Annotated in this window: 47 protein-coding genes and 2 pseudogenes (2 of these 49 cut by a window edge); 20 read left to right on the top strand and 29 right to left on the bottom strand. The window is 69.7% G+C overall.

The features are described 5' to 3' along the window. The 6 genes from M8J74_RS13010 to M8J74_RS12985 all read left to right on the top strand — a co-directional run. On the top strand, positions 1-82 hold the final stretch of the coding sequence (locus M8J74_RS13010; protein ID WP_249836533.1) for an alpha/beta fold hydrolase. Its footprint begins 653 nt before the window's first position; the window shows 82 of its 735 coding nt (coding positions 654-735); its start codon lies off the left edge, out of view; it ends in the stop codon at positions 80-82. Positions 83-308: 226 nt separating this feature from the next. Further along, the gene (locus M8J74_RS13005) at positions 309-1,541 is read left to right on the top strand and encodes an NAD(P)/FAD-dependent oxidoreductase (RefSeq protein WP_249836532.1); all 1,233 of its coding nucleotides are present in this window, start codon (positions 309-311) and stop codon (positions 1,539-1,541) included. A 219-nt stretch (positions 1,542-1,760) separates the two neighbouring features. Beyond that, complete coding sequence (locus M8J74_RS13000) at positions 1,761-2,627, top strand: sigma factor (RefSeq protein WP_249836531.1); 867 nt, start codon at positions 1,761-1,763, stop codon at positions 2,625-2,627. A 243-nt stretch (positions 2,628-2,870) separates the two neighbouring features. Continuing rightward, the gene (locus tag M8J74_RS12995) at positions 2,871-3,422 is read left to right on the top strand and encodes a hypothetical protein (RefSeq protein ID WP_249836530.1); all 552 of its coding nucleotides are present in this window, start codon (positions 2,871-2,873) and stop codon (positions 3,420-3,422) included. A 491-nt stretch (positions 3,423-3,913) separates the two neighbouring features. Beyond that, positions 3,914-5,869: an N-acetylmuramoyl-L-alanine amidase gene (locus M8J74_RS12990; protein WP_372500164.1), complete on the top strand. Its 1,956-nt coding sequence runs from the start codon at positions 3,914-3,916 to the stop codon at positions 5,867-5,869. 231 nt (positions 5,870-6,100) lie between these two features. After that, positions 6,101-6,454: an antibiotic biosynthesis monooxygenase family protein gene (locus M8J74_RS12985; RefSeq protein WP_283948105.1), complete on the top strand. Its 354-nt coding sequence runs from the start codon at positions 6,101-6,103 to the stop codon at positions 6,452-6,454. Positions 6,455-6,708: 254 nt separating this feature from the next. On the opposite strand, the gene M8J74_RS12980 is transcribed toward M8J74_RS12985, so the two are convergent. Beyond that, positions 6,709-7,263: a dihydrofolate reductase family protein gene (locus tag M8J74_RS12980; protein WP_249836527.1), complete on the bottom strand. Its 555-nt coding sequence runs from the start codon at positions 7,261-7,263 to the stop codon at positions 6,709-6,711. Positions 7,264-7,307: 44 nt separating this feature from the next. Beyond that, entirely contained in the window at positions 7,308-8,027 is a 720-nt protein-coding gene (locus tag M8J74_RS12975) for a helix-turn-helix transcriptional regulator (RefSeq protein ID WP_283948104.1), read from the bottom strand. Between the two features lie 211 nt (positions 8,028-8,238). On the opposite strand from M8J74_RS12975, the gene gad reads away from it, so the two are divergent. After that, the gene (gad, locus tag M8J74_RS12970; protein WP_249836525.1) at positions 8,239-9,630 is read left to right on the top strand and encodes a glutamate decarboxylase; all 1,392 of its coding nucleotides are present in this window, start codon (positions 8,239-8,241) and stop codon (positions 9,628-9,630) included. A 307-nt stretch (positions 9,631-9,937) separates the two neighbouring features. Here the strand turns inward: gad and M8J74_RS12965 are convergent, their stop codons facing one another. The 4 genes from M8J74_RS12965 to M8J74_RS12950 form a co-directional block, all read right to left on the bottom strand. After that, positions 9,938-10,345 (bottom strand): SHOCT domain-containing protein, encoded by a 408-nt coding sequence (locus tag M8J74_RS12965; protein WP_249836524.1) that lies wholly within the window; start codon positions 10,343-10,345, stop codon positions 9,938-9,940. Next, on the bottom strand, positions 10,342-10,707 hold the full coding sequence (locus tag M8J74_RS12960) for a carboxymuconolactone decarboxylase family protein (RefSeq protein WP_249836523.1): 366 nt from the start codon (positions 10,705-10,707) through the stop codon (positions 10,342-10,344). The genes M8J74_RS12965 and M8J74_RS12960 overlap by 4 nt, the downstream gene beginning before the upstream one ends. A gap of 60 nt (positions 10,708-10,767) precedes the next feature. Beyond that, entirely contained in the window at positions 10,768-13,122 is a 2,355-nt protein-coding gene (locus M8J74_RS12955; protein ID WP_249836522.1) for an arylsulfatase, read from the bottom strand. A gap of 105 nt (positions 13,123-13,227) precedes the next feature. Continuing rightward, positions 13,228-14,535 carry a cation:proton antiporter domain-containing protein gene (locus tag M8J74_RS12950; RefSeq protein ID WP_249836521.1) on the bottom strand — a complete coding sequence of 436 codons (1,308 nt, stop codon included), beginning with the start codon at positions 14,533-14,535 and terminating at the stop codon, positions 13,228-13,230. Positions 14,536-14,688: 153 nt separating this feature from the next. Here M8J74_RS12950 and M8J74_RS12945 point away from each other — a divergent pair, with 153 nt between their 5' ends. Both M8J74_RS12945 and M8J74_RS12940 read left to right on the top strand, forming a co-directional pair. After that, entirely contained in the window at positions 14,689-15,099 is a 411-nt protein-coding gene (locus tag M8J74_RS12945; protein WP_249836520.1) for a DUF7144 family membrane protein, read from the top strand. Positions 15,100-15,503: 404 nt separating this feature from the next. Further along, positions 15,504-16,856, top strand: a complete 1,353-nt coding sequence (locus M8J74_RS12940) for an anaerobic sulfatase maturase (protein ID WP_249836519.1) — start codon at positions 15,504-15,506, stop codon at positions 16,854-16,856. Between the two features lie 19 nt (positions 16,857-16,875). Here M8J74_RS12940 and M8J74_RS12935 read toward each other — a convergent pair whose 3' ends face one another. Next, positions 16,876-17,073, bottom strand: a complete 198-nt coding sequence (locus M8J74_RS12935; RefSeq protein ID WP_058928685.1) for a DUF8691 family protein — start codon at positions 17,071-17,073, stop codon at positions 16,876-16,878. A gap of 474 nt (positions 17,074-17,547) precedes the next feature. Here M8J74_RS12935 and M8J74_RS12930 point away from each other — a divergent pair. After that, positions 17,548-17,910 (top strand): annotated as a pseudogene (locus tag M8J74_RS12930) (TetR/AcrR family transcriptional regulator); the annotation flags it as partial. A gap of 319 nt (positions 17,911-18,229) precedes the next feature. Here the strand turns inward: M8J74_RS12930 and M8J74_RS12925 are convergent. Together M8J74_RS12925 and M8J74_RS12920 are read right to left on the bottom strand one after the other, a co-directional pair. After that, positions 18,230-19,084, bottom strand: a complete 855-nt coding sequence (locus M8J74_RS12925) for an alpha/beta fold hydrolase (RefSeq protein WP_249836518.1) — start codon at positions 19,082-19,084, stop codon at positions 18,230-18,232. A gap of 278 nt (positions 19,085-19,362) precedes the next feature. Then, positions 19,363-20,832: an MFS transporter gene (locus tag M8J74_RS12920; RefSeq protein WP_249836517.1), complete on the bottom strand. Its 1,470-nt coding sequence runs from the start codon at positions 20,830-20,832 to the stop codon at positions 19,363-19,365. Between the two features lie 149 nt (positions 20,833-20,981). Here M8J74_RS12920 and M8J74_RS12915 point away from each other — a divergent pair, with 149 nt between their 5' ends. Next, positions 20,982-21,548, top strand: coding sequence for a TetR/AcrR family transcriptional regulator (locus M8J74_RS12915; protein ID WP_249836516.1), 567 nt, complete (start codon positions 20,982-20,984; stop codon positions 21,546-21,548). A 28-nt stretch (positions 21,549-21,576) separates the two neighbouring features. Here the strand turns inward: M8J74_RS12915 and M8J74_RS12910 are convergent, their stop codons facing one another. Next, complete coding sequence (locus M8J74_RS12910) at positions 21,577-21,816, bottom strand: DUF2283 domain-containing protein (protein ID WP_249836515.1); 240 nt, start codon at positions 21,814-21,816, stop codon at positions 21,577-21,579. A gap of 443 nt (positions 21,817-22,259) precedes the next feature. Then, positions 22,260-22,871: a TetR/AcrR family transcriptional regulator gene (locus M8J74_RS12905; protein ID WP_249836514.1), complete on the bottom strand. Its 612-nt coding sequence runs from the start codon at positions 22,869-22,871 to the stop codon at positions 22,260-22,262. 123 nt (positions 22,872-22,994) lie between these two features. On the opposite strand from M8J74_RS12905, the gene M8J74_RS12900 reads away from it, so the two are divergent. Together M8J74_RS12900 and M8J74_RS12895 are read left to right on the top strand one after the other, a co-directional pair. Next, the gene (locus M8J74_RS12900; protein WP_249836513.1) at positions 22,995-23,741 is read left to right on the top strand and encodes an SDR family NAD(P)-dependent oxidoreductase; all 747 of its coding nucleotides are present in this window, start codon (positions 22,995-22,997) and stop codon (positions 23,739-23,741) included. Between the two features lie 364 nt (positions 23,742-24,105). Next, positions 24,106-24,963, top strand: coding sequence for a hypothetical protein (locus tag M8J74_RS12895; RefSeq protein WP_249836512.1), 858 nt, complete (start codon positions 24,106-24,108; stop codon positions 24,961-24,963). 160 nt (positions 24,964-25,123) lie between these two features. On the opposite strand, the gene M8J74_RS12890 is transcribed toward M8J74_RS12895, so the two are convergent. Together M8J74_RS12890 and M8J74_RS12885 are read right to left on the bottom strand one after the other, a co-directional pair. Next, complete coding sequence (locus tag M8J74_RS12890) at positions 25,124-25,612, bottom strand: hypothetical protein (RefSeq protein ID WP_249836511.1); 489 nt, start codon at positions 25,610-25,612, stop codon at positions 25,124-25,126. 222 nt (positions 25,613-25,834) lie between these two features. Beyond that, positions 25,835-27,079, bottom strand: a complete 1,245-nt coding sequence (locus M8J74_RS12885) for an RNA-guided endonuclease InsQ/TnpB family protein (protein WP_249836510.1) — start codon at positions 27,077-27,079, stop codon at positions 25,835-25,837. A gap of 27 nt (positions 27,080-27,106) precedes the next feature. On the opposite strand from M8J74_RS12885, the pseudogene tnpA reads away from it, so the two are divergent. Next, a pseudogene (gene tnpA / locus M8J74_RS12880) lies at positions 27,107-27,525 on the top strand (IS200/IS605 family transposase). A gap of 349 nt (positions 27,526-27,874) precedes the next feature. Here tnpA and M8J74_RS12875 read toward each other — a convergent pair. Further along, positions 27,875-28,996, bottom strand: coding sequence for a fatty acid desaturase family protein (locus tag M8J74_RS12875; protein ID WP_249836509.1), 1,122 nt, complete (start codon positions 28,994-28,996; stop codon positions 27,875-27,877). 7 nt (positions 28,997-29,003) lie between these two features. Further along, on the bottom strand, positions 29,004-30,059 hold the full coding sequence (locus M8J74_RS12870) for a ferredoxin reductase (RefSeq protein ID WP_249836508.1): 1,056 nt from the start codon (positions 30,057-30,059) through the stop codon (positions 29,004-29,006). An 87-nt stretch (positions 30,060-30,146) separates the two neighbouring features. On the opposite strand from M8J74_RS12870, the gene M8J74_RS12865 reads away from it, so the two are divergent. Continuing rightward, on the top strand, positions 30,147-31,286 hold the full coding sequence (locus tag M8J74_RS12865) for a PucR family transcriptional regulator (protein WP_249836507.1): 1,140 nt from the start codon (positions 30,147-30,149) through the stop codon (positions 31,284-31,286). Positions 31,287-31,497: 211 nt separating this feature from the next. On the opposite strand, the gene M8J74_RS12860 is transcribed toward M8J74_RS12865, so the two are convergent. Then, positions 31,498-32,331, bottom strand: coding sequence for a PIG-L family deacetylase (locus M8J74_RS12860; protein ID WP_249836506.1), 834 nt, complete (start codon positions 32,329-32,331; stop codon positions 31,498-31,500). A 391-nt stretch (positions 32,332-32,722) separates the two neighbouring features. Between M8J74_RS12860 and M8J74_RS12855 the strand changes: the two genes are divergently transcribed. After that, positions 32,723-33,970, top strand: a complete 1,248-nt coding sequence (locus M8J74_RS12855) for a metallophosphoesterase (protein ID WP_249836505.1) — start codon at positions 32,723-32,725, stop codon at positions 33,968-33,970. A 190-nt stretch (positions 33,971-34,160) separates the two neighbouring features. On the opposite strand, the gene M8J74_RS12850 is transcribed toward M8J74_RS12855, so the two are convergent. Beyond that, a complete protein-coding gene (locus M8J74_RS12850; RefSeq protein ID WP_249836504.1) occupies positions 34,161-34,901 on the bottom strand; it encodes a hypothetical protein in 741 nt (246 codons plus the stop codon). 258 nt (positions 34,902-35,159) lie between these two features. On the opposite strand from M8J74_RS12850, the gene M8J74_RS12845 reads away from it, so the two are divergent. Then, positions 35,160-35,774 carry an AAA family ATPase gene (locus tag M8J74_RS12845; RefSeq protein WP_249836503.1) on the top strand — a complete coding sequence of 205 codons (615 nt, stop codon included), beginning with the start codon at positions 35,160-35,162 and terminating at the stop codon, positions 35,772-35,774. A 17-nt stretch (positions 35,775-35,791) separates the two neighbouring features. On the opposite strand, the gene M8J74_RS12840 is transcribed toward M8J74_RS12845, so the two are convergent. Then, positions 35,792-36,646, bottom strand: coding sequence for an endonuclease/exonuclease/phosphatase family protein (locus M8J74_RS12840; RefSeq protein ID WP_249836502.1), 855 nt, complete (start codon positions 36,644-36,646; stop codon positions 35,792-35,794). 177 nt (positions 36,647-36,823) lie between these two features. Beyond that, positions 36,824-39,526, bottom strand: a complete 2,703-nt coding sequence (locus tag M8J74_RS12835) for an ATP-binding protein (RefSeq protein WP_249836501.1) — start codon at positions 39,524-39,526, stop codon at positions 36,824-36,826. Positions 39,527-39,781: 255 nt separating this feature from the next. Between M8J74_RS12835 and M8J74_RS12830 the strand changes: the two genes are divergently transcribed. Further along, on the top strand, positions 39,782-41,773 hold the full coding sequence (locus M8J74_RS12830) for a radical SAM protein (protein ID WP_249836500.1): 1,992 nt from the start codon (positions 39,782-39,784) through the stop codon (positions 41,771-41,773). A 63-nt stretch (positions 41,774-41,836) separates the two neighbouring features. On the opposite strand, the gene M8J74_RS12825 is transcribed toward M8J74_RS12830, so the two are convergent. From M8J74_RS12825 to M8J74_RS12810, 4 genes are read right to left on the bottom strand one after another with little or no spacing between them, the layout of a single operon-like run. Further along, a complete protein-coding gene (locus tag M8J74_RS12825) occupies positions 41,837-42,439 on the bottom strand; it encodes a response regulator transcription factor (protein WP_058927710.1) in 603 nt (200 codons plus the stop codon). Further along, positions 42,436-43,587, bottom strand: coding sequence for a sensor histidine kinase (locus tag M8J74_RS12820; protein ID WP_249836499.1), 1,152 nt, complete (start codon positions 43,585-43,587; stop codon positions 42,436-42,438). Before M8J74_RS12820 ends, M8J74_RS12825 begins: the two co-directional genes overlap by 4 nt. A 32-nt stretch (positions 43,588-43,619) precedes the next feature. Beyond that, complete coding sequence (locus M8J74_RS12815) at positions 43,620-44,357, bottom strand: ABC transporter permease (protein WP_249836551.1); 738 nt, start codon at positions 44,355-44,357, stop codon at positions 43,620-43,622. Between the two features lie 5 nt (positions 44,358-44,362). Further along, entirely contained in the window at positions 44,363-45,268 is a 906-nt protein-coding gene (locus M8J74_RS12810) for an ABC transporter ATP-binding protein (protein WP_249836498.1), read from the bottom strand. 246 nt (positions 45,269-45,514) lie between these two features. On the opposite strand from M8J74_RS12810, the gene M8J74_RS12805 reads away from it, so the two are divergent. Beyond that, a complete protein-coding gene (locus M8J74_RS12805) occupies positions 45,515-48,196 on the top strand; it encodes a helix-turn-helix transcriptional regulator (protein WP_249836497.1) in 2,682 nt (893 codons plus the stop codon). Between the two features lie 128 nt (positions 48,197-48,324). Continuing rightward, complete coding sequence (locus M8J74_RS12800; protein ID WP_249836496.1) at positions 48,325-49,023, top strand: SDR family oxidoreductase; 699 nt, start codon at positions 48,325-48,327, stop codon at positions 49,021-49,023. A 33-nt stretch (positions 49,024-49,056) separates the two neighbouring features. Here M8J74_RS12800 and M8J74_RS12795 read toward each other — a convergent pair whose 3' ends face one another. The 6 genes in view from M8J74_RS12795 to M8J74_RS12770 are tightly spaced (at most 14 nt apart) and all read right to left on the bottom strand, a layout consistent with a single transcriptional unit that may run on beyond the window. Further along, entirely contained in the window at positions 49,057-49,920 is an 864-nt protein-coding gene (locus tag M8J74_RS12795) for an ABC transporter permease (protein ID WP_249836495.1), read from the bottom strand. Beyond that, complete coding sequence (locus tag M8J74_RS12790; RefSeq protein WP_249836494.1) at positions 49,917-50,909, bottom strand: ABC transporter ATP-binding protein; 993 nt, start codon at positions 50,907-50,909, stop codon at positions 49,917-49,919. The genes M8J74_RS12795 and M8J74_RS12790 overlap by 4 nt, the downstream gene beginning before the upstream one ends. Positions 50,910-50,923: 14 nt before the next feature. Further along, positions 50,924-52,030 carry a thiopeptide maturation pyridine synthase gene (locus M8J74_RS12785; RefSeq protein WP_249836493.1) on the bottom strand — a complete coding sequence of 369 codons (1,107 nt, stop codon included), beginning with the start codon at positions 52,028-52,030 and terminating at the stop codon, positions 50,924-50,926. Further along, entirely contained in the window at positions 52,027-54,501 is a 2,475-nt protein-coding gene (locus tag M8J74_RS12780; protein WP_249836492.1) for a lantibiotic dehydratase, read from the bottom strand. Before M8J74_RS12780 ends, M8J74_RS12785 begins: the two co-directional genes overlap by 4 nt. Further along, on the bottom strand, positions 54,498-56,354 hold the full coding sequence (locus M8J74_RS12775; RefSeq protein ID WP_249836491.1) for a TOMM precursor leader peptide-binding protein: 1,857 nt from the start codon (positions 56,352-56,354) through the stop codon (positions 54,498-54,500). Before M8J74_RS12775 ends, M8J74_RS12780 begins: the two co-directional genes overlap by 4 nt. Before the next feature lie 13 nt (positions 56,355-56,367). Beyond that, positions 56,368-57,671: the 3' portion of a nitroreductase family protein gene (locus tag M8J74_RS12770; protein ID WP_249836490.1), read on the bottom strand. 121 nt of this gene lie beyond the right edge of the window; only the last 1,304 of its 1,425 coding nucleotides appear in the window; its start codon lies off the right edge, out of view; its stop codon occupies positions 56,368-56,370.

Raw genomic sequence — 57,671 nt, 5'->3', positions numbered from 1 at the left:
CAACCACTGGACGGTACTGGAGCGGCCCGCGGAGGTGGCCGCCGCCCTCGAGGAACACTGGGAGCAGGGCGCCGGACGCTAGCCCCCCGCCGGCCGCGACGAGGGGTGCGGATCTGCGGACCGCCTCGGCCACGGTGGTGGAACACGGACGTCGTCCGCGCCGCTCGTCGCGCTGCTCCCCTCTGCCCTCGCAGGCCTGCTCCCTGCCGCCGCGCGGCGCGGGCCGGTGTCACAACCTGCGGCTTCTGACGGTCTCTCCGCACGAGGGCACACCAGTGTCCGGTGCGCGCGAGCGAGACGGGAACATCATGTCGCGAGAAAACGGGTTCGTGATCGTCGGGGGCGGCCTCGCCGCGGGCAAGGCCGCCGAGGAACTCCGGCAACAGGGCTACGACGGCCCGCTCGTCCTCATCGGGGACGAAGTGGAGCGCCCCTACATCCGACCGCCGTTGTCCAAGGGGTACCTGCTCGGCAAGGAGGACCGCGAGTCGATATTCGTGCATTCCGAGAACTGGTACCGCGAGCACGACGTCGAGCTGATGACGGGAACGCGCGTAACGGCCGTCGACGCACTGACCCGCCACGTCGAACTCGCCGGCGCACGCCGGATGTCCTACACCAAGCTGCTGCTGGCGACCGGATCGTCCCCCCGTCGGCTGACGGTGCCCGGGGCGGACCTGGACAACGTGCTGTACCTGCGCCGCGTGGGAGACAGCGAGCGGCTCAAGGCCGCCTTCGCCCCCGGGGCCCGGATCGTGGTCGTCGGCGGCGGCTGGATCGGCCTGGAGACCGCCGCGGCGGCACGGACGGCCGGGGCGCTGGTGACCGTTCTGGAGCACTCCGAGCTGCCGTTGCTGAAGGTGCTCGGCCGGGAGACGGCCGAGGTCTTCGCCGACCTGCACCGGGATCACGGGGTCGTCCTGCGGCCCCACGCCGCCGTCGAGCGCATCACCGGTGACGGCACCCGCGCCGACGGCGTCCAGCTCGCCGACGGAACCCGACTGCCCGCCGACGCCGTGGTGGTGGGCATCGGCATCACCCCCAACGTCCAGCTCGCCGAGGCGGCGGGACTGGAGGTGCGCAACGGTATCGTCACCGACGAGTGTCTGCGCACCTCGGCCCAGGACGTGCACGCCGCAGGAGACGTCGCCAACGCCTACCATCCCCGGCTCGGCCGGCATCTGCGGGTGGAGCACTGGGCCAACGCCCTGCACCAGCCCCGCACGGCGGCCCTGGCCATGCTCGGCAAGGAGGCGGCGTACAACCGGTTGCCGTACTTCTACACCGACCAGTACGACCTCGGGATGGAGTACACGGGGTACGCCGAGCCCGGCGGGTACGACCGCGTCGTCTTCCGCGGGAACCCGGCCGAGCGGCGGTTCATCGCCTTCTGGATGTCCGGGGACCGGGTCCTGGCAGGCATGAGTGTGAACGTGTGGAACGTCATCGACTCCGTCCGCGCCCTCATCGAGTCCGGTGCCTCCGTGGCGGACGCGGCCCTGTCCGATCCCGAGACGCCCCTCGACAGCCTTCTGCCCTGACGACCGCCGCCAAGGCGACCGCGGCCCGCCGGGGCACGGGCGCCGCTGCATACGGCGGGGAACCATGTCACACGATCTGTCCCTGTCCGGTCAGCTGTGCATCGGTACGACCCGCCGGACGAAAGCGGACTGCCCCCGTTCTCGCGAGCCGCGGCGGACATCGGCCGGAATCAGGGGTGGCACCGCTTTGTCAGGTGCTGTGCGAAGGAGTGATGCCCGATGGACCGGGTGCAGGACGACGAGACGGTGCCGATCGCGGATCTGCTCGACGAACGACGCCGGCTGCTCAACGTGGCCTACTGGATGCTGGGCCGGAGTCAGGACGCCGACGACGTCGTGACGGAGGCCTACCGGCGCTGGTACGGCCTGTCCGACGACCACAGGATCCGCATCGCCGAACCCCCGTCCTGGCTGGTGACGACCGTCGGCGGCATCTGTCTGGAGCGCTTGGCGCCGACCGGGCGGTCGCATCCGGGCCCGGTCGGCGGGGCGCCCTCTCAGGACCTGGACGAAGAGGTGAGCCAGGCCCTCCTCGAGGCGCTGGACACGCTGTCACCGGCCGAGCGGGCCGCGTTCGTCCTCAACGACGTGTTCGGGATGGCTCCGGAGACGGTCGCCGCCATCGTCGGACAGACGGAACAGGAATGCGGTGAACACGCCGCCCGGGCCCGGCACAGCCTTGGGACCAGGTGGGCACACCCCACGACGCCACAACAGCACGACCGTGTGGTGCGAGCGGTCCGACAGGCCTGCGTGGCGGAGGACCCCGCCCGCCTGATTTGCCTCCTGGCACCGGACGCCACGGTGTTCTTCGACGGAGGCGGCAAGGTCAGAACCCTGACCCGGCCCGTCCACGGCGCACGGCGCGTCACCCGCAGCCTGCTGACCCTTCTGGCCGGCCGCCCGCGCACCAGACTGCACTGCCGGTCCGTCAACGGCCGCACCGGAATAGTGGTGCGCTACGGCGACGAGGTCGCCGCGGTCATCAGCCTGGACGTCGCGGGCGACCGCGTCGTGCAGATCTGGGCGGTCCTCAACCCTGACAAGCTCCGCCACTGGAACCGGGCGGCCACGCAGGAGAAATGAGACATCCTTCAAAAAGCTCTCGACGACGTCGGCACCGCTGAGGTGCCGCTCACGAAAGGGTGAAACAACAGTGACAGCCACCTGACTCGACGGTACCTCGCATCACCACCTTGCATCTTCCGGTCCCAAACCTCGTACGCTGTGACATACGATGCAGCCACACACATCCCCGGTCCGAGCCGAGCGGCACCGCAGCTGACACCAGCGAGGCGCGGCACGCAGGGGTGAGGATGAGAGGAAGACATGGTCTCGGCACCTCGCGCAGCGCATGAGATTGAGGTCACTGCGGAGAGCCTCCAGGAGGACCTCGCCCGCCTGGAGATTCAGAAGCAGGCACTGGAGAGGGAACTGGCCGCCGTGGCCGCCCACCTCGACTCCGTCCAGCGCGCCCTGAGCGCCCTGACGGTCCTCATGGCCGAGCCATCCGGCCGCCGAGCAGCCGAGCAGCGCGAACAGGCGGAGGCCGACACGACGGTCGTCGCGCCCGCCGCCCGCACGGCGCGAAAGCAGTCCGCGCGGCGACAGGCGGAGCCCACGGTGAAGGAAAAGCCGGCGGCCTCCTCGCGTCCGGAGGCCGACGAACCGCGCAGCTACGGCGTACTCACCGAACAGATCCTGGAGTACTTCGCGGGCGTCGGTGACGCGGAGGTCCGCGCGCGCGACGTGGCCGCGGCACTCGGCCGCGACACCGACTCCGGGAGCATCAATGCGGTGCGCAGCACGCTGGACCGTCTGGTGGGCACCTCCCGCGTACGCCGGGCCGGACGCGGCCTCTACAGCGCCCAGAAGTCCTGACCGGAGCCCTCTCCGCTCCATGCACGGAAAGTCACAACGATGCCTCGGGCACCTCCTCTCGGGGGATCGCACAGGCGCCCGAGGCACGCACCCGCTGACGGACGGTCCGCGGGTGGGTGAGCGCCCCCATACTGGCGAATCAACATGTCACACGGTTTCGGATACGCTGTGAACAGTGTATAGCAATCCGCATCGCCTCTGAATCCAGCGCCCCCGCCCCCGGGCGCACTCCTCCCCGGATACCTAGGATCACGCCTGGCCCCTTCACCTTCGCGGCGGCCCCTCCCCACTTGATCCTTCCGGCAACTCGCCGTTCCAAGAGGGCTGTTATGCCCGTTCCGCACAGCTCATCCACAACATACGTGTGATGGAAACAGTTACTCTTTCCGTGGCCACTGCAACAAACATGGTCCTATAGTCATCCGCGCATCGAGTTGTCGCCCAGACCTTCCCCCTGCGAGCGGCCGTGCCGCCGGCGCACCTTGATGCCCATGTTTCTTCCTCTGAGGAGCATCACCTTGCACAGAAGAAAGCGGGCCGTTGGCGTGCCCGTCGGCATCGCCGTCAGCGCGCTGATCGCGGGCTCCCTGCTCACCCTGCCCGGCCACGCACTCGCGGACGACCCAAGCGCCACCGCGGACTCTCGCCAACAGGCGCTGCTGGCCGCTGCCGAGGAGTTCAGCATCCCGACGAGCGTGCTGCTCGCCCTCTCCTACCAGGAGTCGGCCTGGGAGGGCCACAGTGCCCTGCCGAGCACCGACGGCGGTTACGGGCCGATGAACCTCACGGACGTCACCCCCACCATGCTGGCGGGCGGTGCCGCGGGCGCGGCGGGCCGCGCCGACCTCGACTCCCTAGCCGCGCTCCCCGCCCTGCACACCCTGCGCCAGGCGGCCGAGCTGACCGGACTCTCCGTCACATCCCTGCGCGAGGACGACACCGCGAACATCCGCGGAGGTGCCGCCCTGCTCGCCTCGTACGAAAAGGAGTTGGCCGGGGCGACCCCCGCGGACCCCTCTCAGTGGTACGGGGCCGTGGCCCGGTACAGCCAGGCCCAGCAGAAGCAGGCGGCTGTCTCCTTCGCCGACCGTGTCTTCCGCACGATCCGCAACGGCGCCTCGGCGACGACCCAGGACGGCCAGCGCGTACGTCTGTCCGCCGGACCTTCCGTCGATCCCGCCCGAGAGCAGATCAACTCCCTGCGCCTGAAGACCTCGTCGACAGCGGCCGCCACCGAATGCCCCACGACCGTCGACTGCACCTTCGTGGCCGGGTCACCGGTCGGCCGGCAGGTCGCCGACCGGCCGGCCAACGGCATCCACATCGACACGATCGTCATCCACGACCTGGAGTCCACCTACGACGCCGGCGTGGTGGGCCTGGCCAACCCCACGAACCCCGCCGCGACCCACTACGTGATGTCCTCTTCCGGCGCGGTCACCCAGATGGTGCCCACCAAGGACATCGCCTTCCACGCGGGCAACTACTCGACCAATTTGCACTCGATCGGCATCGAGCACGAGGGGTACGCCGTGCACGGCGCAGCCTGGTACACGGAGGCGCAGTACCAGGCAACGGCGGACTTGGTGACGTACCTGGCCGAACGCTTCGACATCCCGCTGGACCGGCAGCACATCGTCGGTCATGACAACGTTGCCGGGCCCAACTCCGCCCTCGTCTCCGGTATGCACTGGGACCCGGGTCACGCCTGGGACTGGAATCACTTCATGAGCCTGCTCGGCGCCCCCGTCAGCGGCGTGTCCGAGGTGCCGCAGCCCGGTTCCGTCGTGTCGATCAAGCCGTTGTTCGCGGACAACGTGCAGACCCTCCAGATCTGCCCCTCCGACGACCCGACCGGCCAGACGACCACTTGCGTCGAGCAGCAGCAGCCGACCAACTTCGTCTATCTGCACACGGCCCCGAGCGAGACGGCCCCGATCTTCGGCGATCAGGCGATCCACGGCACCGCGCCCGGCACCGACCGGGTGAACGACTGGGGCAGCACGGCTCAGGCCGGGCAGCAGTTCGTCGTCGCGGACGTCCAGCACGACTGGACCGCGATCTGGTTCAGCGGTGCGAAGGTGTGGTTCCACAACCCTGGCGGCGTCAACACCCGTACCAGCTACGGAGTGAAGATCGTCAAGCCCGCGGGCACCACTCCGGTGTCCCTCTACGGCTCCAGCTACCCCGACAAGGCCGAGTACCCGGCCGGCCTGGGCGCCTCCACACAGGCACCGCTGAGCATGTACGCCATGCCGACCGGACAGGCATACGTGGCCACGCGGGAAGCGGCCGTCACCGACGACTACTTCCCTTCCAGCGGGGCGGTGGTCATCGGAGGCAAGAAGATGTACACAATCCAGTACAACCACCGTGTCGCCCTCGTCTACGCGGACGACGTCACCGCGACCAAGGCCGTCCACCACTGGGAGAACGACGGCAACTGAGCAACGCGTCAGGGTAGTTGAGTAGTTCCAAGAGGGCTCTCAGGCGGCGAAGTGCCGTCGGGCATACCGTATGAGAGCCCTCGCCTCGCCTTCCCGGGACAATCCGGTGGGATCCTTCAGCATGGCCTCGCTGAACGCCGCAGAACGACGCACAGACCGGGTCGACCCGAGGGCGTACATCGGCACCCGCCGACCCGTCACACGCGCGGAGGGTCGTCGGTCAGTAGGAGCATGAGCCATTCCCTCGCGTCGAAGACCAGCACCGACGAGCCTGTGACTGTCATCAAAAGCTACACCGTGCCGACTGACGAAGCCGACCGCTTCACCATCGTTTACCAGGAGAACGCCCGAATCATGGCGGCCCAGCCCGGCTTCCTCCGCTCCCGCCTGCACCGTCCCCTCGGCGAAGGCCCGGAGACCCGCTTCGTCCACATCGCGGAGTGGACGTCGGGAACCGCCCTCGACAAAGCCACCGACAATCCCGAGTGGCACGCCTCGCTGCAGCGCATGTTCAACGACCCCGATCTGCACATCACCTCGGAACCGGCGAGCTACCGCGTCGTCGTCGAACTCCACCCCTCCTGACAACGCGTCACCCCGCACGCCGGTCCCAAGGAGGAGCCGTAGGGCGCCCGTTCGGCCGGCCACTGCTGCGCCGGGCGGAGCGCAGGGTTTGGGTGGGTGGGGACGATCGTTCGGCTGAAGCCCCATGCGGCAGCCCGCCGAGAGGCGACCGCCCTCCGCACGGCCCCGGCTGGTCTCCCCCGTCCAGCCGGGGCCTCACCTGCGCCTGCCATCATGGAGAAGACGGCTCATCAAGCACCCAAGCCAAGCAGCGCTCAGCGTGCCGGACGGTAGGTCGCGATGATCACTCCGCTGCTGGTCGGCTGGGCGCTCACCAGCTCCAACTTCTTCAGGGCGGCATCGTCGGCGAACAGCTTCTTGCGGCCCTCACCGGCCACGACCGGGTGGATCAGCAGTACGAGTTCGTCCAGCAGGTCCTGCTCCAGCAGCGACCGCACCAGCGTCGGGCTGCCCGCGACGGTGATGTCCTTGCCTTCGCCGGCCTTGAGCTCCTCGATCGCGGCATTCAGGTCGCCCTTGACGAGCGTGCTGTTCGCCCAGTCCTTCACGCTGTCGAGCGTGGAGGAGACGACGTACTTGGGCGAATCGTTGATCCACTTGGCGAAACCGGCGTCCTCGCCACTGGTGACCGTCGGCCAGTACCCGGCCCACTCGGTGAACGTCACCCGGCCCAGCAGGATCGTGTCGGCCGTCTCCAGCGTCCTGCCCAGCGCCGCGCCCATCTCCTCGTCGAAAGCGAACTGCCACTCGTTCGGCGACTGGACGACGCCGTCGAGCGAGATGAAGAGACCCGAAACGACCTTGCGCATGATTCCTCCGTGATGAGTCGAAGCCGTCGGCTGCACCAGGAAACCTACGCGGGCATCGAAGTCGAGGTCTTGTACAGAAGCGACAGGGGCTCCGCCTCGTCCGGAGAGCTCAGCCGAGTAGCGGTCCGGCCGATGTACCGGGTCAGGGACCGTGCCAGATGCGGCTGGTCGAAGTAGCCCAGCCGGTGCACCACGTCCTGTCCCGACGCACCCTCCTGGATCAGGACCGCCGCCTCACGGGCGCGACGGATCTGCCGGATGGCGCCTCGGGTGAGGCCCGTCGCGGCGACCAAGCGGCGTTGGAGAGTGCGTTCGGAGACATCGAGGTCGGCGCCGGCGAGCACGGCGGGCACGATCGGATCGCGGTCCACGATGCCCTCACGCACCAGGCGCCGTACGAACGCCTCCGCGTTGTCGTAATCGGGCGGATGCCAGGTGGAGCCCTTCAGCCAGACGGAGCGCCGCGTGACGTCGGGTATCTCCGCGCTGCTGCCCACGAGCCGGCTGATCGGGATGTGCGGCATTGAAGTGCCGAGGGCGAAGCTGATGCCGAAGAACGAGGCGTTCTCGGGGACGGGAGCCAGGGATGCTGCCGGCTCGGGGCCCATGACAGCCGCCTGGACCTGACCGCGGTGCTCCCAGAAGACGAGTTCCCAGTGCGATGTGGCGATCGACGTCATCCGGCCCACGTCGTCACTGCGACTGCGCCACACCCGCTCGATGTACGGCAGCTCCGACGGCCTGCTCTCGATCTCCAGTCCCAACCGGATCACCCCCGTTCACCGCTGCCTGAACCGCCAGTGTGTCACGGCGTCCGGACCGCCGACCGGCCGCACCAGCCGCCGCCGGGCATGCGTTCCTCGACTCGCCTCGTGCCCGCCAGGACCCCCTGGTCGGACTACTCCCAGTGTCGAGTGCGCCTTGGGCCTCATAGCCTCCGAAGAAAGACGCAGGATGACGTGAGAGGGTGCGCCGGTGGCTCTGCACAATGCCAGGGAGACAGCCTTTGACCCGGCTGCCGATATCTTCACATCGCCCATCAGTGAGGAGGTTCTGCCGAAGCGGGCGATGCCGGACGAGCCGGCGCCGCCTCAGGTCGTGTTCCAGTTGTTGCGCAGCGAACTGCTGCTCGACGGCAACGCGGCCCAGAACCTGGCGACGTTCTGCACGACCTGGGCCGACGACGAGGTCCGGCGCCTGATGGACCTGTGTCTCGACAAGAACATCGTCGACAAGGACGAGTATCCGCAGACCGCGGAGATCGAGTCCCGGTGCGTCAACATCCTCGCCGGCCTGTGGCACGCGCCCGGCGGCTCCGAGGGGACCGAGCCCGCCGTGGGGTGCTCCACCACCGGCTCCAGCGAGGCCGCCATGCTGTGCGGGCTCGCCCTGAAGTGGCGTTGGCGTGACCGCCGGCGGGCCGCCGGGCAGTCCACCGACCGGCCGAACCTGGTGTGCGGGCCGGTGCAGGTGTGCTGGGAGAAGTTCGCCCGCTACTTCGACGTGGAGCTGCGCCAGGTGCCGGTGGAGCCGGGTGCGACCGGCCTGCAGGCCCACCAGCTGCGCGAGTACGTCGACGAGAACACCATCGGCGTCGTGGCGATCCTCGGGGTGACCTACACCTGCACCTACGAACCCGTGGCAGAGATCGCGGCCGAGCTCGACCGTCTGCAGGCGGAGACCGGTCTGGACGTCCCCCTGCACATCGACGCGGCGTCCGGCGGGTTCATCGCGCCCTTCCTCCACCCCGACCTGGAATGGGACTTCCGCCTGCCCCGGGTCGCCTCGATCAACGCCTCCGGACACAAGTACGGCATGGCCCCCCTCGGCGTGGGCTGGGCCCTGTGGCGTGACAAGGCGGTCCTGCCGGCGGACCTGGTCTTCCACGTCGACTACCTCGGCGGCGACATGCCCACGCTGGCCCTGAACTTCTCCCGCCCCGGCGGCCAGGTCGTCGCCCAGTACTTCATGTTCCTGCGTCTGGGCCGCGAGGGGTACCGGCGCGTCTACCAGGCATGCGCCGACACCGCGCAGCACCTCGCCCGCCAGGTCGCCGACATGGGCCCCTTCACCCTGCTCTACGACGGCGACGGAGCGCTTCCGGCCGTCTCCTGGACCCTGACCGACCCGGCGTCGGTGAGCTGGAGCCTGTACGACCTGTCCGACCTGCTCCGCATGCGCGGCTGGCAGGTCCCCTCGTATCCGCTGCCGCCCGACCGCCAGGAGACCGTCATCCAGCGGGTGCTCGTGCGGCACGGCGTCGACCGTGACGAGATCGAACTCCTCGCCGAGGACATGCGCCGGGCCATCACGCGCCTGGAGCAGGGACACCCGCACGACTCCGAGCGCGTCGGCTTCCACCACTGACAGCGGAGGCTGCCGACGCACCATGAGTGCCGCGCCGCATGCGCGCGTTCGGCGCCCCGTACGGTGCGACGCTCGCCCGCGCGCGGTCCGATGACCGCATCGTCGTCGTCTCGTGTCTGGGCGGCGGGGCAGGCTTCGACCGGGCGCCGGTGACATCGCCGGCCGGGCACTGCGCCGATCGCCATGAGCGGGACCGTCTGGCATCCGCCGACGGCATCGGTAGCGGAAAGCCCCGGCCGAGACCGCCTGAGAAGGCATCACAGGGCGCCGGCTGCTCTGGGCAGCCGGCGCGGTGGTGTCCAGCCGATCAGTGGAGGATTTTCTCCTTGGCCCGCTGGTATTCGGCATCCGTGAGGTCGCCGCGGGCGCGGACCTCGGAGAGCTTGGCGAGTTGATCCGCCTCGTTCCCGGGTCCCGTCCCGCTGCCGGCGGTCTCGCGGACGTAGTCGTCGAATGCCTGTTGCCGGGCTTGGGCGTGGCGGATCTCGCGGTCCCCCATGCCCTTGCCGCGGGCCAGGACGTAGACGAACACCCCGAGGAAGGGGAGGAAGACCACGAAGATCAGCCATCCGGTCTTGCCCCACCCCCCGAGCGTGTCGTCACGGAAGATGTCGCCGATGATCCGGAAGAGCAGAGCGAACCACAGGATCCACAGGAAGATCCACATGACCGTCCAGAACGCTCCCAGGACCGGGTAGTCGTAGGCCAGATTCATGTCACAGCTCCTTCTTCCTCGCCTGCGTCGGGCAGCAGGTCAAGCCCGAAGGCCTCACCGATACCGCGGGCGGCCATCACCACACGGGCGCTGCCGACGACGGGGGCGACGGCCACGAGGGTGCCCCGGATCCGTTCCGGGGCCACCCCGATCTCGTCGGCCGCGCCGACATTGAGCAGGTAGGACGCGGGGGCGGCGCCCATGGCCACCAGCGCCGCGATGCGGGTGAGCAGATAGGTCTCGGGGTCCAGGCCGGATCGCTCGAACGCGTTCAGTGTCATCTGGACAAGGGTGTCGAACACGGGGGCGTCTGCCTCGCCGAGGGCGCCGACGTCCGGTGTCCCGGCCGATTTCCCGGTCATCTCCGGCTCCTTTTGTCGGCTTGCAGGGATGGGTGGGTTGCGCGTTTGGGTTGCGCGTTTTCAGTCGATCATGAACCAGCCGCGCACCCGCGCTTCGTGATCGACGTAGCGTTCGCCGGAGACGTCGACGACGACCTTGTCGATCGTGCCGCCGGTGAACGGGAACGGGCCGTCGTAGTCGGGGGTGACCGGCGAGGCGTCGTCACGGCCCACGGTGATGCCGTCACCGACGACGCAGAAGAAGCCGGGCTGGGTGACGATGTGGTCGCTGCCGACTTCCTCGTTGTCCACGTAGAGGGTGAGGGTGCCCTCGGCGCCGGGCATGGCCGGGTCGGTGCTGCGCCCTTGTGCCGCGAACTCCGCGGTGAGGACGTGCTTGCCGGGCGGGATGTCCTGGTCGGCGTCGACGACCTGCAGATGGGTGCCGACCCAGTTGAAGGCGTAGTGCAGGCGGTGGTCCTTGACGTAGAGGCTGTGGCCGCCCGCCACTCCCCCGTGTGCGTAGACCACGCCTTCGGCGTCGGCGGAGTCGACGTCGACGCCGGCGGCGATGGTGTACGAGCGGCCGCTGGTGGTGACGCCGGACTGCTCGGGCACGGCCGCGCAGTCGGGGTAGTACACGTACCGGTCGCGCTCGGACGTGCCGTGCGGGCGCTCGGCGAGGGCTTGTTCCAGGGCGGTGCGGTCGTCCAGTGGCAGCCCGTTGTAGCGGCCGGCGTAGTAGTACCAGAGGCTCTTGAGGGTCTCCAGCCGCGCCGGCTCCTGTGCGGCGAGGTCTTTGGACTGGGCACGGTCGGTGGTGAGGTCGTACAGCTCCCACACGTCGTGGGTGAAGTCGCCCCAGCCGCTGAGCGGTGGGTGGACGGTGCAGGCCAGCCAGCCTTCGTGGTAGATGGAGCGCTGCCCGAGCATGGTGTAGAACTGCGTCCGGCGGCCCGGCGCGTCGGGGTCGGTGAGCGATGCCTTGAAGCTCTCGCCCTCGATGGGGCTCTGGGGGTGGCCGTTGATCACTTCAGGGGGCTCGATGCCGAGCAGGTCGTAGAGGGTGGGCACGACATCCACCGCGTGGATGTAGTGCTGGCGCACCTCGCCGCGGGCGTCGATGCCTGCGGGCCAGGCGACCACGCACATGTCGGCCACGCCGCCCTCGTAGCCGGCCCAGCGCTTCCAGTACGGGAACGGCGTGTCGAAGGCCCAGGCCCAGCCGGTGTTGTAGTGGTTGTACGACCTGGGGCCGCCGAGTTCGTCGAGGTGCTCCAGGGACAGCTCGGCGGGGGTGGGCAGGCCGTTGAAGAAGCGCCACTCGTTGAACGTCCCGTCGGGGCCGCCCTCGCCGCTGGCTCCGTTGTCGGAGACGGCCACGATGATGGTGTTGTCGAGTTCGCCGGAGGCTTGCAGGAAGTCGAGGACGCGGCCCAGTTGGTCGTCGCTGTAGGAGACGTATCCGGCGAAGACCTCGGCCATCCTGATGAACAGCTGCCGTTGGTCGGCGCCGAGGTCGTTCCAGGGGCGCACGGTGTCCAGCAGCGGCCAGGGCTGACCGTCCGGACCGGTGGCGGTGGGCTCGCCGTGCGGGTTGATCGGGGAGAGTTCGGTGTTCTCGGGCAACAGGCCCATGTCCTTCTGCCGGCGCAGGATGCCCGGGCGGATCGCTTCGTATCCCTCGTCGAAGACGCCCTTGTAGCGGTCGGCCCACTCCTTGAAGACGTGATGCGGCGCGTGGGCGGCGTCGAGGGAGAGGTACATGAAGAAGGGCTTGTCCGGGTCGATGACCTTCGCGTCCCGGATGAAGCCGATGGCCTTGTCGGAGAAGTCCTTGGCGATGTGGTAGCCCTCTTGGGGCGTGGCCGGCGGGTCGACGGGGTGGTTGTCGTGGATGAGGTCCGGATACCAGCAGCTGGACTCGCCGCCGAGGAAGCCGTAGAACCGCTCGAAACCACGGCCCAGGGGCCAACGCCCCTTGTAGGCGGCCATGTTGGTCTCCTCACCGGGGGTGAGGTGCCATTTTCCGACGCAGTAGGTGTTGTATCCGCGCTCCCTCAGAACCTCCGAGATGAAGCCGTTCTCGAACGGGATGCGGGTGGAGATCCCGGGAAATCCGGAGCTGAACTCGGCGATGGTCGCCATGCCGTTCGAGGTCGCGTTGCGGCCCGTCATCAGCGAGGCCCGGGTGGGAGAACACAGGGCCGTGGTGTGGAAGTTGGAGTAGCGCACCCCCATGTCGGCGATCCGCGACATCGTCGGTGTCCGCACCGGGCCGCCGAAACAGTCCATGGTCCCGTAGCCGACGTCGTCCCACGCGATCACCAGGACATTCGGGGCGTTGTGGGGAGCCTGCGGCGCGAGGAACGGCGTCCAGTCCGGCTCGGAGTCACGGATGTCGAGGGCGATCTTTCCCCTGAAAGGCTTGGCCATGACCGTTCTCCTCGTTGCCCCGGGTCCTGACAGGCTCCCTTCCACCCTGGTCACGCAAGGTTGCTCGCGCATCACCCCCCAAGGGTGACGAGCCACGCAGCGGCGTCATCGCGCGGTCAGTCCTCGCCTCTGTGCTGCCTGAACGGGAGTGGCCTCGTACAGTTCCCTGCCCGCGGCCGTGCTTCGCTCATGCCAGCGGCCGTAGCGGTCGGCGAGAGCGACGGCCGAGACACCGTGCAGCAGGACGCTGAGACCGACAGTGACGGCGACCACGCTGCCGAGGAGCTGCACGCCGCGGACGTGCTCCTCCAGGACGAGCAGGCCCAGCACCACGGACGCCAGGCCGCGGGGCCCGAACCATCCGATGTAGGCCACCGTGGGCGGCCGTAGCCCGCTGCCGGCGAGCGCGAGGGTCACCGGCAGCATCCGCACGACGGTCAGGCTGAGCACCGCATAGCCCACGATGCGCCAGCTCAGGTCCTCCAGGGTGGGTCCCAGCAGCACCGCGCCGAAGACCAGCAGGCTGAGCGAGGCCAGCAGCCCTCCGAGGTTCTCGCTGAACTCGGCGAGACGGTCGGGGCCTTCCAGATCCAGCGTGGGCCGCCCGGCGGCGGGGAAGCGACGCAGGGCGAATCCGAAGGAGAATCCGGCGACCCAGGCGGCGATGAAGCCGCTGCCGTCCACGACGACAGCCGAGGTGTACGAGCCCGCGGTGACGGCCGGGACGAAGAGTTGCGCCCACTCCCGCGAGACCCATCCGCGGGCCTGCGCCGCCGCCAGCAGCCGGCCACCGCCCCCGCCGACCAGCACCCCGAGCGCCGTGCTCAGCACCAGCGCACGCCAGAACACGCCGGCCGTGCCCTCCTGCGCGGAGGAGGTGCCGGGAATGCCGGCGAGGAACAGCACGAAGAACGGCAGCACCATGCCGTCGTTCAGGCCGCTCTCCACGTTGAGCCCCTGCCGGACCAATGCGGGAACCCTCGGACTGGTCATGGCCGTCTTGCCCAGGGCCGCATCCGTCGGAGCGAGGACGGCGCCCACCAGTGCCAGCTCCCATACGCTCAGTCCGGGCAGCAGCGCCCATGCCAGCAGCCAGCCGGCCCCGATGCTCAACGGCAGCCCGATGCCCAGCAGCCGGGCCGGCAGGAAGCCGCCCGAGCGAAGATCCCGCGAACGCACGGCCATGGCGTCGGTGAACAGCACCAACGCCAGCGCGGCCTCGAGCAGGGTGAGGATGTGCCCGGCCTCGGGCTCGGGAGCGATCACGTCGAGCACCGCGGGCCCCAAAAGCACCCCGCAACCGACGAAGACCATCGCCGACGACACCGGTGTCGACGACAGCCGACGCGAGCCCAGTGCGTACGCGGCGGTGACACCCGCCACCGCAACCCCTGTCCAGGCTTCGCTGCTCATCTGCCGGCCCTTTCGTGCCCGGGATCCCACAGCACCAGTGATGCGCCCTGCGAACCTCACCCTCCACGGGTGATCACCCGGTGCCGGCCGCTCCGCATGCTCGAAGAAGCAGCACCGTGTGCTGCGTAACGCCGACGAAGTGAGGAACGGACCATGGCCACGACCACACCCCACCGTCACTCGGCAGCCGCCGAGGCGACGGCCGGCGGCCTGACGGTGTTCGCCGCCGTCCTTTTGTTCATCGCCGGTGTCCTGGACTTCTTCCGGGGCATCATGGCCATCGCCAACGACAACGTGTTCGTGAACACCCCGAACTACGTGTTCAAGTTCGACCTGACCAGCTGGGGCTGGATCCAGCTGATCCTCGGCGTGATCGCCATGGGCGTGAGCGCCGGCCTCCTGGCGCGCGCCACCTGGGCCCGGGTCGTCGGCGTCGGCATCGCAGGCCTGGCGATCATCGCCAACTTCCTGTCGATGCCGTACTACCCCGCGTGGTCACTCATCCTGATCGCGATGTACGGCTTCATCATCTGGGGCCTGTGCGTCGTGCGCAAGGAAACCTGAGAAGGGGCGGCCGGCGCGTTGTGCGGGGAAGCCCGCCTCCTTCAGGGCGAGTGAAGGGGGCACGCCGGCGGTGGTGGCCGGGATGCGGGCGGTGGTCGAGGGCGTCTTCGTCCGACCCCCGCCCGCTGCTGCTTCCGGTGGGGCTGATGCGCGTGGGCGCCGTCAGCTCCGCACGCTTCTGACCTGGTAGGGAGGTACGTCGGCCGCGTCACTGGCCGCAGCGACCACGCCGACCGCGCTTCCGGTGCGCCTCGAGGTCTCGGTGCGCGCAGGGGCAGGCCGTCTGGCCGGCCGGCAGGACACGCGGGCCTGAGGGGCGCTTGTGACGGCGTACGAGGGAGTCTTCCAGCGCGTCACCCCGGCCGGGTGACGTACCGGAGGGCTAGGACTCCGATGCTGGCCTGATGACCATGATGCACCTGCCCGATCCGGCCATTCCACGCCGGCCGTTCCACCTCTTGGCCAAACCGGCCGGCGCCATCTGCAACCTGGACTGCACCTACTGCTTCTTCCTGTCCAAGGAGCTGCTCTACCCGGGCAGCAGGTTCCGGATGGCCGACGAGCTGCTGGACGACTACATCCGGCAGCTGATCGAGGCACACGGCCCGGCCCCCGAGGTCACGGTGGCCTGGCAGGGGGGCGAGCCCATGCTCATGGGCCTGGACTTCTTCCGCCGCTCCCTGGAGTACGAAAAGCGCCATGCCCGCCGCGGCCAGCGCATCGTCAACACCATCCAGACCAACGGCACGCTGATCACAGCCGAATGGGCCCGCTTCTTCCGCGACCACGACTTCCTCGTGGGACTCTCCGTCGACGGCCCCCGCGACCTGCACGACGCCTACCGCGTCGACAAGGGGGGCAAGCCCACGTTCGACCGCGTCATGCGCGGCCTGGACCATCTGCGCGCACACGGCGTGAACTGGAACGCCCTCACCACATTGCACGACGCCAATGCCGGGCACGCACGCGAGATCTACACCTTTCTGCGCGACGACTGCGGTGCACGGCACATGCAGTTCATCCCGATCGTGGAACGCACCAACGCGCACACCCTCCCCCTGGCCGACGAAGGCTGGGGACAGCGCGCCGCGGACCGGCCCCTGTACCGGCAGGAAGGCGACCGGGTCACCACCAGGTCGGTGACAGGACAGCAGTACGGCCGCTTCCTGATCGACGTCTTCGAGGACTGGGTACGCCACGACGTCGGCCGCGTCTACGTCCAGATGTTCGACGTGGCGTTGGCGAACTGGTACGGGGAGCCGCCCTCGTTGTGCGTGCACTCCCGAACCTGCGGCAGCGCCTTGGCGCTGGAGCACAACGGGGATGTGTACTCCTGCGACCACTTCGTCGAACCCGACCATCTGCTGGGCAACATCGGCGACCGCCACCTGCTGGAACTCGTCGACTCACCCCGGCAGCGGAAGTTCGGCCAGGACAAGCACGACACGCTGCCTCGCCACTGCCTCGAGTGCGACGTCCGCTTCGCCTGCCACGGCGGCTGCCCCAAGGACCGCTTCGACACCACGCCGGACGGCGAGCCGGGCCTGAATCATCTGTGTGCCGGCTTCAAGGCGTTCTTTCACCACATCGACCGCCCCATGCGCACCATGGCCGCACTGCTGCGGCGCGGACAGCCTCCGTCGCTGATCATGCGCGAGTACGCCGAGGCGGACGCGCACCGGCCGCACAACTCTCCCTGCCCATGTGGGGGCGGACGCAAGTGGGCCCGCTGTCATGGCAGGCCCGTCACGCTGTAATGGGGCAGGGGTACGCCCCTCAGGGGCCCGTCTTGCGCATCTCGACCACGTGCAGGCCCAGCGACTGGAACCGCGCGAGCAGCCCGTAGAGATGGGCTTCGTCGGTCACCTGACCGAACATCAAGGTCTGCCCGGCCACGATGCAGCTCTCCAGCTCCGGGAACGCGGTGGTCATCGTTTTCGACATCTGCCCTTCGACGCGGATTTCGTACTGCATGAGCGCGTCTCCCTTGCAGATGTAGCCGCCACCGGGCCCCCCATGTGCCCATGCTGTCCCTTGACAGGAAGGCCGACATCACCCTGACCGGGTGACACGGCCGGACGCCGGCAGGTGTCACGGCAGGTGCAGTTTCGGGGTTCGGCGTACGGCCGCCACAGGCGCGACGTGCGCCGTCCGCAGCCCGCTCTCGGACTCCCGTGATCATTTGACGCCAGTCATGGGAACGAGGGAACCCTGGTTGCCACTCCTGTCGGCGCGGGCCTCGCAGCGCCGTCGTCCCGCCCGGCGCCATCCCCTCGATGCCCGCGACCGGTCACACGTCCCGGGCCGGGGAGCAGTGCAGTCCTGCGCCACGTTCCGCCGTCGGCTGCGTCGCCCGCTCCTCGGACGCGGCGAGCCAGAACAGGACGGGCGCAAGGCCGAGCTCGATCACCGCGAGTGCGAGCTGGAACCATTGCGGTGGGCCGTGTACTCGTCGAACAACTCGTCCAGGGGACGGACGTCCACCTCGGCTACTTCGTGGCCAACCGTCACGCCGTCGTCGCCGCGAACCGGGTGCTCGCGGGCGCCCCGGTCATCCAGACGATCATGACCGGCGAGCGGGACGCGCTCCGCGCCCGCCTGCCCGCCGTGCTGCCCTTCGCGGACGAGAGCGCGCGCCGAACCGTCTCGGCCGTACTGAAGAGCTGGTTGGTCCTCGTCCAGGTCCTCGTCGTCGACTGGCTCACCGAGCAGACCTGCTCCCGCGCCGAACTCCGCGACATCTGCGTCGGCGCCGTCCTCGGCGCTCTGCGCCCCTTGCTGCCTGCGGACCGCGTGCCGGACTGGCCCTGAGCTGCCTGCCCCGGTCCGGTCGCAGCCGACCGGACACCGGCAGGCGGGCCGACCACGGGGTCGGCTGCCGCAAGTGGACGGCGGGCCGGGGTGGGCGAGGCGGGCAGCCGGCGCAGGGCATCCCGCCCGCGGGGCCGTTTGACTCGAGGCCGGATCGCCGGCCCGGCGGTGACGCGGTCAGGTTGTGTCGCCGTGCCGAGTCGCGTGTCCGCTGAGGTACCGGTATCCGACCCAATCCTGCGCCGGACCTCGGCCTGTCCCGAGGAGCCGCCTTGGGTCGGATCCTCTGGAGGCCAGTCGGCTGCGTCATCTGGAAGGCTCAGCGAACTGCGCAGTCTGCGAGCAGTTCGGCGGCGGGCTTCGGGTGGACGAGCCAGCGCAGGTGGCTCCCTTCGAGTGTGCGGACGTCGAAGGGGTTGTCGGCTGTGAGCGCGTTGGCTTCGCGGATCATGCGGTCCTGCATGGCGAGCGGGATGCTGGCATCGGCGGTCAGGCGCACATAGGTCTTTGCGATCCGTCCCCAGGTGGTGGCCTGTGCTCGGTCGGCGGACGTGCCGACGTCGAGATTCTCGTCGGGCTGGAATGTGTTGAGGAAGGTCCGGAACTCGTCGTCGGTGAGGTCGGCGGCGAACGCTCGCTTGAACGCGGCGAGTGCCGCCGGGTCGGAGGTGCGGAAGTTGGTGCGAAGCAGACCGAGTTGGGCCGGGTTCCCGACCAGCGTGGCAAGGAAGGCCCCTGCGTCGACGTCCGCCATCTCCGGCTGGGCGTAGTAGTCGCTCACGTCCAGATCGACGGGGCACCAGGCGGAGACGTAGACGATGCGGTCGATCAGCTCGGGCCGGGCGTTGGCGACGGCGGTGGTTGTGATGCCGCCCCTGCTGTGGGCGACAAGAATGGTGGGCCCGTTCCGCTTGGCCCGTTCGAGGATCTCGATCACGCGGGCGGCGTTGTCGGCGAGCGTGACTCCCTTGATGCGTCCCGGTTCCGCGGAGAGGGCGTCGAGATCCTGGGGGGCCTGGTACGCCGCGGGGAAGGTCGCCTCGAAACCGTGCCCCGGAAGGTCGACGGCCACCGAACGGTGCCCCAGTAGAGCCAGTTCGGCCTGCAGTGGCGCGAAGGAGAAGGAATTCGCGAAGGCCCCGTGAACGAAAACGAAGGTCGGCAGATACTGCATGCTTCAGCCTCCAACAGAACGATCATCAAACAAGGACAAGGGTTCAAGAGGGCTTCCGTACGCCTGGGAAGCCTCGATCCTGATGGTGATGCTGATCCGTAGCGGACGGTGGTTCAGTGGTGGGCGCTTGGCCTTTGCCGATGATGAGGCGCTCCGGCGCGTCGATGTGCGGGACGTTGCTGTGCAAGGCGAGTTCGCCCAGGGGGCTCGGTAGCGGCACGGTGGAGTCGACGCCCTCGGCGCGCAGCCGTTCGTCCCCGTCGGTGTGGTTGTTGTTGTCAACGACTGTTTGCCGATTCCTCGTTCAAGGGGATGACCGCAGCTGGTTCAGGGCAACGGTGCGGCGCCGCTCCGGCTTCCGCGGACTTGGACCTGACCAACCACAGGCCGGTGGACAGGGCGGTGACCAGGACGACGGCACCGGCGGCGAGGAAGGCGCTGTTGAGGCCGGTCTCGAAGGAGGCACCGCCGGACTGTCGAGTGCGGACGATGGCGCCGAGCAACGCCACGCCGAGCACCGCACCGATCTGCCGGGTGGTGCTGCTGATGCCTGAGGCGAGACCGCTTTCCCGCGGGCTGACTGCTTGGATGGCGGCACCTGTCAGTGGGGACATGGCCAGGGCGAAGCCGACGCCGATGAGTCCCAGCCGCCACCAGACGTTCCCGTAGCCGGTGTCGGCGTGCACCGTGCCGAGCGCCAGGAGTCCCAGGCCGGCCAAGGCCAGGCCGGTGGTGACCACGATGCGGAAGCCGTAACGGGCGGCGAGTCGGCCCGCGTACGGGCTGACGATCACCATCGCCAGGGACACCGGCAGGGTCTGCAGGCCGGCGCGCAGGAGGGAGCTGCCCTGGACGTACACGAAGAACTGGGAGAAGAAGAAGGACGACCCCATGAGCGCGAACCCCACCACGCCCATGGCGGCGTTCGACACGGTGAACAGACGCTGACCGAACAGCCGCAGCGGCAGCATCGGAGCGGAACGACGGCCTTCGACGGCGACGAAGCCGCCGAGGAGGACCACGGCGGCGGCGAGACTGCCCAGGATGACCGGTGAGGTCCAGCCGCGGACACCTCCCTCGATCAACCCGTACGTCAGTACCCCCACCGCCAGAACCGACAGCACCGTGCCCGGAATGTCGATCGCGGGGGCGCTCGGGTTGCGGGACTCGCCGAGGTGGCGCAGACCGACCAGCAGCAGGACCGCACCGACGGGCAGATTGACCAGGAAGATGGCGGGCCAGCCGAAGGCCTGCGTCAGCACGCCGCCGGCCACGGGTCCCGCGGCCAGACCGATGCCGCTGAGTCCGGCCCACAGCCCGATCGCCTTGATTCGTTCTTGCGGCACGGGATGGGCGGCGGCGAGCAGGGCGAGGGAGGCAGGGCTCAGCGCCGCGGCCCCGATGCCCTGCAGCACCCGGCCGGCGACCAGCCAACCGAGCGAGGGCGCGAGGCTGCACACCAGCGACGCAGCAGTGAACACCGTCGCACCGGTCAGGTACACCCGCTTGCGGCCGAATCGGTCGGCGAAGACACCGCCGGACAGCAGCAGCATGGCGACCAGGAGCACGTACGCGTCGACGATCCACTGCAGCCCGGTCAGCTGAGTGTGCAGCCGGTGCTGCATATCGGGCAGTGCCGCTCCGACGATGGTGTTGTCGAGCAGCACCATGAATTGCCCGAGGCAGGTCACCGTGAGCACCACGGCCCGGCTTGATCGACTGCCCACGGTCGCACTGGATGCAGCCATGGAATCCCCCTCATCGTCAGTTGCGCCCGGTCACGGTCGCCGCGGATGGCGATACACCCGAGCACACTAAAGCAGCCAGCGGCTGCGTTAGTCGACTATAGAGAAGCCCCTCTCGCAAACGCAACTGCCAACTGCGTTAAGGTGGCGGAATGAACGAGCGACAGCCAGCCCGACGGCCCGGCGGGCGCAGCGCCCGCGTCGGCACGCAGGTACACCAGGCCGTCACCGACCTCATCAGTGAGCGGGGCTACGGCAACTTCACCGTCGGCGATGTCGCAGCCCACGCGGGCGTGGCCGACAGCAGCATCTACCGCCGGTGGGGCAACCTGGAAACCCTGCTCACCGACGTGGCGCTCACCCGCCTCAATGCGCAGTCACCGATGCCCGACACCGGAAGCCTCGCCGGCGACCTGCGCACTTATGCGGCCCAAGTGGCCCGAGAGATCACCGGACCTGACGGTCCGGCCGTCCTGCACCTGGCCTTCGCCCTGTCGAGCAGCGGTCAGCAGGGGCTGCAGGCCGGTGCCGCGCTTCGCGCCGAACGCACCCGACAACTGGAGTCCATGCTCGATCGCGCCCGCGACCGCGGCGAGCGCGCGCCCGACGCGTTCGAGGTGCTGGACCACATCCTGGCCCCGATGTACATCCGCGTCCTGTTCGGCATGGTCCCGCTCACCCCGGACTACGTCGACGGACTGGTCGATCGCTTGCTGTGACCTCGCCCCAGGTCCCGCGACCAGCGCTTCATTCACCTTCGGTGTCCAGCCGCTCCGCGGACCGGAGCAGATATTCGGGCAGTTTTGAACTGGCCGCCAGCACCTCGATGCCGATGAGGCGCCCCTGCCCGTCGAGGTTGATCATGCCGTCCACGCCCACCGGGTCACATGTGTACATGCGCGCGGAGGTCGCTCGGCCGTGGGGTTCGGTGAGGTACACGTACGCCGCGTTCACAGTTCTGTCGTAGGTGACTTCGCTCTCTGCCACGGTGAGCCGGGTCCCTTGCAGGTGTCGGTTCGGAAGGCGTTCGCCGCGCGTTTCCGGCTGAGAGCGTCTTCCAACGACCCTGGTGGGGGCAGGCAGATCCTTCCCCAAGCCCCTGAAAGCCATGGTCAGTCCCCCTGCAGCGCGAATCCGGCCTGGCGGCGACCGACCACTCGGTGCCGGCCAGAGCTGACCCGCACTCCCGTGGACCGGACCCGCATCCATGACGTCGCCAAGGTGCTCGGGCGGGACAGGAGCAGGGTCTCGCATCACCACTCAGGCATGGCCAAGCGCGGCCTCGTCGCACGTGAGGAGTGCGCCGACGACGGAGCGTACGCCTTCACCGGGGCCGGCGGTAGGACCGTAGTGGCCACCTTGACGTGCCGTCCCCGGTTCGCGGGCCGAGTGCGAGCGATCAGGTCGTAGGTGGCGTGATGGCCGTACGGTCAGGCGGCCGCGTGTGCGGGGATCCGAGGTATCGCACGCAGGGCGATGTCGACGGTGGCGTGGAGGGCCGCGCGGGTCGCACCGGCGGCAGCGTGTACGGCGTTGCCCTCGCTGACGACCATGACGTAGCGGGCGAGCGCGTGAGGGTCGGTCTCCGCGGGCAGATCGCCGTCCTCGACGGCGCGGGCCAGCCGGTGCGCCAGGGCACGCTCGCCGGCGAGCCGGCTGTCGGCCAGGAACCTGGCGATGCGGCCGCTGTCGCCGCCCTCGGCCAGGGCACCCTGCACGGACAGGCAGCCCGAAGGGCGGTCGGCGCGGGTGAGCGCGTCGGCGTTGGCCCGCAGGAAGGATTCGACGACCTCGTAGGCGGTCGGCGCCGTGAGGGCCTCGCGAGCGTAGGCCATGTCGGCCTCGGCATAGCGGGCGACGGCCCGGTGGAACAACTCCTCCTTGTTGCCGAACGCCGCATACATGCTCGTGCGGTTGATGCCCATGGCCTCGGTGAGGTCGGTGAGCGAGGCGCCCTCGTATCCCTGACGCCAGAAAACCTCCACCGCACGGTCCAACGCGGCCTCAGCATCGAAGCCCCGGGGCCTGCCGCGTACCGCCATGACACCCTCCCGTGTCGGTCCCGAAAATTTTAACCGAGCGGTACGGAATAGGTGCTCCGGCGCCGTGGTTCTCCACTACCGAACGACTTAAGTACCGAACAGTACAGAAAAGGAGAACCCATCATGGGACAGCTGGACGGCAAGACCGCCCTCGTCACCGGCGCCACCTCCGGCATCGGCCTGGCCGCCGCCCGACGGCTCGCCGCGGAAGGCGCTCACGTCTTCCTCACCGGCCGCCGCCAGGAAGCCATCGACGAGGCGGTGGCCTCCATCGGCGACCGCGCCACCGGAGTACGCGCCGACGTCGCGAACCTCGACGACCTCGACCGACTCTTCGCTCAGATCGAGCAGCACGGCAGCCTCGACATCGTCTTCGCCAACGCCGGCGGCGGTGAGTTCGCGGCGCTGCCCGACATCACCTGGGACCACTACGCCGACACCTTCAACACCAACGTCGGCGGCACCCTGTTCACCGTGCAGAAGGCACTTCCTCTGCTCACCACCGGCGCATCGATCATCCTGACCAGTTCCAACATCGACACCAAGGGGGCCGCCTCCTTCAGTGTCTACGCCGCGACCAAGGCCGCGCTGCGCTCCCTGACCCGCAGCTGGGCGGCGGAGCTCGTCACCCGCGGCATCCGCGTCAACAGCATCGCGCCCGGGCCGATCGAGACACCCGGCCTCAGCGGCCTCGCGGGCGGTCCCGAGGCCGCCGAACAACTGCTTCAGGGACTGGCCGCCGGGGTCCCCATGAAGCGGCTCGGCCGCCCGGAGGAGATCGCCGAAACCGCCCTCTTCCTCGCCGGCGAGGCCAGCAGCTACATGACCGGTGCCGAGATATACGTCGACGGTGGGGCCAGCCAGATCTGACCACCACAGCCGAGCGTCCACACCGCCGCCCCTGGCCCGCGCAGCCCGGGGCGGCCCACCGAACTCCCGAGCCACGTGCGGGGCGACCTTCGCGAGCACCACGACGGCGACGGAGTTCAGCGGGGGCCGCCCCTGGAATCTTGCGCACTACCTCGCCCTTCTGTACGGCGGTTGACGGGCACGAATGACAGGCCGTCAAAAACGGTTTGTCACGAGGTTCGACCTCGACGATGCTCACGGCATGACGACCAGAAAGGGCCATGCCCGCTAGGCGCCCCGCTCCGCTCTCCACCGATCGCGCGCCCCCGCCGTCGCTCACCGCAGCGCCCGATGGCCGTGACCGCCTGTCCAGGAGAGCCCGCCCATGCAGAACACCGCCCTCATCCCCTACGCCCGTCTTCCCCGAGCGCACCACGAGCGCCACCTCCTGACCAGTACCGTCGATGTTGTCGGCACCGCTCACTGGCTGCTTGCCGAACGCGCCCCGCAGCCCGGCGCCGATGTCCCGCCGTTCGACGCCCTGGTCGTCTCCGTCCACCCGGACGGTCACGTCGAACGCACGGAACTGAACGCCGTGCGGGCCCGCTGGCCGCATCTGGGACGCCTGCCCGACGGCGGGTTCGTGGTCGCCGCGTCGCGCGACCGCCGCTTCGAGGACGCCAGACAACTCCAGGTCTTCGACGCGCTCGGCCGCGAGACCTCGTCCTTCTCCGTCGGAGACGCCATCGAGCACCTGCTCGTGGATGAGGCCGGCCAGATCTGGGCCGGGCACTTCGACGAGAATCCGGCCGGGATCCGCCGCTGGAGCTCCACGGGCCGACTCACCTGGACGTCAGACGGAGCCGGCATCCCCGGTCTCTTCGACTGCTACGCCCTGAACGTCTCGGGCACCTCCGCCTGGGCGTGCCCCTACACGGACTTCCCGCTCGTCGAGATACGCGCCGACCGGCCCGTGAGGGTCTGGGCGAACCGCATTCGGGGCGCACATGCCGTGGCCGTCCACGGCGATCGCGTCGCCTTCTACGGCGGCTACGGCGAGGAGAGCGACCGACTCGCCCACGGAGAGCTCACCGAAGCATCCGTTGAGCCGACGGGCGTCGGCCGGCTCACCCTGCCCGATGGTTCTGCCCCCGGCCGCCGGCGAGTCGTCGCCCGGGGAAGCAGGATCTACGTCCAGGTCAAGCCGTTCACCGGGTGGGGCGTGTTCGACCTGAACAGCTGATACCCAACACTGCAACGGCCTTCTCGACCCGGTCGCAGGTGGCTCTGCGGCGGAAGTTGAGTGAGCGCATCTGCCCGACGAGAGCGCTGGTCGTGCGTTCAATGGCCGCCCGCGAGAACCTCGCGAGCGGCCCCGGCACTGCCGCAGGCGAATTCGATACCTACGGGGCCACGGGATCGCCGTCGCCCAGTTGCAGCCACCACACGTCATCGTGGTCGCGGCTCAGATCCACCGTCTGTCGCTGCCCATCGCTGAAGCGGAGCTCGACTTTGGCGAGGGAGGGAACCACGGGGTCCTGAACGATTGCCTCGACGGGTTCGGCGGCCTGTGCCCCGTAGCGTGCGATCAGCTTTTGCGCGGCCTGTTCCCTGCCGGTGTACCAAGGCGCACCGATACGTGCCAGGTCGGCGGCGTCGCCGGCCTGGAGACGCTGAACGTACACCTTCACGAGCAGATCGACGTCCCCGGCGACCTGCCTGGCATCGGGGTACTGCGATCTCGCGGCATCGACGGCGACCTTCACCGCCGGTGTCTTGCGCAGGGAGTACGGGATGGGATCCCGCAGCAGCCACCAGATGACGACTGCCGCTCCCAGGAGCACCGATGCGACCGCCGCCGTCCACAGGCGCCTTCTGTACGAACCGGTCATCGGGACCGCCCCGGAACGCCGCCGAGAGAATCCGTCAACGTGCCCTTCGGCATGGGGATGCAGTGGTCGAGGAGCTTCTTCAGGCGGGCACCCGTGTGCGCGCCGCCGAGCCAAACGGCCATCCGGCCTTGTGCGGCCTCTACTTGTGCATCCGTGGGTCGTGGCGAGGTGGCGAGGTGGCGAGCGAGGGTCATGACGCCTGACTTTGACGTGCTCCCGGGCCTAAAGTCCAGGGATTCCGGCCTGGGTCGTCTGACCCTTCCGTGGGCTTCCTGCTTCACCGCGCTGTGCGGGCACGGGTGCCCGTCTTACCGGCGCTCCACAGGCGTTTGGCGTCTCCGCCCGTCCAGCGGCGACGATGCGGCGTCCTTCGAAGAGGACGTTGCGGGCTGCGTTGTGGTCGCGGTCATGCACGGTGCCGCACTCGCCGCACGTCCACTCCCGGACGTGCAGGGGCTTGGGACCGTCCCGGAATCCGCAGGCCGAGCAGAGCTGGGAGGACGGGAAAGCGCGGTCCACCTTGGCGAAGGTGCGGCCGTGCAGAGCCGCCTTGTACTCCAGCATGCGGACGAACGCGGACCATCCCGCGTCGTGCACGGACTTGGCGAGTCGGGTGCGGCCGAGACCGGACACCGCGAGGTCTTCCACGTACACCGCTTGGTTGTCGCGAATGATCTGTGTGGATGCCTTGTGGTGGAAGTCCCGGCGCCGGTCGGCCACACGCGCGTGCTGGCGTGCGACCTTGATGCGGGCCTTGGCCCGGTTCTTCGATCCCTTGGCCTTACGGGACAGCTCCCGCTGAAGACGCTTGAGTTTCTTCTCCGCCCTGCGCAGGAAGCGCGGGCTGTCGATCTTGCGCCCGTCGGACAGGACAGCGAAGGCGGACAGGCCGAGGTCGATACCGGTATCGGTATCCGCCTCGGGGAGGAGGTCCGGCTCGGTGTCCACGACGAAGCTGAGGAAGTACCGGCCGGAGCTGTCCTTGGTGACGGTCAGCGACGTCGGTGCGGCCGGAAGCCGACGGGACCACGTGACCTTGAGGTTGCCGACCTTGGCCACGTACACCGTGCCGTCGTGCTGGAGGCAGAAGGCGTTGGTGTTGAGGCGGATCGACTGCCGGGTGTCCTTCTTCGACTTGTAGCGGGGAGGGCCCACCGTGCGGCCCTGCCGCTTCCCCTGAATCGAATCGAAGAAGTTTTTGTAGGCGGTGTCGAGGTCGCGAAGGGACTGTTGCAGGACGACCGCGGAGACGTCGGCGAGCCATGCTCGTTCCTCGGTGCGCTTTGCCTGGGTGATGCGAAGCCGGGACAACTCCGCCGACTTCACATAGGGCAGCCCCGCCGCGTGTGCTTCCTTGCGGTCACGCAGGCAGTCGTTCCACACCACGCGGGCGCACCCGAACGTACTCGCCAACGCACGGCGCTGGGAGGCGTCCGGATAGGCCCGGTAGTTGTAGCGGAGCTGCATGACCAAGATCCTACGACCATTGGTCTCATGGATGGGGAGAAGGCATGCAGGCTGGGCAGACACGTTGTTTCGGCGATGCATGTGCACTTGGTCTTTGTGACGAAGTACCGGCGCGGGGTGTTCGACGACGAGATGCTGACACGCTGCGAAGAGATCATGCGCAAGGTGTGCGAGGACTTCGAAGCGGAGCTGAAGGAGTTCAACGGCGAACGCGATCACGTCCAACTCCTAGTGCACTACCCGCCGAAGGTCGCCGTGTCCAAGCTGGTCAACAGCCTCAAGGGCGTCTCCGCCCGCCGGATACGGCAGGAGAGTTCACCGGTAGGATCAACCGCGCCATCATGCACGGGCACCTGTGGTCGCCCTCCTACTTCTCCGCATCGTGCGACGGGGCGCCGTTGGCCATCGTCCGTCAGTACATCGAGCATCAGAAACGTCCGCTCTAACATGCACGTCAGAGCACTCCTGAGATGCCTTCATCCCCGGCGTGAACGCCGGGGCTTTCTGCAAGGAACCCGGTAAGCCAGGTCATGCCCTGTCGTATCGGGTGGTGCCTCTGGATGCCGGGGACCCGCTGCGGGGCCCACCCGGACGCCCTGCGAGAAGTCCGTCGCGAGACCTTCGTGAACCTGACGGAGTTTCCCTGACGCACGTCCAGGCAGCGCAGCCGGACACCGGGCTGCCCGGATTCCTTGCCGTACGGCCTGATGTCGCGGTCGCCCGCCGTCCACGACGGGTCTGACCTAGCCAGCGGCACCGCCGGGACGGCCGCGACATCTGAAGAGGTACCGCGGCTCAGGCCGCGACGAGCTCCGGCTCGCGTTCCGGCGTTTCGGCGACCGCGGACTTCTTGTTCGGCAGTGAGAGCCGGACGACCTTGCGCCATGCGGAGAAGACCTGCTGGGGCAGCGGGCCGGTGACGTACTCCAGCTCGTACTTCTCGAACAGGGCGCGCACCTTCACCGCGACCTCGGCGTACCGGTTGCTCGGCAGGTCCGGGAAGAGGTGGTGCTCGATCTGGTGCGAGAGGTTGCCGGTCATGAAGTGCATGGCCTTGCTGCCGCTGATGTTGGCCGAGCCCATCATCTGGCGCAGGTACCACTGGCCGCGCGTCTCGCCCTTGATGGAACGGCGCTCGAAGACCTGCACGCCCTCCGGGAAGTGGCCACACATGATCACCGAGTGGGACCAGATGTTGCGGACCATGTTCGCGGTGAACGTGGCGGCCAGCGTGCTGAGGAACGACGGGCCCGACAGCAGCGGGTGGATCACATAGTCCTTGAGCACCTGCTTGCGGATCTTGCGGCCCACGGCCTTGGCCCGCGCGCGGAACTCCGGGTTCTTGCGGCGGCGCTTGTTCAGGTTCTTGCCGAGCTCAAGGTCGTACGCGGCGATGCCGTACTCGAAGAAGCAGGCGTTGATGAAGTTCCACAGAGGCTGGCCGAGGTGGAACGGGTGCCACTTCTGGTCCTCGTCGACGCGCATGATGCCGTAGCCGAGGTCGTTGTCCTTGCCGAGCACGTTGGTGTACGTGTGGTGCAGCTCGTTGTGCGAGTGCTTCCACTGGTCGGCCGGCGAGACGTGGTCCCAGTCCCAGGTGCTGGAGTGGATCTTCGGGTCCCGCATCCAGTCCCACTGGCCGTGCAGGATGTTGTGGCCGATCTCCATGTTGTCCATGATCTTCGCCACGGACAGACCGGCGGTGCCGAGGAGCCACGCGGGCGGGAAGAACGAGAACAGCAGTACACCCCTGCTGACCAGCTCGAGCTTGCGCTGCGACGCGATGACCTTGCGGATGTAGGCGGCGTCTTTCTCGCCCCGGCTGGCGATCACCTCGTCGCGGATCGCGTCCAGCTCGCGGCCGAGTTCCTCGATCTGCTCTGCGGTCAGGTGGGCGGTGGGGTCGATGGCGGTCAAGGTGCTCCTACCGTTCGATGTCGCAAGGGCCCGCCGCGGCGGACACACAGGTCTGGATGAGGACGCCCGGCTCGGCCTCGGTGATCTCGCCGGTACGCAGGTCGCGGACGGCGCCCGCCTTGAGCGGCGTGATGCAGCCGAAGCAGATGCCCATGCGGCATCCCGAAGGCATGAGTACGCCGGCCTCCTCGCCGACGTCCAGCAGCGGCGTGGCGCCGTCCGCGTCGACGGTCTTGCCGGTGGCGCTGAACGTGACCTCGCCACCGTCACCGGCGACGACGATGCTGGGTCGGAAGCGTTCGATGTGCAGACGCTCCGGTACGCCGTGCTCGCTCCAGTGCTTTTCGGCGGCGTCGAGCAGGCCCGTCGGGCCGCAGGCCCAGGTCTCGCGCTCGGTCCAGTCGGGCACGAGTTCGTCGAGACGGGCGATGTCGAGCATGCCGTCGGTGTCGGTGTGCACCTCGGTGAGCCGCAGCTTCTTGTCCGCGACCAGGTCGTGCAGCTCGCTGCGGAAGATCACGTCTCGCGGCTGCGGCGCACTGTGGACCATGACGACGTCGTCGAACTCGGTGTCGCGGAGCATGCCCATCACGGGTGTGATGCCGCTGCCTGCGGTCAGGTAGAGCACCTTGGCGGGCTTGGCCTGCGGCAGGACGAAGTCACCGGTCGCCTGGTCGAGCTGGATCAGCGTGCCCGGTTGCGCCTTGCGGACCAGGTGGTTGCTGACCTTGCCGTCCGGGATCGCCTTGACGGTGATCGTGACGCGGCCGTCCTGGCGGTCGGTCGGTGAGGTGATGGAGTAGGCACGCCACAGGCGCACTCCGTCGACGTCGACCCCGATCCGCACGTACTGGCCGGCCGTATGGCCGCGCCAGCCCCGTCCCGGTCTGATCACGATGGTCGCGGCGTCACCCGTCTCCGGATGCACGGCCTCGATGCGTCCGCGCAGGTCGGCGCCCGCCCGCAGCGGGCTGACCAGGTCGAGGTAGTCCGACGGCAGCAGCGGCGTCGTGACCATCTCCAGCAGTTTCCACGCCCTGCTGCGCAGGGCAGTACTCGTCATGCCTCCAGCTTGCTGCGTCTCAGGGCGTAAAGTACTAACCGTAGGACGTGAATCTGGTCGGTGGAATTGTTCGCAGGGAATAAAAACGTGAGCCAAGTGATCCGGAGGGCCAGCGAACTGGCCCTGGATGAGACGACGGTCACCGTACTTCGGGGCGCGCTGAAGACCACCGCCGACGAGGTCGTCCAGGCGATCATCGACGAGGTCCCGCCCTACGCGAACGCCCTGTCGGGCCATATGGGCGCCACGATCCGCCGAGCCGTGCGCACCGCCCTGGGACACTACCTGGACCTCGCGAGCGGGAACGCCACAGGCGGCGACGGTGGTGACGCGGCCTACGAGCTGGGCCGCGGCGAGGTACGCGACGGCCGTTCGATGGACGCCCTGCTCAGCGCTTACCGCGTCGGCGCCCGTGTGGCCTGGCGGTGCCTGGCAGCAGGTGCCGTACCCGCGGGCCTGCCCGCCGCCGAGGTCGCCAAGTTCGCCGAGCTGACCTTCGCCTACATCGACGAGCTCTCCGCCGCGAGCGCCGCGGGCCACGCCGACGAACTGGCCGCCCGGGGCAGGGAACACGAACGCCACCTGGAACATCTGGCCCGCGACCTCCTCGCCGGCGCCACCCCGGACGTGCTGCTGGTCTCCGCTCAACGGGCCGGATGGCAGCCTCCCGTTTCCCTCACCGCCGTCCTGCTGCCCAGCGCTCAGGCCCGGCCTGCCTACCGCACGCTCGACCCGAGCACTCTTGTCCTCGACGATCTGCCGGACGCCACCGGTGTGCTGCTCGTCCCCGATGCCGACCGATCCCATCTCCTACGGCAGCTGACCGAACGCACGGCCGTGGTCGGCCCGGCGCGGCCATGGACGCGCGCGTCCGCCTCGTACGCACGAGCCGTACGCGCGCGCTCCCTCTCCTGCGACATTCGCGACACCGAGGACCACCTGGCTGAGCTGGTGCTGAGCGCCGACGCGGACGCCTTCGCAGACCTTCGAGCCCGAGCGCTCGCACCGTTGCAGACCCTGCCTGAGACGACCGCACAGCGGCTGGAGGAGACGCTGCGGGCGTGGCTGCTGCACCAGGGCAGGCGCGACGAGGTCGCGAAGGCGCTGTTCGTCCATCCCCAGACCGTCCGGTACCGCATGGCGCAGCTGCGGGAGCTGTTTCCCGATCTCGCCTCACCGCACCGGGTCCTGGAACTCACGCTGGCGGTCGGTCTTCAGGCCGGCTGACGCAGGACTGCGACCGTCCAGCAGCACGGCCGCGAGCCGTGAAGAGGGCGGAAGACCGTAGTCCGTACGGCGAGCAGCAGCGGGGCATGGCGCGGGGGCCGTCCTGGGACATGGCGCGAGGGTGGCCGTCCTGGTCGTCAAGGGCCGGGACGGCCACCCCGCCATCAGCTGCGTGGCCGGCAGGCTCTCCCCCGCCGGTCGGGCGGCCGGATCAGCGCAGTCCGGCGAACAGATCGTCCTCGGGTGTCGCCGTACCGGTGGCGTCCTGGACACGGACGAAGGTCTCCATGCCCATCAGTTCACCGAACCTCTCCTTGCCCATCTTGAGGAAGAAGATGTTCTCCCCCTGACTGGCGTGCGCGGCCAGCGCGTCGAACTTCTGACCACTGAACGCGGTGGTGTCCACCCATGTGGTGATCTCATCGTCGGGGAGACCGATCTTCGCCAGCGCGGCCGCCTCCGCCGGATCCGGTTCCGGCATCTCCTCGTTGAACTCGCGCATGATCTCGCCGAACCGCTGCATCATCGAGCGGGGCATGGTGGTCCAGTACACCTTCGGTGTCAGCCCGGACATCTCCAGTGCCGCCATCGTGATGCGGTGGGCCTGAATGTGGTCGGGGTGGCCATAGAAGCCGTTCTCGTCATAGGTGACGACCACATCAGGTCGGTAGTGCCGCATCCGTTCCGCAAGCCGGGCAGCGCCCTCTTGCACGGGGGTCTGCCAGAACGACCCCGGAGCGTCGTTGCTCGGCCACCCCGCCATCCCGGAGTCGGCGTAGTCCAACATCTCCAGATCGCTGATCTTCAAGACCTCGCAGCTCGCTTCGAGTTCTTGACGGCGCATCATGGCGACCGCTGCCGGATCGTGCGCGGGGTCGCCCGGCTTGACACCCCCCGGCCCATCACCGCAGCTGCCGTCGGTACACGTCACGAGAACCGTGCGGATGCCTTCCGCCGCGTACCGCGCCAAGACGCCTCCGGTTCCCGTGGCCTCGTCGTCGGGGTGGGCGTGTACTGCCATGAGTGTCAAAGGCCGACTGAGCATCGATCAATCCTCCTGCGAAGTACGTCTTGGTCCACGGGCGCGGCAGGCCTGCCGCCGTCCTGAAGATCCGGGCCACGGTGTGGCGGACGACCCTGTGGTCTCCGTGGTCCCCCGAGCGGCGCCGGTCCTTCGGTCGATGCAACCAGCCGACCGGACCGGCATGTTCCCGACACACCCCCTGTCTTCCTCGCATCGGCGTCTCCACGTCCGGCATCAGGGTGGGTGGTGGTGATCGGGGGGCGTGGTGATCGGGGGTGGTGGTGATCGGGTCGGGTGGAGGCTCGGCACTCGCTTCGGCACCCGCAGAGCGCTGATCCGGTCACGAAATCGGACCGCCCAAGGGCAACCAGGTAAAGTGCACGTGACGGCAGCTTGGTGGGGAAGGGCAAGCATGACCAACACCAGCAGCACCCGAACCACCGAGGGCGATGCGCACGTACGGCGGCGGAGCCGACTGTACCGAGTGATGCGCTACATCCCTCTCGTCGCCCCCGTCCTGCTGTGGGCTGTTCCCTGCTGGGTGCTGCTGTACACGGGCCAGCACTGGCCGCTGCCCGTCCTGCTGCTCGGCACCGCCCTGTTCGCTCTCGGTCTCACGGGTATGCCGCTCGCCATGGCGCGCGGTCACGGCCGGCGTCAGCAGGACCGGGCGGCGATCATCGGTGACACCCTGCTGGGAACCAGCTGGATTCTGTTCACCTGGTCCGTGCTGCTCGGTGTCCTGTTGCGGCTCGCCCTGACCATCGCCGGCGTCGGCGAGCGTCAGGACCAGGCCCGCATCGTCACGTGGGCCGTCCTCGGCGTAAGCGCCCTCATGGTCTGCTGGGGTTACATCGAGGCCCGCCGCGTCCCACGCGTGCGCCGGCTCGATGTGCAGCTCCCGCGGCTGGGTGCCGGTCTGGACGGCCTCCGCGTCGTACTCATCACGGACACCCACTACGGTCCCCTCGATCGGGCCCGCTGGTCGGCCCGGGTGTGCGAGAGGGTCAACACCCTGGAAGCCGACCTGGTCTGCCACACCGGCGACATCGCGGACGGCACGGCTCAACGCCGCCGCGCCCAAGCCACTCCGCTCGGGACCGTGCAAGCCACCCGGGCCCGGGTGTACGTCACCGGTAACCACGAGTACTACAGCGAAGCCCAGGGCTGGGTCGACCTGATGGGCGAGCTGGGTTGGGAGCCGCTGCGCAACCGCCATCTGCTGCTCGAACGCGGGGGTGACACCCTCGTGGTCGCCGGCGTGGACGACGTCACCGCCGAGAACTCCGGCCTGGCGGGCCACGGCGCTCATCTCGCCGGAGCCTTGAGCGGCGCCGATCCTGAATTGCCCGTCCTGCTGCTGGCGCACCAGCCCAAGTTCGTCGATCGGGCAGCGGCCGACGGCATCGACCTTCAGCTCTCCGGGCACACTCACGGCGGCCAGATCTGGCCGTTCCACCACTTGGTCCGACTCGACCAGCCCGCCCTCGCCGGCCTCAGCCACCACGGCGCCCGCACCCTCCTCTACACCAGCCGCGGCACGGGCTTCTGGGGGCCGCCTTTCCGCGTCTTCGCTCCCAGCGAGATCACCCTGCTCGTCCTGCGCTCCCCCCGCGCGGCCACCTCACCTGGCACCGGACAGGCTGGCACATCCGCTTGACGCCGTCCTCCATGGCCGGGGACGCGCGGGTAGAGGTGAGCTGCACGGCACAGCCGCCGAACAGCACCTTGGCCCGGCCACAGCTGCTCTCTCCTGGGCCGCCTCGTGCGCCCGACTTGATCGGGCACAGCACTGGTCGACGCGCGGTCTATGAGTTCCTCTCGCGCTGCAGTCTCCCCCTGCCGACCTGCTAGGCGGACTGCAGCTCGCGAACTCGGGCGCGGAAGACACGCCAGCGACGCTCGTTGTCGTGCACCAGCATCGCCGACTCCGCCGTAAGGTCGGCCGCCCGGTCCAGCAGTTCGGATGCCGAATACAAGTAGGCGGGGGCGTGTCGTTCACCCGCCAGGTCGGCCCGCAGTGCCGCCGGTGTGAAGTCGACCTTGGCCAGCAGGTCCAGGGAGCGCCGCAGCAACCGGGCGATCAGGCACTGCAGCGCAGCCGACTGCCAGTCGTTGCAGATGATCCGGTGCCGTTCCCCAAGCAGGTCGGCCAGCGCTGGGTACGCGGCCAAGCTCCCCGCGATCTCCCATGCCTGCTCCATCGCCTGAGTCAGCCAGGTACCCGTCTGCTCGACGTCATCAGCGACCTGGCGGACCTCGCGCTTCAACCGCTGCAGTTCGGTCGGCTCGCCCTCACCCTCCATGAACAGCACTCCCGACTCCGCGACGAGCCCGGGCGCGTTCAGGTCCTGAGCACCGGCGAACCCGACCGACCCAGTCTGCTCACCCACGCTGACCTCGCTCCACCGGTCAGCCAGCGCCTTCAGCACTCGAGATCCGGCCTGCAGCTCACCGGCCTGCCGCAACGGCGCCTGAGAGTAGTACTCCTCATGCTCGCGGTGGAACCGCGCGAGATTGTCGATCAACTGCAAGAGTGACCCAGGAGGACTGACCTGCGCTTCATTTTCGGCCATGTCGACAGTCTGCACCGCTCCCCCACCCAAGGGACCGCAAGGCACACGCCGAGCGCAGGGATTCCAGCCATCCGTCGGCATTCACGCCGCGGATGAATGCATAACTGGTCGTGAACCTGCTGTCGTTCGCCGCGCTACGCCCCAGGGGCGTGCCGTCAGGCGAGTATCGAGTAGGGGGTTCGACCATGCGTCTCTCCTACGGATTCGGAGGCCCCGCTGGCGCGGTCCAGCGTAGGCGCAGGTGCCGTCCCTCCATCGTGGCATCGTGGGGACATGAACGCGGCACCCCTCTCTCGGACGTCCCCTGACCGCGGTCAGGTCATCGTCCTGACCGGGCCGCCCGGAGCTGGCAAGAGCACCGTGGCACACCTGCTGGCCAGTCGCCTGACTCCCAGTGTCCACCTGCACAGCGACGACTTCTGGCGCTACATCAAGCAGGGCTGGATCGCGCCTTACCTGCCCGAAGCTCATCGACAGAACCAGGTGGTCCTGCGGGTACTCGTCTCGGCAGCGTTCGGGTACGCCGACGGCGGCTACCAGGTGATCTGCGACGGCGTCGTCGGGCCCTGGTTCATCGACCTCTTCCGCGAGGCCGCCCAGGCGCAGGCCCTGCCGCTGAGCTACGTCATCCTTCGGCCGGACCAGCAGACGACACTGGAACGGGCAACGAGCCGGGCCGGCGACGCCTTGACCGACCCGGAGCCGATTCGCTCGTTGCACGGCCAGTTCAGCGACCTGGACGCATTTGAGGCCCACGTCCTGGATTCCTCCAGCCTGTCGGCCGAAGCAACCGCCAGCAGCATCCTGGAAGGCGTCGCGGCCGGTGCCTACCTCCTCAACCGGAGCGACAGCACCACCGACACCGACGACTCGAACCGCACCTCATGACGGCGATGCGCGTTCGTCTATGAGCTGCCCGCCTTGTCGGGCGCCAGATCGGTGTACAGCATGTGGTGGTCCGAGTAGGCGCTCGGCCGGACATGGTGGTCGCGGGCGTCGACCCCACGCAGGAAGATGTAGTCGAACTTGCTCTGCCAGTCCGTGGTCGGCTTGCAGCCGCCGGCGGACGAGGGACGGCACTTGGGGTCGGTGTCCGTGGCCAGCCGCCACATCGGGCCGAGTTCGGAGGCGTACGGGACCGCGTTGAAGTCGCCGATGACGATCGCGTGATCGTGGCGGGCGACCGCCTTGGCGAGGACGTCGACCTGCTCCGCCCGGACCGACTCCTGGCGTCGCTCGGCGAGATGTGTATTGAACACCCTGACCTGCCGGCCGCCTACCGTGGTCGTGACCGCCATGTATCCACGGTCCTCGGAGCCGCCGTCGGGATACTCCACGGCGACGGCGTCGGTCATCGGCGCCGCCGAGAGGATGGCTTCGCCGTAGCCTCCCGGCTTCCACGGCGCTCCTCCGCAGCGGCTCCAGCTCCGCAGAACCGTGCCGTACTCGACGTGGTAGTCGAGCCCGTGGCGGCTCTTCAGGTAGTCCCGGATCCGCTCGACCTCACCTGTGCACGACTCCTGCAGCCCGATGACCTGAGGCGCCAAGGCCGCGATCTCCCCCGCCAGGTCGGCTTCACCGCTCTTGCACGGGTTGCAGACGTTCCAGGTCATGACGCGGTTCGGTACGGCGTCGTGGTCGGTCGCCTGCGGCTGCGACTCAGCGGATGAGGCACCGCTCGGAAACCTGGGGCCCACGGCCACCATCCAGACCGCGACGACGGCGCCCACGAGCAGCAGTGCGCTCTTTCCCTGCACCATCGTCTCCTCACGTGGACGGACCGGGCGGCGACAGCCCGGCGAACCGGCCGCGGGCCGCTCCCCCCAACATCGTAGAGCGCTCCTCGGCGCTCAGCGGGGCGCTGATCCCATGCCCGCGCTCTGTCGTCGCGCCGACCGCCTGCGGGGCAGACGAGCGCCGGTGAGCCAGTACCGGCGTCAGGACAGGGACGGTTGTGCGCATGCGTCGGCTGTCCGAGGTGGCTCGGGGCGGTCGTGAAGCATGGCCATCGCCAGTTCCAGCCGTGAGCGGTAGCCGGATCGGGAGAACAGTCTGGTGAGCCGGGATTCGATGCTTCTCCTGCTGACGCCGAGGAGCGCCGAGATCTGCTGGTTGCCGAAACCCTGGGCCACCAGCACCGCGAGCAGGCGCTCGTTCTCCTCCACGACGGCCTGGCGGTCGGGCACCGCGACATCGTGTTCGCGCATGAGCGTCCGCATCCGGGCCCGGACGAGCAGCGTGCCGAGGGGGCCCAGCAAGCCGTACGCCTCTCGGAGGGACTGCGGGTCGGCCGCGCCGACGCGCACCAGGTGTTCGATGGCCATGGCCAGTTCGAAGGGCTGGCCCAGGGTGCGGGCGGCTTTCAGGGCGGCGGGACCGGAGTGCGGGTCGATGGCGGCCCGGACGAGCAGGCCGTGTACGACAGCACGGTCCGTGCCCAGTTTGCTCGCGACCGTGTCGGCTTCGCGCGAGCATATGTCGAGTCGGTCGCGGTCTGCCGTCGCGACGGCGAGCTGTGCGGAAGCGAACCAGATTTCGTCGGTGCCGGCCACGGTGTCGCCGTTCGACGCGTACGTGACGGCCTGGTCCAGAACGTGTGCCGCTCGCCGGTGCTCGCCGAGTGCCATCGCGGCGCGCGCCTGGGGGACGGCGAGAAGATGGAGCAGCGGTGCGCGGCCTCCGCCGTGGCCGCGGTCGACGAGTTCGCTCGCCTTCCTCAGCTGGCCGCGTGCCAGCAGGATCAGTGCCGCGGTCTGGATCATGCCGATTCGGCTCGGGTCCGAGCTGGGCATCGCGCCGGGAGCGAGGCAGCGGCGCGTGAGCTTCAGCGCGCGGGTGAACTCACCGCGGCGCGCGGCCAGTACGGCCTGATCGGCGAGTGCCAGGTGCTCGGGGCGGCCGCCGCTGCGGCTGAGTGTCCGTTCGGCCGCGGTCAGCTCCCCGAGAGTGAGGAGGGCCGCGGTGTAGGGGTAGCCTCGCTGGTCCGGGCCGGACAGGTGCGCGGTGAAGCGGTCGGGGTGGCCTTGCCACAGCGCGGCGAGGGAGGCGAGGACCTCCGCGCGGCGGGCCGGGTAGTCGTGCTGTCCGGCGTGGTCTGTATGGCCGTCGGGCGGAGTCTCGTGGCGCGGGATGTCGTCGAGGAGTTCGCGGACCCGCTGCCACTGGCCGAGTGCGTAGGAGGCGCCCGCTCTGGTCACGGCCTGTATCACGGGGTCGGGCGCCCAGGGCCATGTCTCGCCCCGGGCCAGCCAGTCGAGGGCGGCCTGGTTGCCGGTGGCACGCAGCAGGGAGATGTGGGCCAGGTGGATGTCGATGAGGAGGGACGTGCAGCCGGGTTGTTGTGTGGAGACGTCGTTGAGCAGCGATTCGAGGGTCGCCAGGCCCTCGGCTGTTCTGCCTTGCGCGGCGAACACGCGCGCGGATTCCCAGAGGATGCGCACGCGTTCCGTCTCGTCCGAGGAGAGTTCGGCGGCGACTCGCAGCCAGACGCCGGCGTTGGCACCGGAGCCCGAGCGGGAGCCGGGCCGGCCCGCTGATCCGACACCGAAGCCGGGGCCGGAGCCGGAGGGCCGGTACATCGATGCCCGTGCGTGTGCGAGGAGTTCCGCCTTGGCGCGTCGTTCGTCGAGCATGCGTCCGGCGCAGGCCTGCTGATCGGCGAGGTAGTCGGGGTCGGTGCAGCGGGCGCGTCCCGTCCAGACCGCCGTGACCGCGACCTCGGCGAGGCGGCGGCGTTCGTAGGGGCCTGGCTGGCCCATCAGGATCCGTTGCACCAGCGGAAGCCGGAAAATCCAGCGACCGCCGTCCCGCGCCTGCCGCACGATTCCGTTCGCGCGCAGTACATGGAGGGCTTCCGTGACCTCGGGCTGCGACAGGCCCGTTGCTTCCGCGACGAGTTCCGGCATGGCATCGCCGAGCGGATGGAGAACCGCCGCGGCCTTTGCTACGGACCACGTGGTCGGGCCGAGGCCACGCAGTTCCTGCAGGAGCCGGTGCTGGGGCCGCAGCGTCGGTACGGCGTCCGGGCGGACGAGATGGGTGCGCAGATCGACGACGCGGATGCCGTCGGCGGCGGTCAGCGCGTCGATGGCGATGCCGACCGCCTTGGGTCTGTTGCGGGTGAGTCTGCCTACGTGGCGCACCAGTTCGGCCGTGGGTTCGGCACCCGCGCGTTCGCTGATGAGCGCGGCGAGTCCGGTGTCGTCGAGCGGCCGCAGCCAGACGACGTCGACGAGCCGTTCATCGACCAGTTCGGACACCAGCCGAGGTTGGGCGGCGGCCGGGACGTCGACCCGCACCGTGCACACGCAGCGCAGACCTGTGTCGGTCGAGGCGCGGACCAGCGACGTCAGCCGTCTGATCGTGCCGGCGTCGACCCATTGCGCGTCGTCGATCGCGAGCACGGTGTCCGGCCGGTCGGACCGCTCCTTCGGGTGGAGCGCGCGCAAGTTGTTGAGCACGTTGCCGAGCGCGGAGTGCGGCTGTCTGGGCCTCGCGGCGACGAACCAGGTGCGGTCGTCGCCGAACTCCTGGCACACCTGCTTGAGCACAGTGCTCAGCCCGGTGCCGCCGGTGCCGAGGATCAGTACGGCCCTGGGCCCGGCGGGATCGGCTATGGCGTCGACGATCCCGCGGACCATTCGGTCGCGGCCTGAAGATAATTCAACGGGTCTGGACCGACATCGATTCGGGGCTTCGAGCCAATCGGAACCACTTCCTTCTCTTTCCTCAATGTTCATCACGCAACTCCTCCATCCACACAATCAGATACAGGGTATTCTTACTCATCAAGTGGACAACAATCTCTACTCGAAGAGTCATTTCCGTGTACGGAAAGCCCACCGCGCCCGACTTTGTACGGATGTGAAGCCATGATCTCCACCGATAAGAGACCGGTGCAGCTCGTCGAGTTCACCGCGATGCACGGTGTCCGATACAGCGTTACCCTCGGATACCTCAAGGCGACATCCGTCGCCGACCCCGCTCTTGACAACGCCTGCGATTTCCGGATCAGCGTGCGCGAACAGAGCGGCGGCGACCAGGCGACGACAGAGCTGCTCGATTCATGGGACGAACCCTTCGTCGTCGCGCTGACCGTCTTCTTCTGGAACCGTGCGCAATCCCTGGAGTTGGCCCGGCAGGTGAAGGAGCGCTGGCCGGACTGCCGCATCGTGGTCGGCGGCAACGACGTCAGCCACCAGCAGGAAGCGCTGTTCGCCGAGGCTCCCTGGGTCGATGTTCTGGTGCACGGGGAAGGCGAACTGCGTTTCCGCGACCTGTTGCACTGCTTCTTGGCCGAAGGCGACCTTGCCACGATCCCCGGAATCAGCTATTGGGCCGCCGACGGAAACCTCGTCACCAATCCCGATGCGGATCGCATTACCGACCTCGAGCAGATCGTCTCACCGATCCTCACCCCGGTGTATTCCGACGAGGAAATCACCGGCTCGTCCATGATCGTGTACGAGACCAACCGCGGCTGCCCGTACCGGTGCGCGTTCTGCTATTGGGGCGGTGCGACCAACTCCAAGGTGCGCCAGTTCGACCTCGACCGGATCTTCGCCGAGCTCGACCGGTTGATCCGGCTGATGCCCACGGACGCCACGCTGTTCATCGCGGACGCCAATTTCGGCATCCTCGCCCGTGACCGGCAGATCGCCGAGCACATCGTCGAACTCAGCCAGCGTTATGACAAGCGGCTCATCGTCAGCACGAACTGGGCGAAGAACAGCAACGAACGTATCGTTGAAATCGCGAGCATGCTGCATGCCGCCGATCTCACGGGTGCCATCACGCTCTCCGCGCAGTCCTTCGACGCCGAAGTGCTGAAGATCGCCAACCGCTCCAACATCCGCACCGACCACTACCGCCGGCTGCTGACCCGGTTCCGCGAACTCGATGTGCCCACCTACACCGATCTGATCTGGGGCCTGCCCGGTGAGACGTACGACTCGTACCTCAACGGAATCGAAGAGGTGCTGAGCGCGGGCGGTTCACCGGTGATCTATCCGCTGCTTCTGCTCAACAACACCGAATACTCACACGCGTCCTTCAAGGACGAACACGCTCTCGAGACCCGCTGGATGCCCGGCGACGTCACCAATCCCGAACTCATCGCCGACGTCGTCGTCGCCCACGAGGCCATGACGGCCGAGGAGTGGGTCAAGGGCATGGAGTTCCGGGTGGCCATGACCCTGTTCCAGAAGATCCTTCTGCGCTGCGCACTGCGGGTCATCCACGCCACCACCGGCGTCCGCATGGTCGAACTGTGCGCGCGGCTGCAGTCGTTCCTCCTGCATGACTGCCCCGATCCGTTCCTGCGGGCCATCGCCCGCAACATCGCCGTCGCCTACCGGGAGCCGGCCGAGCTGGACATGCCGCTGCTCAAGACGGTCATCGGCGACCAGATCATCGTGCCCGAGGAAGTGCACTTCCAGGCACTGCTGTGCCGGAGCGTCTCCACCGAACGCGCCACCGCGGACCTGCTCAACGCCGCCGTCGACCACCTGTGCGCTGGGTTGGCCGACTCCGGTTTCGAGGTGGACCGTGTGCTGGTCGACGGCGCGCTGTCCCTCGACATCGCGGCGACGACGATCATGCGGGCGAGTCTGCGCGGCGCGCTCGAGGAAGCGGAGTTCGCGGTGCCGGAGCAGGGCTGGAACCTGCTCGTCGCATCCGGCGACGTACCGTCGAGTCTCGACACGAGCGGGCAGGGAGGCACGGTGCGCGGCACGGTATGGGCGCCGCCGCGCTGGGTGCACTACCCGATCAGCGTCTACGCCCTGTCGATCTGGCACGGAACCGGCCGCCCCCTGCACGACCTGCAGTTCGCCCTGCGCGACACGCAGTTCGTCGTGCCCGACCGGCTCCCGGCCCTCGCCGGCTGACGTCGTCACCACGAACCGGGACCCGTCCGGCGCGGCCGGACGGGTCCCGAACCGCTTCCGGTATCAGAGCCAACCACGGGTCTGGGCTGTTCGGGCCGCTTCGGTCCGGTTGCGGGCACCGAGTTTGGCCATGGCGGTGGACAGGTAGTTGCGTACCGTGCCCTCGGCCAGGAACATCCGGCCCGCGATCTCCGCGTTGCTCGCCCCGTCCGCGACCGCGCGCAGCAGTTCGCGTTCCCGGTCGGTCAGCGGATCGGCCGCGTCCCACGCGGCCATCGCCAGTTCCGGCGCGACCACCCGCTCGCCGGCGTACACCCGGCGCAGGGCCGCCGCCAGTTCGCCGATCGGCGCGTCCTTGAGGACGTACCCGGCCACCCCCGCGTCGACCGCCCGCCGCAGATAACCACTGCGCGCGAAGGTGGTCACGATCAACACCCTGGTGTGGTCGCCCAGTCGGTTGAGATCCGCGGCCAGGTCGAGACCGCTGCGGCCGGGCATCTCGATGTCGGTCACCAGCACGTCAGGCCGGTGCTCGCGGACCGCGGCCAGCGCGTCGTCGCCGTTGGTCGCGGTCGCCACCACCGTGATGTCCGGTTGCAGATCCAGCAGGGACGCGAACGCGCTCAACACCATGCCCTGGTCCTCGGCCAGTACCACCCGGATCATCGGGCCGCCTCCACCGGAACCGTGATCGTGAGGGTCGTGCCGGCGGAGCCGGTGCGCCGCACCGCACCACCGAGTTTCGCGACCCGCTCGCGCAGCCCGGTCAGCCCGGTGCCCTCCGGGGCGTCGCCGCCGATCCCGTCGTCCGCTATCACCAGCCGCACCCGTTCGTCGTCCGCGTCCAGTCCGATGTGGCAGACGGACGCCCGTGCGTGCCGGGCCACGTTCGTCACCGCCTCCCGCAACGCCAGCCCCAGTTCGTGCTCGGCCTGCGACAGAAGGATCAGCTCGTCGTCGTAGTCGACCCGCAGTGTCACCCCGGCCCCGGCCAGCACCCGCCGGGCGGCCCCCAGTTCGGTGCGGATGTCGGTCTGCCGCCAGCCGGTGACCGTGCTGCGCACCGCCGCGAGCGCCTCCCGCGCGTTGCGTTCCATCTCCTCGGCCTCGGCGCGCGCCCGCTGCGGGTCGGCGAGCACCAGTTCCTTGGTCAGCTGCGCGCGCATCACGACCGCGGTCAGCGAATGCCCGAGCAGATCGTGCAGATCACGCGCGATCCGTTCGCGTTCCGCGATGGTCGCGAGGAGTTCGACCTGCGAGCTGCGCAGCCGCTCGTTCTCCTGTTCCTGCCGCCGGTCGTGCTGGCGGAGTTCGAGCAGCCCGATCACCCAGATCAGCGCGAGCGGCGGAACGAACCCCCACAGCCGGTAGGGCATCGGCACCCGAGACACCAGCACCGTCACGCCGTCGAGCGCGGTCAGACCGACGAACCACAAGCGGGCGGCATGCCGCGGCAGGGAGTTGCCGGCCGCGGCGGCCGCGTAGATGAACAGCACACTGGCGTTGGTGTTGAACGGCGTGGCCAGGGCGCCGACGACGGCCATGGGCACGATCGACGTCCAGATCTGCCGCACGGACCGGCCCCGCAGCAGCGCCAGGGCGTACAGCACCGCCGTCAGCACGCACACCGCGATCGCCAGCGGCCACTCCCACCAGGCGGGATCGGGTGTGAAGTACGGCTGCGCCAGCACGAACAGCAGGTAGCCGAGATAGACCCACTCCCAGGTCAGCAGCCGTTCGGCCACCGACCCGGAAGGAGAAGGGGACGCGTCGAGGGTCTCTGTGCCCGCACTCATGTCTGCGACGGTGCTCATGCCCGCGACGGTACCCATGTCCGCGACCGTGCTCATATCCGCGCATGGCGATAGGACATCGCGGCGACACCGGCCGCCACCACCGTCGTGAGCACCAGGGCGAGTACGTGGATCACGGTGGTGCCGTGGCCCAGTTGGGCGAGTCCGAGCTGGGCCAGGTGATAGGTGGGCAGGAACTTCGCGATCTTCTGTACGACCGAGGGCAGGAACTGGATCGGGATCCACAGGCCGGACAGCATCGCCAGGGGGAACAGCACCGCGTTGAGGAGCGCGATCGCCGCACCCGTGCGGAACCGGAACCCGACGGCGACGCTGAACAGCGTGAACGGGACACTGCCCAGCAGCAGCACCAGCGCCACCCGCAGCAGCGCCCACCCCGAGGCGTGCAGGGTGCCGAACGCGGCCGCCCCCGCCCCCATGAGCAGGAGCACGCCCACCCCGTACAGGAGCGCTGCCGTGGCCTTCGCGGTCAGGCTGATGCCGATCGGCACCGCGGACACCCGCTTCATGCGCAGCCAGCCCAGGTCGCGGTCCTGCGCCACCCCGATGCCCGGCTGCAGCGCCGCCACCGTGATCACTCCGTAGGTGCCGAACGTGGCCACCATCGCCGTGCCGGCGGAAAGACCCTGGGTGGTGTCCTTGCCGTACAGCAGGTTGAACAGCACGAAGAGGCCGACCGGCATGAGAATGCCGAAGAACAGGGAGGTCGGTTCCCGTACGATCGCCCGCAGTTCGTCCCGGAGCTCGACGCCGAAGAGGCGACGCATCATCCCGCTCACGCCGCCATCTCCTCACCGGCGGTCAGCGCGACCACGGCCTCCTCCAAGCCCGCGTCCTGCACCCGCAGTTCGGACAGCGCCGGGTCCCGGTCGAGCAGCACGCGGAGCAGGTCCTCGGGCGAACGGGTCTGGATCTTCACCAGGTCGTGCTCGTGCCTGACCGACAACACGTCCGGCAGGCGCTCCAGTTCGGCCTGGTCCATGCCGGTTCTGGCGGTCACCGTGCGGTCCGGCAACCGTGACACCAGCTCCTGCGGGGGCGCGTCCGCCAGGATCCGGCCGCGGTCGAGCACCACCACGCGATCGGCCACCGCGGCCGACTCCTCGATCAGGTGCGTGGTCACCAGTACGGCGGTGCCCTGCGCTCGGCGGCGCGCCAGGATCTGCCAGAAGTGCCGCCGGGCCATGGTGTCCAGACCGACGGTGGGCTCGTCGAGTATCAGCAGGTCCGGCTCGGTCACCAGCGCCATCGCCAGCTGCACGCGCTGCTTCTGGCCGCCGGAGAGCTTCGGCACGCGCCGGGGCGCGAGGTCAGTCAGTCCCAGTTCCGCGAGGATCGGACCGGCCGCCGCGGGCCGCCTGCCACCGCGTACGGCGGCGCCGGTCACCAATTCGTTCACGGTCAGGGTGTTGGGGAACCCGAGCGTCTGCTGCGCCACACCAAGGCGCCGGCGGGTCGCCGCGCGGCGCGGATCTCCGCCGAGGATCCGCACCGTCCCGTGCTGCGGCACGAGGAGCCCGACGGCGAGCGCCACCAGCGTCGACTTGCCGGCGCCGTTCGGCCCGAGCAGCGCGACGCACTCGCCGGGGTCGACGCGCAGGTCCACACCGTCCAGTGCGACCGTCTCGCCGTACCGGTGACGCAGTCCTTCGACCGTCAGCACTGCCTGTGTCGTTCCCATGGTCATCAGGCTCCCGTCGGGCGGCGGCCGACCGGTAGTGATGTGGCGTCATCGGCCCGAGATGACAAATGTCAGCACCTGCGCCGACCGGGCGCGGCCCCCTAGGCACGGCGTACAGGTCATTGACAGATTTTTGCCGTACGGCCGTGCGTTCGAAGGAACGAGGCGCCCGGCCCTGCCCTCATGTGGAGGGAGACCCAACACCGTGAAGGTTCGGTGGAGTTGTTCTCGCGATGAGGAGGAACGTTGTCTCGGGAGCGCGTCGGACTGGTCGGCAGACACCAGGAACTCACGGCCGTCGGCGTCCACTTGGGCAAGCCGGTCCCGGTCGTCGTACGCGGACCTCGGGGCGCGGGCAAGACCGCGCTGCTCGAGGAAGTGGCGTCCGAGTGCCGGGACCGCGGCATCAGGGCCCTCACCGTCGAACTGACTTCGTCCTCGCCGGCGTCAGGGGACGAAACCTGGGATCTGTTCGGAGTGCAGGCCGTCCTGAGGTCTCTTCGCGCGGGGTTCACGGACCTCGGCGGTTCCCGGCTCGCGACCGCGCTGGCCGCGGTCAACCAGCTGTGCACACCGGCGGTCTACGAGTCGCCCGTTACCCGCGCCCGGCTGCTCCACCAGTTCCAGCGGCTGTTCGAGAGCTTCCGCGGCACGGTCACGGCGGTCGTGCTGCTCGACGACGTCGACGCGGTCCCGGCCACGGTCGTCGCGACGGCGTGCGCCGCCCTGCGGGCCGGTTGCACCGTGATCGTCGCGTGCGACGACGAGACCGTCGCGCTCGAACTGACCGCCTACGGCGAAGCGGCCGGCCATGTCGTCGAACTCGGGCCGCTGAAGGACGAGTACGTCCGTGAACTGATCGCCGTCACGGCCCGCCAGCAACCCGACCAGGCCGTCACACCGGCGCTGCAGGCCGCGCTCGGATCCCTGGCCGGGAATCCGGGCGCGGTACTGGCCCTGTGCGACCTGCTCCTCGGCCAGGGACGGCTGACCCACGTCGGCGGCGCTCTGTGCCTGGCCGATCCGGACGCCCCGATCGCGCTCCCGGCCGGCCATTGGCTCGTCCAGCGGATCGCGCGGACCCATCCGTTCGGCCTCCGACTGCTCGCGCTGATCGCGGACTCCGAGTGGTTCGGCATGGATGACCTCGTCGTCTTCGCCGACGCCGTCGCGGCTGAGCTGGACGCGTGCGGACGCGCGATCGACGAGCTCACCGCCCTCGGCGCCCTGCGTTGCGCCCCTGACGGCGGCCTCACCCTCGCCTCACCAGCACTCGGCGCGGCGGCGGTCGCCGCGGTCGGCAGAGACGAACTGTGCGCCCTGCACCTGGCCTTCGCCCGGCATCTCGTGGCCCGTGGCCGGGGGCCCGCCCACGCCCTGCTTCCACTGGCCGACCACCTCGCGGGAGGCTCCCTGGACGGCGCCACGGGCGTCGGCAACGATGTCGGAGGCCTCGACGCGGCGGCGCTGCTGGAACACGCGGCCCACAGGGTCCAGCCCGTGAACCCGACACTGGCCGCGCGATGGAGGCGAGCCGCGCTCACGCACTGCTCCCCCACGGACCACGCACGCCTGCTCACGGGCCTGATGCGGGAGTTGACGCGGATCGGCCGGTACGACTGGCTGGGCGAGGTGGTCGCGGAAGCGAGCGGAGCCTACGGCGGGACGGCCCGACACTCGACGAACGTCCAGGATTCCGGCGAGCTCACCGCCGCCGCCTGTCTGGCGGCTCTGCACACCGGCATCCCGTCACTCGCGGGAATCGCTGACGCACCGACCGGGCCACCCGAGGCAGCCGGAGCGGCGGCGCTGATCGTCGGCCGCTGGTTCGGCGCGAACGAGCCCTTCCGCACCACGGAGCTCGCGGCCGCCCTGGCCCCCCTGGGCGCCTCCTGCGATCCGCCCGTGGCACGGCAACCCCTGCCGGGAGACGGCTGGTTCGATCCGATCGGGATGTTCGAGTCGGCCCTCGGCCCAGCGTACGGCGCGCCCCGGCACGGCCCCCTCGCCCTGTGCCGCCGGATCGTCGACGGCTACCGGCGCGGCCAGTGGGACGACGCGCTGTCCGCCGCACGCACGTTGACGGCCACCTACCCGGCGGCGACCCCCGTCCGCGAACTGGCACGGCTGCTCGCCGCCGAGATGTGCATGTGCCGGGACGAACTGGATCTCGCCGAGAGGTGGTTGGGCGAACCCGACGGGCGCAGCGCGTTCCCCACACTCCGCAGCTGGGTCGAGATGGGCCTGCTGGCGTGCAGGGGCCAGGCCGAGGCCACGCTCGCGTTCGGCCGGCGCGCCTGCGCGGCCGCCGTACGAGACGCGGAGGCAGGTGACACGGCGGGCCTGCACCTGTTGATCATCCGGCGGGCGTTCCTGGCATCGACCTGCGGTACCGGCGACGACCTGGCGGAGATCCAAGAGGCGGCCAAGGCGTGCAGCTCCCCCTCCCCCGCCCGCGAGCCGAGCCCTGTCGAACTCCTGGTGACCGCGGTGGCCCACAACTCGTTCCCGGTCGCCCGGGCGGCCGCCGCCGCGCTGAGGACGAAGGGCTACCGGACCGAGCTCGCGACCGCGTACCTGATCGCCGCACGCGCGGCGGACGACGCACGCCCCTGGCTCGGCGCGGCCGACGAGATCGCCGAACAGCTCGGCGACACCCGGCTGCGCAGGTTCGCCAAGTCGCTGGCCCGCGCGCGCGGCGTGACCCTGCCGCGACGCACGACGAACTCGCGCTCCAGCACCGAGGTCGAGACACGCATCATCCAGTTGATCCGGCAGGGCATGACCAACCGGCAGATCGCGGCCGTCATCCGGTTCAGCGAGAAGAGCGTGGAGCGCCATCTCACCCGGCTGTTCGCGAAAACGGGCTGCCGTTCCAGACTGGACCTCATCGCCGCGTACGAACGGGGGGTGCTGGCGGGCACCTGACGGGACGGACGGTGGCCGGCGCGGTAGCGGTTGGTGTGCCGGAAAAAAGGCAGGAGCGAGCGTCGAAGATCGCTGGGTAGAGTGCAGGCGCTTTGCCCTGATGCCCCTGCCGCCGAGGAGGCCGTCCCATGGAACCCGTCACGCTGATCACTGGTGGCTCGACCGGAATCGGCGCCGCCACCGCCCGCGCCCTGCTCAAGCAGGGCCACCGCGTGGCCGTCACCGGACGCGACGAGAGCAAGCTGGCCGCCTTCGCCAGTACCGCGGGGGCGGGCGAGCGGCTGCTGACGATCACCGGCGACGCCGGCGAAGCACAAGACGTCGCCACCGCCGTCAGCCACGTGCTGGACACCTGGGGCCGGCTGGACAACGTCATCGCCAACGCCGGCTTCTCCCTGCCCGGCAACCTGGAGACCCACGCCCCTGAGGACATGCGGGCCATGATCCTCACCAACGTCCTGGGCCCCGCCCTCCTGATCCAGCAGAGCCTGCCCCACCTGCGGTCCTCCAAGGGCCGTATCGTGATCATCGGCTCGGTCGCCGGCGTCCGCCACACCCCCGGCAACCTCTACTCCGTCACCAAGTGGGCCGCCCACGCCCTCGCCGAGAACACCCGCCTCCTGGTCGGCCAGGACGGCGTCGGCGTCACCGTGGTCGCCCCCGGCGTCGTGGACACGCCCTTCTGGCACGCCCGCGGCGGCACCCCCGAGGCAGCCGCCACCATGACCGCCGAGCAGATCGCGGACACCATCGTGTTCGCCGTCAACCAGCCCGCGGGCGTGGACATCAACCACATCACGGTGCGGCCGACGGGGCAGGCCGGCTGACGTACAGCTCCCCAGGGCCTTTCGAGGAGGCCCCTAACGCCGTCCGAGCGCCCGGGACATGAAGCCCTTGATGCCCACCGCCGCGGCGAGCGCCAGGGCGAGCAGCAGCACCAGGGTGTCCGTCCACAGGGGAATGCACCGGAGGTTCGGCAGGGTCGCGGCTCGCAGGCCCTCGCTGACGTAGGTCAGCGGATTGATCGCGGAGACCACCTGGAACCACTTGAGGTGGCCGAGGGAGGACCACGGGTACTGGACGGAACCGGTGAACGTCAGCGGGGCCAGGACCAGGGAGAATGTGACGCTGATGCGTTCCGGCGAGACGACCGTGCCGAGCGTCAGTCCGATGCCGGCGCCGGTCGCCGAGCCGAGCAGCAGGATGAGCAGCACGCCGGGCCAGGCGGTGAGCGGCCAGCCCGTGGTGCCGAGCACGAGGAACCCCAGCGGTGCCATGACCAGCCCGGCGAACAGGCCGCACAGCGTGCCGAACACCAGCTTGGCCACGGCGACGAGCGGCCCCGGCAGCGGGGCGAGCAACCGGTCCTCGATCTCACCGGACCACGAGAAGTCCATGATCAGCGGCATAGCGGTGTTCTGCAGGGAGACGAGCAGCGCGTTGAACGCCATGACGCCGGGCAGCAACGTCGCGCCGAAGTCACCGTGGGTGTAACCGGCCTCGCCGAGCACCTTGCCGAAGACGAAGAACAGCAGCAGTGGCTGGACGATCACCTGGACGAGGAACGAGGCGGGCCGTCGGGCGGTGGTGAACACGTCGCGCCACAGCACCGCGAGGAAGGTCCGCGTGGTGGGACCGACGTGCTGCCACCTGCCCGGGGCGGCGGTGTCGGAACTCGTTTCCGGACCGGCTGGTTCGTTCAGGGTGGTCGTCGGGGTGGTCACCGCAGTTCCCTTCCGGTCAGGCTGATGAAGACGTCCTGGAGGCTGGGCCGGACCATCGACAGGCCGACCGGCTCCGCCCCCTGGTCCAGGAGGGTGCGCAGCACCTCCGGCAGCAGGGCCGACGGGTCCGTGTCGGTGCGCACCCGGAAGGACTGAGCGGGGTCGGCTCCGGGCCCGGTGCCGCCGGGCGCGGGGTCGTGTTCGACGGCGCAGGCTCCGGGCAGCTCCGTCAGCGCGGTGACGATCTTGTCGGCCGCTGTGCCCTCCGCGCAGCGCACCTGCGCGGTGATCGTGGTGCCTCCTGGCAGCGCCTCGGTCAACGCGCTCGGGGTGTCCAGCGCGAGGAGCCTGCCGTGGTCGACGATGCCGACGCGGTCGGAGAGGGTCGCGGCCTCCTCCATGTCGTGGGTGGTGAGCACGACGGTGACGCCGCGGTCGCGCAGGTCGCGGATGCGTGCGTGGAGGAACAGCCGCGACTGCGGGTCGAGGCCGGTCGACGGCTCGTCCAGGAACAGCACCTGGGGCGCGTGCATCAGGGCGCGGGCGATGACCACCCGCTGTGCCTGTCCGCCGGAGAGCCGCTCGACGCGCCGCCCGGCCTGATCGGTGAGCCCCATCAGGTCGAGCAACTCCGCGGCTCGGGCGGTCCGTTCGTCCCGGGCGATGCCGTGGTAGCGGGCGTGGAAGAGCAGGTTCTGGCGTACGTCCAGGGAGCGGTCCAGGTTCTGGCGTTGCGGTACGACCGCCAGCAGGCGCCTGGCCCTGGCGGGCTGGGCCACCACATCCGTACCGAAGAGCAGGCAGCGGCCCGAGGTCGGCAGCATCCGCGTGGTCAGCACACTGACGGTGGTGGACTTGCCCGCCCCGTTCGGGCCGAGCAGGCCGAAGACCTCGCCCCGCTCGACCGTGAAGCTCAGGCCGTCCACGGCGGCCGGTGCGTGCGGGTGGTAGCGCTTGACGAGTTCGCTGACGGTGACGGCGTCAGTCATGCGTTGTCTCCGTTCTACAGACGACCGCCGTTGTCGACGAAGCCGATCAGGTCCTGGATCCGGTCCATCGCGCTCACCCCGTGCACGTCCTCGACGGCACGGGAGACGACATGGCAGATGAGGTTGCGTTCCAGCTCGCCGATGCCCAGCCGGTACATGTTGAGATAGAGCCAGTTGAGGACGATCCGGTACTGCTGGAAGGTGTTCCAGTCGCCGAGTTGGTCGGCTGCCGCCCGATGGCCGCCGAGCACCCGGTGGAAGGGGCTGCGGTCCGACCACGCGCTCCAGCTCGCCCCCCACGCCTCCGGGTCGCCGTTGGGGTCGGTGTTGAGCGTCAGTTCACCGGACGTGAGGAGCACGTTGGCCTGGTTGCGGTAGTCGAGCAGCGTGTCGAGGAGGGCGCCGAACCGGATCACGTCGTGGTGGTCGTCGGCCGCGGTGATCTCGACGACCCTCCGCTGGAAGTGGTCCGCGTTGGCCTCGTAGGTCCGGTCGAACCGTTCACGCAGGCCGTCGGGCGTTTTCGCCAGGAACGCGTCGGCGTGGCCGCGGAACGACAGGTAGCCGTAGGTGACCGGCGGCAGGAACCGGTGCGCGGCCGCGATGAACAGGTCGACCGCGAGGGCCATCTTCGAGCCGCCGCCCCGGGCCCAGTCGAGGATGTCGAACACGATGTCGTTGGTGTCGACGTAGTAGCCGGTCAGCAGGTCCGCCGCGGCCGGTCCGCCGAGCACGTGCAGCCGACGGTCGTGCGGCTCGATCTCGACGGTGTTGTTGGGCGCCCACGGAGTCAACAGCCCTCGTTCGCGCTCCTGTTCGGCGAGCCGCACGTGCTGGGCGTGGGCAAGGCGCTCGTCGAGGGCCACGGTGGACGGATGCGCCCGCAGGTACTCCCCCAGCACATCGGCGGCGGCCGGCCGGACGACGTCGTCGAAGGCCTCGGCAGTCGCCTGGACGGGGATGCGGACGTGCGGGCCGCGCCGCCAGTGCGGCTGGAAGTACGCCCCGGACACCGCGGGGGCCACGGTGATGAGGAACGGGCGGACGGCGTCGAGCAGCAGACCGGTGCGGTCGCTGTCGTGATGGAAGACGTTCACGCTGCGCCACGAGGGCTCCGTCATTTCTCTTCTCCCTGAGAGTCGGGCGCGTCCCGGCGGTCGAGCGCTGCCCGGCAGTCGAGCTCGATCACGTACTCGGTCACTCTCGGCACGCCCTGGTGGTCGACGATCGCGGTCTCCGGCTCCGGGGCGACCTCGTAGAACAACGCCGAGCCGGCGGGGTCCCCGGCCAGTCGCTCGAAGGCCCGTACGAGAGGTGGTGAGCCGATGTCGACGTACAGCGGTTTGCGGGTGCGGTCGCCCGCGAGCGCGCCGGCGGCGATGGCGCGTGGCCGGAGCACGGACACGAAGAACCGGGGCGGGATGCCGTGTTCGGCCAGCCAGGCCGTCATCGCGAGCAGGAAGTCCGCGTCGGACTGACCGGCCGGGCGATGCGGCAGCGTGCCGGCCTGGGCCACCCAGGTGGCCCGGCGCAGCACCACGCGTCCGATGGTCAGCCGGGGCGCGTGCAGGACGCGGCCCGCTCCGCGGCCGGCTCCGGCGTCGTGCCGCAGCGGCTGGTCGGGGCGCAGCAGAATGGGGTTCTCGCCGAAGGCCTCGATCAACAGCGCCATGACTGCGGGCAGTTGCCGCTCGTAGGACAGTCCGCCGTGGACGGGCCGCACGACCGCTCCGTCGTCGAACAGGGCGGGGAGCCCGTCGCCGTCCACGCCGACCGTCAGCCGCGCGGCCGGCGGGTAGTCGAGCCGGTCGGGGAGGGTGAGTTCGCGCTGGTTGAGCGAGGTGCCGAGGGTCTGGGGGAACTCCGCGTACGTCGGCTCGGACGGGTGCTCGCCCTCGTGCGTCGGCGCGCCCGGATACGCCGTGTCGACCGGGAGCGGATCGTCCGTGACCTGGCGCAGCAGCCGGCGCACATGCGCCCGGCCTCTGCCGAAGCCGGAGTTCACCGCGTTGACGATCAGCTGTCCGCCGTGGTGCTGGGCGTACACGGCGACCGAGCCCGCCGGGCGCACCCAGGACGGTGCCGCCTTGAGGACCCGCTCGATCCGCTCCCGGTCGGGCAGCGCGTGCCGGATGTCGGCGATCACGCCGACGAGTCGGCCCACCTCCGCGATCGGGCTCGCGGCCAGCGTTTCGGTCGGCCCGCTCATGTCGAAGGCGACCGCGGCGGGGTGCAGCCGCATCGCCTCGTGGCCGTCCCGTACGAGCTCGGCGTAGAACCGGTCGAAGGGCACCGGGGTCTGTGTGCCGAAGCGTTCCCGGATGAAGGCGGCGACGGCCAGTTTGAACGGCAGGGTGCAGTCGAAGGCGGCGAGCAGCCGGCAGGCGACGGCGAGGTCGTCCAGGGCGTGCTGCCACGACGGCAGGCCCGCTTCGACCACGGTGCCGGGGACGACGGACTGTTCGGTGAGGACGTCGCGCAGTCTGCCGCCGACGCCGAGGCCGGACAGCCGCTCGCGCAGCGCCGGCCCGAGCGCGATCCGCTCGGTGCCGTCCGCGCCCGCGTACTCGTGCAACGCCTTGCGGACCGCGTCCAGTTCGGGGAGCCGGTCCGCCAACTGTCCCAGCGGGTCGAGGCCGTGTTCGTCGAGGTCCGGGTCCGGCCTCAGCAGGAGCAGGCCGCTCGTCACGAGGGAGCTCAGATATCCGGCCGCCTTCTCGCCGGGAGCGGGGATGCCGGCGGTCAGTTCGGCGAGGGTCGGCTGTGCGGCGGCGGCGCGCAGACAGTGCCGTAGCGGCCCGGTCAGGGGCAGGGTGAGGAGTTCCTCGGCCGGTGGAGGGCCGAGGAACTGGACGGTGTCGGCCACCAGGCGCGCGCTCGGGTTGATGCGGACCCTGGCCTCGGTCGGTGTGGCGGCCAGCGGGGCGAGAGCCGACAGGTCCAGCTCGACGACCGACCGGGGCGGCGCGGTCGTGGTCCAGCGCAGGGCGGGGCCGCCCTGGACGAACCGGCCGAGGCCGCTGGCGGTGAACGTGCTGAAGGGGCTGGTCTTGACGGCGGCGCGGGTGGCGTAGACGGCCAGGCGGATCAGCTCCTGTCTGCCGGGTTTGCGCCGCAGCTCCTCGCGGAGGGTGGGGCTGGCGTGCGCGAGGCCCTGGTCGAAGCGGGGGTCCGCGCCGATCTCCAGGAGCCTCGCGCTGACGGCCCGGTCGGCTTCAGCCAGCACCGCCGGCAACTCGGCGCGCGCGGACCGGTACCGGGTCAGCTTGCGACCGAACGCGCCGATGTCCGCGACGAGTTCGGTGCCGAGTGCGGCGATGACCGACGGTTCGGCGAGCAGCCGGGCCGGATCGCGCAGCTGGTGCACGGTCCGGCGCAGCGCGACCAGCTTGGGCTTGGCCGCGCCGGCGTGCGGCGCACCGATCACATCGTGGCAGCGGTCGGACAGTGCGGCGGCTTCGGCCGTCAGCTCGGCCGCCGTACGGGACGCCGTGAGCAGCGCGTGCCGCAGCCGCTGGTCGACCAGTTCGCCGGGCACGGTGGCGGGCAGGACCGCTACGCGTACCCCGAAGGTGGTGGCGTGGCCGCTCATGGGAACGGGTGGGGGTGCGGGTTGAGGTCGGCGTCGGTCAGCGGCCGCGGCGCGTGGCCGAGCCGGTGGGGCACCTCGCGCAGCCGGGGCAGACCGGTGGTGCGCCGGTTGTGCTGGCCGAAGGTCATGGACAGGGCTCCGGGCGCGATCACCTTCACGCAGGTCAGGCCGGCGGCCTCGTGCAGCGGCGAGGTCTGGTCGACGACGACGACGTCCATGCCGCCCGCCAGCATCCGGTCGACGGCTTCGGTCAGGTCGTCCCGCAGGTCGGTGTGGGCGGGCCAGGGCCGGCGGCCGAGCTGGTCCCAGCCGATCCGGCGGTCGCCGGAGAGCAGGAAGGAGAAGCGGTCGAACGCCTCCGGGGTGGCGTTGCACAGCGAGTGGTCGGTCATCACGCGCACGAGTTCGGGATCGGCGGTCATCCGACGGGCCCGTTCGGCCTCGGCCGGGTATCTGCGCATCTCCTGTTCCACGATGGGCGCCAGTTCGCCGAGCGCGGTGAGGACGGCGGCGGCCGGGTCCAGCGCCGATCCGCTGGTGCAGACGACCTTGGGCCGCATGGCGTCGCCGGTGGTGTCCTGGGCGAGCACCCAGAACGCGGGGATCGCCTCGGTCAGGGTCATGTCGAAGACGCGCAGCCGGTAACCGGTGCGCTCGATGCGATCGACGACGAGCTTGATGCGTGGGTCGGGGGCCCCGGCGAGGTCCACCTCCGGGACGGGCATCCTCGCGTACCAGGTCATCAGGAAGGCGTCGCGTTCGACGACTTCCAGGATCCCGTGCAGGATCGCCTCCTCGACGCAGCCGCCGAGCGCGCAGCCGTTGGAGATCTCGAAGGTGAAGGGCTTGTCCGGCGCGGCCCCGGCCCCGGGCTGCCAGGTCGTGCGGTAGTAGGCGTACGTCTCCGGGACGAGTACCGGCCGGGCCTCGCGGAAGGAGTGCGCCCACACCCAGGACACCACGGCGTCCTCGGTGAAGGGCTGGTAGGGGCAGTCCGGCTCCTCGTAGCGTTCGGCCGGGAACAGGCCGAGCGAGCGCGGGTCGAGGGCGTCGGCGGCGAGTTCGGCGTAACGGCCGCGTACGGTCGTCCGCTTGCCCCAGGGCCACTGGCCGCCGAGCCGTTCCAGGGCCTCGGCGACCGCGGTGGCCCGGCACGAGGCGTAGTCCCGGGCGCGCCCGAAACCGGCCTCGCCGCGGTAGCCGTACTCGGCCAGAACGGCCTCGGCCAGCGGCAGGAGCGAGTCGCGCAGCCCCTGGGGCGGGGCGACGACACCGGTCTCGGCATCCACGTACAGCTCCGTCAGCCGGGGCTCGGACAGCTCGCCGATCCTGCCGGCGCGCACCGAGGGTTTGGGCCGGGCCACGGGGGCGATCCGGGCCCGCTCGGCCGTGTCCTCGGGCAGCGTCCCGCAGACCGGGCACAGCGGGTCCGGCAGGAACGTGTGCCGGGTGAGGGACAGGTCGCGCAGGCCGAGGTACCAGCAGTGGTCGACGGCGACACCCGAGTGCACCAGCTCGCCTACGGTCTCGGCGGCGAAGCCGGACAGCCAGTCCGACGGCCGGGCGGCGATCCGCTCGTCCGCGCGCAACTGCTCCGTCCACGGGTCGCGTCGGGGCGCGCTGGAGCGCCACTTCTGCAGGCACCACACACAGCCGCGCTCACCGGGCCGCACCAGCGGGCCGATCACGACCCGGTCGAGTTCGCTCCACACCGGCAACCAGGGCTCGCCCCGGTCGTGCGCAGCCGCCCAGTCGCCGCTGTCCCAGCCGTCGCGCGCCACCACCAGCATCGACGGCGGTCGGCGCGCGATGGCCTCGGCCAGTCGGCCCTCGCCCAGTACCGTCTCGCTCACGTGCGGTTCTCCCTCACCACGTCAGCCGGAACTCGGGGCGCAGCCCGCCGGGGTGTTCCGTGCCGAACTGCGCCACCAGCAGGCTCCGTCGGCGTCCGGTCAGGCCGAACCAGGAATCCAGCAGATGCGTCAGCACGTCGTTCTGGATCCGGCTCGCCACGTCGACAGCCGCGCCGGCGAGGCAGGCCCGGTGCAGCGCGGCACCGGCGGCCGCCTGCTGCACCCGGTACCAGCGGCTGCCGAACCGTTCCTCGGCCGCCGCCGCGTCGCCCACCGGCAGCAGCCAGACGTTCGCCGTGCGCGCGCCCTGCTGGGTCAGCGCGGCCAGCGCCGCCTCGCGCAGCCGCTGCCGGGGATCGCCCTCCCCCACGAGCTCCAGTTCGTGTGCGTCGGGGTGGTAGCGGTACGCGCCGGCCGGGATGCCGGTCACGTCGGCGACGACGCAGTAGAACTCCACCAGGTTCGCCGGCAGATCCCAGCGCGCCGGCTGCCCGTAGGCGGTGAGAATCGTGGCAAGCGCGCCCGTCGACATGGTCGCGCCGTTGAAGCCGCGCATGGCCGCGTGCCGGGTCAGGGTGCCGGCCGCCAGGTCCGGGGCCGCGTGCGGCAGGCCGATCCGCTTGCCCTCGCCCGGGGGCGCGGCCGGCAGCGGTTCGGGGTCGGGGCGGCTCTGCGCGAGGACGGCCGCGTGGGCGCCGTACGCCCGCGGGAACGCGGCCAGCGAGGGCCCGCCGTACCCGGCGGGCACCGGCGGGAGCAGTTCGACGACCGCGTGCACCCCCTCCTCCCTCGGGTCGAGTCCCAGCACCTCGGTGACGTCGGCGTCGGGGAAGCACAGCCGGGCCGTGGCGTTCTCGCCGTCCGCGACCGCGAGAGCCTGCGCCACCTGGATGCCGGCCTCCAGGCAGGCGAGGCGGTAGTACATCTCGCCGTACTTGGCGGCCAGCCGCCAGAACACGTTGGTGTGCACCAGGACCGTGGTGGCCGGCCGGGAGGCCACCCACCCGCGGTAGTCGCCCTCGCGCAGTCGCACCAGGTCGTGCCGGGCCGGGTCGTAGTAGTAGACGCCGGTGGGCACCTCGGAGTCGGGGCCGGCGATCACGTACCACTCGGCGCTGTAGCGGGCGCCGCCCGACGGCGTCGGCCGCCGGGTCACCAGCCACTGCAGCGGATCGGCGTCCGGGATGGCCTCGAAGCTGTCGGTGAACGGCAGCATGTCCAGTGGGGTCAGCCACTGCGACCGGGTGATGCCGCCGAGGTCGGCGAGCAGCCGGCCGAGCCGGTGCGCGGACCGCTCCGGCGGCCAGGGCAGCCGGT

Origin of the sequence: Streptomyces panaciradicis, assembly GCF_023516615.1 — a bacterium.
Classification (GTDB): domain Bacteria; phylum Actinomycetota; class Actinomycetes; order Streptomycetales; family Streptomycetaceae; genus Streptomyces; species Streptomyces panaciradicis.
The sequence above is the reverse complement of the archived record's forward strand: the minus strand, read 5'-3'. Positions and strand labels throughout refer to the sequence as shown.

Bases quoted from the DNA above. Each gene is read 5' to 3' on its own strand.
- M8J74_RS12790 (WP_249836494.1), bottom strand. From the start codon at position 50,909: ATGACTGACGCCGTCACCGTCAGCGAACTCGTCAAGCGCTACCACCCG.
- M8J74_RS12780 (WP_249836492.1), bottom strand. From the start codon at position 54,501: ATGAGCGGCCACGCCACCACCTTCGGGGTACGCGTAGCGGTCCTGCCC.
- M8J74_RS13000 (WP_249836531.1), top strand. From the start codon at position 1,761: ATGGACCGGGTGCAGGACGACGAGACGGTGCCGATCGCGGATCTGCTC.
- M8J74_RS12820 (WP_249836499.1), bottom strand. From the start codon at position 43,587: ATGAGCACCGTCGCAGACATGAGTGCGGGCACAGAGACCCTCGACGCG.
- M8J74_RS13005 (WP_249836532.1), top strand. From the start codon at position 309: ATGTCGCGAGAAAACGGGTTCGTGATCGTCGGGGGCGGCCTCGCCGCG.
- M8J74_RS12960 (WP_249836523.1), bottom strand. From the start codon at position 10,707: ATGACCGGGAAATCGGCCGGGACACCGGACGTCGGCGCCCTCGGCGAG.
- M8J74_RS12995 (WP_249836530.1), top strand. From the start codon at position 2,871: ATGGTCTCGGCACCTCGCGCAGCGCATGAGATTGAGGTCACTGCGGAG.
- M8J74_RS12915 (WP_249836516.1), top strand. From the start codon at position 20,982: ATGAACGAGCGACAGCCAGCCCGACGGCCCGGCGGGCGCAGCGCCCGC.
- M8J74_RS12885 (WP_249836510.1), bottom strand. From the start codon at position 27,079: ATGCAGCTCCGCTACAACTACCGGGCCTATCCGGACGCCTCCCAGCGC.
- M8J74_RS12855 (WP_249836505.1), top strand. From the start codon at position 32,723: ATGACCAACACCAGCAGCACCCGAACCACCGAGGGCGATGCGCACGTA.
- M8J74_RS12985 (WP_283948105.1), top strand. From the start codon at position 6,101: ATGAGCCATTCCCTCGCGTCGAAGACCAGCACCGACGAGCCTGTGACT.
- M8J74_RS12860 (WP_249836506.1), bottom strand. From the start codon at position 32,331: ATGCTCAGTCGGCCTTTGACACTCATGGCAGTACACGCCCACCCCGAC.
- M8J74_RS12840 (WP_249836502.1), bottom strand. From the start codon at position 36,646: ATGGTGCAGGGAAAGAGCGCACTGCTGCTCGTGGGCGCCGTCGTCGCG.
- M8J74_RS12940 (WP_249836519.1), top strand. From the start codon at position 15,504: ATGACCATGATGCACCTGCCCGATCCGGCCATTCCACGCCGGCCGTTC.
- M8J74_RS12815 (WP_249836551.1), bottom strand. From the start codon at position 44,357: ATGATGCGTCGCCTCTTCGGCGTCGAGCTCCGGGACGAACTGCGGGCG.
- M8J74_RS12810 (WP_249836498.1), bottom strand. From the start codon at position 45,268: ATGGGAACGACACAGGCAGTGCTGACGGTCGAAGGACTGCGTCACCGG.
- M8J74_RS12920 (WP_249836517.1), bottom strand. From the start codon at position 20,832: ATGGCTGCATCCAGTGCGACCGTGGGCAGTCGATCAAGCCGGGCCGTG.
- M8J74_RS12800 (WP_249836496.1), top strand. From the start codon at position 48,325: ATGGAACCCGTCACGCTGATCACTGGTGGCTCGACCGGAATCGGCGCC.
- M8J74_RS12965 (WP_249836524.1), bottom strand. From the start codon at position 10,345: ATGAATCTGGCCTACGACTACCCGGTCCTGGGAGCGTTCTGGACGGTC.
- M8J74_RS12950 (WP_249836521.1), bottom strand. From the start codon at position 14,535: ATGAGCAGCGAAGCCTGGACAGGGGTTGCGGTGGCGGGTGTCACCGCC.
- M8J74_RS12990 (WP_372500164.1), top strand. From the start codon at position 3,914: ATGTTTCTTCCTCTGAGGAGCATCACCTTGCACAGAAGAAAGCGGGCC.
- M8J74_RS12955 (WP_249836522.1), bottom strand. From the start codon at position 13,122: ATGGCCAAGCCTTTCAGGGGAAAGATCGCCCTCGACATCCGTGACTCC.
- M8J74_RS12895 (WP_249836512.1), top strand. From the start codon at position 24,106: ATGCAGAACACCGCCCTCATCCCCTACGCCCGTCTTCCCCGAGCGCAC.
- M8J74_RS12845 (WP_249836503.1), top strand. From the start codon at position 35,160: ATGAACGCGGCACCCCTCTCTCGGACGTCCCCTGACCGCGGTCAGGTC.
- M8J74_RS12870 (WP_249836508.1), bottom strand. From the start codon at position 30,059: ATGACGAGTACTGCCCTGCGCAGCAGGGCGTGGAAACTGCTGGAGATG.
- M8J74_RS12925 (WP_249836518.1), bottom strand. From the start codon at position 19,084: ATGCAGTATCTGCCGACCTTCGTTTTCGTTCACGGGGCCTTCGCGAAT.
- M8J74_RS12890 (WP_249836511.1), bottom strand. From the start codon at position 25,612: ATGACCGGTTCGTACAGAAGGCGCCTGTGGACGGCGGCGGTCGCATCG.
- M8J74_RS12980 (WP_249836527.1), bottom strand. From the start codon at position 7,263: ATGCGCAAGGTCGTTTCGGGTCTCTTCATCTCGCTCGACGGCGTCGTC.
- M8J74_RS12935 (WP_058928685.1), bottom strand. From the start codon at position 17,073: ATGCAGTACGAAATCCGCGTCGAAGGGCAGATGTCGAAAACGATGACC.
- M8J74_RS12900 (WP_249836513.1), top strand. From the start codon at position 22,995: ATGGGACAGCTGGACGGCAAGACCGCCCTCGTCACCGGCGCCACCTCC.
- M8J74_RS12905 (WP_249836514.1), bottom strand. From the start codon at position 22,871: ATGGCGGTACGCGGCAGGCCCCGGGGCTTCGATGCTGAGGCCGCGTTG.
- M8J74_RS12835 (WP_249836501.1), bottom strand. From the start codon at position 39,526: ATGGTCCGCGGGATCGTCGACGCCATAGCCGATCCCGCCGGGCCCAGG.
- M8J74_RS12945 (WP_249836520.1), top strand. From the start codon at position 14,689: ATGGCCACGACCACACCCCACCGTCACTCGGCAGCCGCCGAGGCGACG.
- M8J74_RS12825 (WP_058927710.1), bottom strand. From the start codon at position 42,439: ATGATCCGGGTGGTACTGGCCGAGGACCAGGGCATGGTGTTGAGCGCG.
- M8J74_RS12785 (WP_249836493.1), bottom strand. From the start codon at position 52,030: ATGACGGAGCCCTCGTGGCGCAGCGTGAACGTCTTCCATCACGACAGC.